General features: G+C 62.7%; 48 protein-coding genes (2 of these 48 only partly in view). 16 read left to right on the forward strand and 32 right to left on the reverse strand.

The window, feature by feature from the left end; all coding sequences use genetic code 11:
- On the reverse strand, positions 1 to 215 hold the 5' end (the start) of the coding sequence (guaB, locus tag BLS41_RS10350) for an IMP dehydrogenase (protein WP_074764223.1). The gene continues 1246 nt to the left of window position 1, outside the view; only the first 215 of its 1461 coding nucleotides appear in the window; it begins with the start codon at positions 213 to 215; its stop codon lies off the left edge, out of view.
- A gap of 315 nt (positions 216 to 530) precedes the next feature.
- On the opposite strand from guaB, the gene BLS41_RS10355 reads away from it, so the two are divergent.
- Positions 531 to 1508, forward strand: a complete 978-nt coding sequence (locus BLS41_RS10355) for a DMT family transporter (protein WP_074764224.1) — start codon at positions 531 to 533, stop codon at positions 1506 to 1508.
- A gap of 108 nt (positions 1509 to 1616) precedes the next feature.
- On the opposite strand, the gene BLS41_RS10360 is transcribed toward BLS41_RS10355, so the two are convergent.
- Complete coding sequence (locus BLS41_RS10360) at positions 1617 to 1943, reverse strand: RnfH family protein (RefSeq protein ID WP_074764225.1); 327 nt, start codon at positions 1941 to 1943, stop codon at positions 1617 to 1619.
- Positions 1940 to 2377 carry a type II toxin-antitoxin system RatA family toxin gene (locus BLS41_RS10365; RefSeq protein ID WP_074764226.1) on the reverse strand — a complete coding sequence of 146 codons (438 nt, stop codon included), beginning with the start codon at positions 2375 to 2377 and terminating at the stop codon, positions 1940 to 1942. The genes BLS41_RS10360 and BLS41_RS10365 overlap by 4 nt, the downstream gene beginning before the upstream one ends.
- A gap of 112 nt (positions 2378 to 2489) precedes the next feature.
- Here BLS41_RS10365 and smpB point away from each other — a divergent pair, with 112 nt between their 5' ends.
- Positions 2490 to 2936, forward strand: a complete 447-nt coding sequence (gene smpB / locus BLS41_RS10370) for an SsrA-binding protein SmpB (protein WP_074764227.1) — start codon at positions 2490 to 2492, stop codon at positions 2934 to 2936.
- A gap of 199 nt (positions 2937 to 3135) precedes the next feature.
- On the opposite strand, the gene BLS41_RS10375 is transcribed toward smpB, so the two are convergent.
- The 3 genes from BLS41_RS10375 to ppsA all read right to left on the reverse strand — a co-directional run bounded on the left by BLS41_RS10375 (position 3136) and on the right by ppsA (position 7148).
- Positions 3136 to 4068 carry an SPFH domain-containing protein gene (locus tag BLS41_RS10375; RefSeq protein ID WP_074764228.1) on the reverse strand — a complete coding sequence of 311 codons (933 nt, stop codon included), beginning with the start codon at positions 4066 to 4068 and terminating at the stop codon, positions 3136 to 3138.
- A 60-nt stretch (positions 4069 to 4128) separates the two neighbouring features.
- Entirely contained in the window at positions 4129 to 4584 is a 456-nt protein-coding gene (locus BLS41_RS10380) for an NfeD family protein (RefSeq protein WP_074764229.1), read from the reverse strand.
- 161 nt (positions 4585 to 4745) lie between these two features.
- Complete coding sequence (ppsA, locus tag BLS41_RS10385) at positions 4746 to 7148, reverse strand: phosphoenolpyruvate synthase (protein WP_074764230.1); 2403 nt, start codon at positions 7146 to 7148, stop codon at positions 4746 to 4748.
- Positions 7149 to 7677: 529 nt separating this feature from the next.
- Between ppsA and ppsR the strand changes: the two genes are divergently transcribed.
- Positions 7678 to 8493, forward strand: coding sequence for a posphoenolpyruvate synthetase regulatory kinase/phosphorylase PpsR (gene ppsR, locus BLS41_RS10390; RefSeq protein ID WP_074764231.1), 816 nt, complete (start codon positions 7678 to 7680; stop codon positions 8491 to 8493).
- 94 nt (positions 8494 to 8587) lie between these two features.
- Here the strand turns inward: ppsR and BLS41_RS10395 are convergent, their stop codons facing one another.
- From BLS41_RS10395 to rpsB, 16 genes are all read right to left on the reverse strand, one after another.
- Positions 8588 to 9373: a TrmH family RNA methyltransferase gene (locus tag BLS41_RS10395; RefSeq protein ID WP_074764232.1), complete on the reverse strand. Its 786-nt coding sequence runs from the start codon at positions 9371 to 9373 to the stop codon at positions 8588 to 8590.
- Positions 9374 to 9449: 76 nt separating this feature from the next.
- Positions 9450 to 10199, reverse strand: coding sequence for a ribonuclease HII (rnhB, locus tag BLS41_RS10400; protein WP_074764233.1), 750 nt, complete (start codon positions 10197 to 10199; stop codon positions 9450 to 9452).
- Positions 10196 to 11365 carry a lipid-A-disaccharide synthase gene (gene lpxB, locus BLS41_RS10405; RefSeq protein ID WP_074764234.1) on the reverse strand — a complete coding sequence of 390 codons (1170 nt, stop codon included), beginning with the start codon at positions 11363 to 11365 and terminating at the stop codon, positions 10196 to 10198. The genes rnhB and lpxB overlap by 4 nt, the downstream gene beginning before the upstream one ends.
- Before the next feature lie 3 nt (positions 11366 to 11368).
- Complete coding sequence (gene lpxA / locus BLS41_RS10410; RefSeq protein ID WP_074764235.1) at positions 11369 to 12157, reverse strand: acyl-ACP--UDP-N-acetylglucosamine O-acyltransferase; 789 nt, start codon at positions 12155 to 12157, stop codon at positions 11369 to 11371.
- Positions 12158 to 12272: 115 nt separating this feature from the next.
- On the reverse strand, positions 12273 to 12737 hold the full coding sequence (gene fabZ / locus BLS41_RS10415) for a 3-hydroxyacyl-ACP dehydratase FabZ (protein ID WP_006048683.1): 465 nt from the start codon (positions 12735 to 12737) through the stop codon (positions 12273 to 12275).
- A gap of 194 nt (positions 12738 to 12931) precedes the next feature.
- A complete protein-coding gene (gene lpxD / locus BLS41_RS10420; protein WP_074764236.1) occupies positions 12932 to 14068 on the reverse strand; it encodes a UDP-3-O-(3-hydroxymyristoyl)glucosamine N-acyltransferase in 1137 nt (378 codons plus the stop codon).
- An 84-nt stretch (positions 14069 to 14152) separates the two neighbouring features.
- Complete coding sequence (locus tag BLS41_RS10425) at positions 14153 to 14674, reverse strand: OmpH/Skp family outer membrane protein (RefSeq protein ID WP_171910247.1); 522 nt, start codon at positions 14672 to 14674, stop codon at positions 14153 to 14155.
- A gap of 58 nt (positions 14675 to 14732) precedes the next feature.
- Complete coding sequence (gene bamA, locus BLS41_RS10430) at positions 14733 to 17045, reverse strand: outer membrane protein assembly factor BamA (protein WP_074764238.1); 2313 nt, start codon at positions 17043 to 17045, stop codon at positions 14733 to 14735.
- Positions 17046 to 17112: 67 nt separating this feature from the next.
- Entirely contained in the window at positions 17113 to 18507 is a 1395-nt protein-coding gene (gene rseP, locus BLS41_RS10435) for an RIP metalloprotease RseP (RefSeq protein ID WP_074764239.1), read from the reverse strand.
- Between the two features lie 7 nt (positions 18508 to 18514).
- Positions 18515 to 19720: a 1-deoxy-D-xylulose-5-phosphate reductoisomerase gene (locus tag BLS41_RS10440; protein ID WP_074764240.1), complete on the reverse strand. Its 1206-nt coding sequence runs from the start codon at positions 19718 to 19720 to the stop codon at positions 18515 to 18517.
- 10 nt (positions 19721 to 19730) lie between these two features.
- Entirely contained in the window at positions 19731 to 20552 is an 822-nt protein-coding gene (locus BLS41_RS10445) for a phosphatidate cytidylyltransferase (RefSeq protein WP_074764241.1), read from the reverse strand.
- Positions 20546 to 21328: a polyprenyl diphosphate synthase gene (gene uppS, locus BLS41_RS10450; RefSeq protein ID WP_074764242.1), complete on the reverse strand. Its 783-nt coding sequence runs from the start codon at positions 21326 to 21328 to the stop codon at positions 20546 to 20548. The genes BLS41_RS10445 and uppS overlap by 7 nt, the downstream gene beginning before the upstream one ends.
- 64 nt (positions 21329 to 21392) lie before the next feature.
- Positions 21393 to 21953 carry a ribosome recycling factor gene (frr, locus tag BLS41_RS10455; protein ID WP_012433445.1) on the reverse strand — a complete coding sequence of 187 codons (561 nt, stop codon included), beginning with the start codon at positions 21951 to 21953 and terminating at the stop codon, positions 21393 to 21395.
- A gap of 100 nt (positions 21954 to 22053) precedes the next feature.
- Positions 22054 to 22767 (reverse strand): UMP kinase, encoded by a 714-nt coding sequence (gene pyrH, locus BLS41_RS10460; protein ID WP_074764243.1) that lies wholly within the window; start codon positions 22765 to 22767, stop codon positions 22054 to 22056.
- Positions 22768 to 22985: 218 nt separating this feature from the next.
- Complete coding sequence (tsf, locus tag BLS41_RS10465) at positions 22986 to 23867, reverse strand: translation elongation factor Ts (protein WP_074764244.1); 882 nt, start codon at positions 23865 to 23867, stop codon at positions 22986 to 22988.
- Positions 23868 to 24061: 194 nt separating this feature from the next.
- On the reverse strand, positions 24062 to 24814 hold the full coding sequence (gene rpsB, locus BLS41_RS10470; RefSeq protein WP_074764245.1) for a 30S ribosomal protein S2: 753 nt from the start codon (positions 24812 to 24814) through the stop codon (positions 24062 to 24064).
- Positions 24815 to 25333: 519 nt separating this feature from the next.
- Between rpsB and map the strand changes: the two genes are divergently transcribed.
- Genes map through BLS41_RS10485 form a run of 3 tightly spaced genes read left to right on the forward strand, consistent with a single transcriptional unit; the run spans position 25334 to position 30839 of the window.
- On the forward strand, positions 25334 to 26143 hold the full coding sequence (map, locus tag BLS41_RS10475) for a type I methionyl aminopeptidase (RefSeq protein ID WP_074764246.1): 810 nt from the start codon (positions 25334 to 25336) through the stop codon (positions 26141 to 26143).
- Between the two features lie 37 nt (positions 26144 to 26180).
- A complete protein-coding gene (locus BLS41_RS10480; protein WP_074764247.1) occupies positions 26181 to 28760 on the forward strand; it encodes a [protein-PII] uridylyltransferase in 2580 nt (859 codons plus the stop codon).
- Between the two features lie 6 nt (positions 28761 to 28766).
- Positions 28767 to 30839 carry a pseudouridine synthase gene (locus tag BLS41_RS10485; protein ID WP_074764248.1) on the forward strand — a complete coding sequence of 691 codons (2073 nt, stop codon included), beginning with the start codon at positions 28767 to 28769 and terminating at the stop codon, positions 30837 to 30839.
- 128 nt (positions 30840 to 30967) lie between these two features.
- Here the strand turns inward: BLS41_RS10485 and def are convergent, their stop codons facing one another.
- The 5 genes from def to BLS41_RS10515 form a co-directional block, all read right to left on the reverse strand.
- Positions 30968 to 31501 carry a peptide deformylase gene (def, locus tag BLS41_RS10490; RefSeq protein ID WP_074764249.1) on the reverse strand — a complete coding sequence of 178 codons (534 nt, stop codon included), beginning with the start codon at positions 31499 to 31501 and terminating at the stop codon, positions 30968 to 30970.
- On the reverse strand, positions 31498 to 33564 hold the full coding sequence (gene ligA / locus BLS41_RS10495) for an NAD-dependent DNA ligase LigA (RefSeq protein WP_074764250.1): 2067 nt from the start codon (positions 33562 to 33564) through the stop codon (positions 31498 to 31500). The genes def and ligA overlap by 4 nt, the downstream gene beginning before the upstream one ends.
- Positions 33565 to 33764: 200 nt before the next feature.
- Positions 33765 to 35057, reverse strand: a complete 1293-nt coding sequence (locus BLS41_RS10505; protein ID WP_074764252.1) for a cell division protein ZipA C-terminal FtsZ-binding domain-containing protein — start codon at positions 35055 to 35057, stop codon at positions 33765 to 33767.
- Between the two features lie 111 nt (positions 35058 to 35168).
- A complete protein-coding gene (gene smc, locus BLS41_RS10510; protein ID WP_074764253.1) occupies positions 35169 to 38687 on the reverse strand; it encodes a chromosome segregation protein SMC in 3519 nt (1172 codons plus the stop codon).
- Between the two features lie 206 nt (positions 38688 to 38893).
- A complete protein-coding gene (locus BLS41_RS10515; RefSeq protein ID WP_074764254.1) occupies positions 38894 to 39901 on the reverse strand; it encodes a DMT family transporter in 1008 nt (335 codons plus the stop codon).
- A 568-nt stretch (positions 39902 to 40469) separates the two neighbouring features.
- Here BLS41_RS10515 and dapC point away from each other — a divergent pair.
- The 6 genes from dapC (at position 40470) to cls (ending at position 47277) form a co-directional block, all read left to right on the forward strand.
- Positions 40470 to 41696 (forward strand): succinyldiaminopimelate transaminase, encoded by a 1227-nt coding sequence (gene dapC / locus BLS41_RS10520; protein WP_074764255.1) that lies wholly within the window; start codon positions 40470 to 40472, stop codon positions 41694 to 41696.
- A 105-nt stretch (positions 41697 to 41801) separates the two neighbouring features.
- Positions 41802 to 42629, forward strand: a complete 828-nt coding sequence (gene dapD, locus BLS41_RS10525) for a 2,3,4,5-tetrahydropyridine-2,6-dicarboxylate N-succinyltransferase (RefSeq protein WP_074764256.1) — start codon at positions 41802 to 41804, stop codon at positions 42627 to 42629.
- Positions 42629 to 42994 (forward strand): ArsC family reductase, encoded by a 366-nt coding sequence (locus tag BLS41_RS10530; RefSeq protein ID WP_074764257.1) that lies wholly within the window; start codon positions 42629 to 42631, stop codon positions 42992 to 42994. Before dapD ends, BLS41_RS10530 begins: the two co-directional genes overlap by 1 nt.
- Positions 42995 to 43348: 354 nt before the next feature.
- On the forward strand, positions 43349 to 44488 hold the full coding sequence (gene dapE / locus BLS41_RS10535; protein ID WP_074766453.1) for a succinyl-diaminopimelate desuccinylase: 1140 nt from the start codon (positions 43349 to 43351) through the stop codon (positions 44486 to 44488).
- Positions 44489 to 44504: 16 nt separating this feature from the next.
- Positions 44505 to 45389 carry a 50S ribosomal protein L3 N(5)-glutamine methyltransferase gene (prmB, locus tag BLS41_RS10540; protein WP_074764258.1) on the forward strand — a complete coding sequence of 295 codons (885 nt, stop codon included), beginning with the start codon at positions 44505 to 44507 and terminating at the stop codon, positions 45387 to 45389.
- Positions 45390 to 45825: 436 nt separating this feature from the next.
- A complete protein-coding gene (gene cls, locus BLS41_RS10545; RefSeq protein WP_074764259.1) occupies positions 45826 to 47277 on the forward strand; it encodes a cardiolipin synthase in 1452 nt (483 codons plus the stop codon).
- A gap of 275 nt (positions 47278 to 47552) precedes the next feature.
- Here cls and BLS41_RS10550 read toward each other — a convergent pair whose 3' ends face one another.
- Positions 47553 to 48032, reverse strand: a complete 480-nt coding sequence (locus tag BLS41_RS10550; protein ID WP_074764260.1) for a glutathione peroxidase — start codon at positions 48030 to 48032, stop codon at positions 47553 to 47555.
- A 135-nt stretch (positions 48033 to 48167) separates the two neighbouring features.
- Between BLS41_RS10550 and BLS41_RS10555 the strand changes: the two genes are divergently transcribed.
- Together BLS41_RS10555 and BLS41_RS10560 are read left to right on the forward strand one after the other, a co-directional pair.
- Positions 48168 to 50111 (forward strand): ATP-binding cassette domain-containing protein, encoded by a 1944-nt coding sequence (locus BLS41_RS10555; RefSeq protein ID WP_074764261.1) that lies wholly within the window; start codon positions 48168 to 48170, stop codon positions 50109 to 50111.
- A 151-nt stretch (positions 50112 to 50262) separates the two neighbouring features.
- Positions 50263 to 51318, forward strand: coding sequence for a CaiB/BaiF CoA transferase family protein (locus BLS41_RS10560; RefSeq protein ID WP_074766455.1), 1056 nt, complete (start codon positions 50263 to 50265; stop codon positions 51316 to 51318).
- A gap of 142 nt (positions 51319 to 51460) precedes the next feature.
- Here BLS41_RS10560 and BLS41_RS10565 read toward each other — a convergent pair whose 3' ends face one another.
- From BLS41_RS10565 to alr, 3 genes are all read right to left on the reverse strand, one after another.
- A complete protein-coding gene (locus tag BLS41_RS10565) occupies positions 51461 to 51739 on the reverse strand; it encodes a DUF2866 domain-containing protein (RefSeq protein WP_074764262.1) in 279 nt (92 codons plus the stop codon).
- A 142-nt stretch (positions 51740 to 51881) separates the two neighbouring features.
- Complete coding sequence (radA, locus tag BLS41_RS10570; protein WP_074764263.1) at positions 51882 to 53258, reverse strand: DNA repair protein RadA; 1377 nt, start codon at positions 53256 to 53258, stop codon at positions 51882 to 51884.
- A gap of 348 nt (positions 53259 to 53606) precedes the next feature.
- Complete coding sequence (gene alr / locus BLS41_RS10575) at positions 53607 to 54677, reverse strand: alanine racemase (RefSeq protein ID WP_074764264.1); 1071 nt, start codon at positions 54675 to 54677, stop codon at positions 53607 to 53609.
- 220 nt (positions 54678 to 54897) lie between these two features.
- Here alr and lplT point away from each other — a divergent pair, with 220 nt between their 5' ends.
- Both lplT and thiD read left to right on the forward strand, forming a co-directional pair.
- Positions 54898 to 56205 carry a lysophospholipid transporter LplT gene (gene lplT, locus BLS41_RS10580; protein WP_074764265.1) on the forward strand — a complete coding sequence of 436 codons (1308 nt, stop codon included), beginning with the start codon at positions 54898 to 54900 and terminating at the stop codon, positions 56203 to 56205.
- A 70-nt stretch (positions 56206 to 56275) separates the two neighbouring features.
- Complete coding sequence (gene thiD / locus BLS41_RS10585) at positions 56276 to 57082, forward strand: bifunctional hydroxymethylpyrimidine kinase/phosphomethylpyrimidine kinase (protein WP_074764266.1); 807 nt, start codon at positions 56276 to 56278, stop codon at positions 57080 to 57082.
- Positions 57083 to 57101: 19 nt separating this feature from the next.
- Here the strand turns inward: thiD and BLS41_RS10590 are convergent, their stop codons facing one another.
- Positions 57102 to 57671 carry the 3' portion of a DUF1853 family protein gene (locus BLS41_RS10590; protein WP_074764267.1) on the reverse strand. It continues 489 nt past the right edge of the window, so 570 of the gene's 1059 nt are visible here — the last part of the coding sequence; its start codon lies beyond the right edge, outside the window — the gene reads right to left on this strand; the stop codon is at positions 57102 to 57104.

The raw sequence follows: 57671 nt of genomic DNA on the forward strand, positions 1-57671 counted from the left end.
TTTTTGTGGATGATGCCCACGCCACCCATCTGCGCCATTGCGATAGCAAGGCGGGCTTCGGTGACGGTGTCCATGGCGGCGGACACGAGCGGCATATTCAGGGAGATGTTGCGGGTCAGCCGGGTCTTGAGGCTGGTGTCGCGCGGCAAAACATCGGAGAAAGCCGGGACGAGGAGCACGTCATCGAACGTGAGTGCTGTTTGGATCAGACGCATGGCAAATCCTATAGGCGCAAAAGCGAATTATACGCGATACCTCCCCGGTTTTCACTGCACTAACAGCAGCTTAGCGAATTTCGGGTGATTTTTTTCATGACTTTGGGCCCGTCGATTTCGCTTATCGGTTCGGCTCGGGTTCGATCGGGTTTCGTTTGCGCGTTCGGGCGCAAATAAGCGTCGGCGGGGAAAAACCGGATAAAACACGCATGACGGTCGCATGATTTCCGCTCAAATGCAGAATCGAACAAGACGCGGGACCGGCCAACCCGCTATTCTGCCGACCATTCTCAAGTTTTCCAGCAGGAGCAGTCGATGCAGCGCGGTGTGGCATATGGAGTAATGGCCGGAGCCTTATGGGGCATGGTTTTTCTGGTGCCGCGCGTGCTGCCCGACTTTTCGCCGCTGCTTCTGAGCGCGGGCCGCTACACGATGTACGGAATCGTGTCGCTGGCCGCCGCGCTGCCGATGGCGCGCTCGCTCGTCAAACGCCTGACCCGCGAGGATCTCGGCGCGCTGGTGAAGCTGGCGCTGGCCGGCAACCTCATCTATTACCTTTTGCTGACGGCGGCCGTCCATCTGATCGGCATTGCGCCGGCCTCGCTGATCGTCGGCGTACTGCCGGTCACGGTGACCCTGCTCGGACGGCGCGATCACGGCGCGGTGCCGCTGGCCCGGCTCGCGTGGCCGCTGACGGTGGTCATGGCGGGTATCGTCTGCATCAACGTCGACGTATTTACGGTGGCGGATAGCTCACCCGTCAGCGTCGCCACGAAGCTGCTGGGCATTGCGTGCGCAGTCGGCGCGCTGGGCTGCTGGACGTGGTTCGCGGTCGAAAACGCCCGATATCTGCAGCGTCAGACGCATTTCAGCGGCAACGAGTGGTCGGTGCTGTGGGGTGTGGTGACCGGCGCCCTCGGCGCGGCGCTGTGGCTGGTGGTCGCAGCGTTGCCGTCGGGTGGTCCGCAAGGCGAACTGGCGGATGCTCGCTGGCAAACTTTCTGGATGCTGAATCTCGGCCTCGCGATTGGCGCGTCGTGGCTCGGCAATGGACTGTGGAATGCCGCATCGAAACGGCTTCCGCTGACACTTTCCGGACAGATGATCGTGTTCGAGACGCTGTTTGCGCTGCTTTACGCGTTCATTTATGACCAGCGCTTGCCGCGCCCGCTGGAACTGGCGGCGATCCTGTTGCTGGTAGCAGGAGTGTGCTGGTCGGTGCGCCAGCATGCGGACGACGACTCGTCGGGGGCCACACGGATCAAGGAGAAAGCGCAGGTTTCAGCGCCTTGATTGAAAGTTCGGCGTTCGGACCGCTCGCGCGCAGCCTGCGACGATTTGCGGCGGTTCGCGCAAGCCGTGCTCCCTTTCAGCCCTGAAGTTGCGCAACTCCGCCTACCGCTACTCCCGATTCTGCCAGCGACGCCCTTCGATCGACCCTGCCTTGCGGGCCTTCTGCACACGACGCTGACGCGACAGCTTCGGATCCACCAGCAGAGGCCGGTAAATCTCGACGCGATCGTGATCGGCCAGCACTGTATCGAGCGGCTTCAGCTTGCCAAACACACCCACCTTCTGCGCCTCCAGATTGATAGCCGGATAACGCTGCAAGATGCCGCTTGCGTCGAGCGCCTGCTGCAATGTCGCGCCCTCGGGCAAATCCACGGCGATCAGCGTTTGCGCGTCGGCCGCCGCGTAACAGACTTCAATCGACAGACGCGTGCTCATGCCTTACCGTAGCGCTGATCAGCGCGCTTCACGAATGATTCGACAAAACTATTGGCGATGTGATTGAACACCGGCCCGATGATTTTCTCGAGAATGATGTTGGTGAATTCGTAATGCAGCGCGAACTCGATCTTGCAAGCATCCGCGCGCAGCGGCGTGAAGCGCCAGAAACCGGTGAACTTGCGAAACGGGCCATCGGCGAATTCCATGTCGATGCGCGTGGGCCGCTCCATGCTGTTACGCGTGGCGAAGTGCTGCTTGATGCCCTTGAAGTTGATATCGATCTTCGCCTCCATGCCGGTTTCGTCCTGGCGGCGAATTTCGACGCCTCCGCACCAGGGCAGGAAGTTGGGGTAATCGGCGACGTCGGTGACGAGGTCGAACATCTGTTCCGCCGAATGGCGGATCAACACGGTTTTCTGGACATCTGCCATAAATTGAACAGCGCGCGGCAAGGGTGGACAAGCGGGTTAAAAAGCGCTGCGGGCTTTCCTTGCCCCGCTTTGCTAAAATCGTGATTTTAAACGAGTTGGGCACTTTCCATTCATGAGCATCATCGACAACAGAAAAGCCTTCTACGACTACTCGGTCGAAGAACGCTATGAAGCAGGACTCGTGCTCGAAGGATGGGAGGTCAAGGCGCTGCGCGCCGGGCGCGGCCAGATCAAGGAAGGTTATGTTGTGATCAAAAACAACGAACTGTTTCTGATCGGCACGCACATCAGCCCGCTGCCCGAAGCCTCGACCCACATCAATCCCGACCCGGTCCGTACGCGCAAGCTGCTGCTGCACGCCGAACAGATCAGCAAACTGATCGGCAAGGTCGAGCAGCGCGGTTATACGCTCGTGCCGCTGAATTTTCATTACAAGGGCGGCCGCGTCAAATGCGAAATTGGCCTCGCCAAGGGTAAGAAACTGCACGACAAGCGCGAGAGCGAGAAGAAGCGCGATTGGGAGCGGGAGAAGGCGCAGTTGATGCGCTCGCGGGGCTGATCTGGGCGGGATGCGGGTGATCGTGGCCGCTGAACTGTGCAGCTTCGAACCAGGCGAAGATTGGTCATTACTCCCCGCCACTCCGCCGCGTTACGCATCGTCCCCACATCGCGCCAACGCCACAGCCTTACTAGCGCTCAGATGCAAAAATGGCCCGCACTCACTGCAGGCCATTTTTTTGGCTGACAAACTCGCGCACTCACTTCGTGTCGGGCACGCCCTTGCCTTTGCTCACGATGGTCAGAGCCGACGCGATCATCGAACTCATATCCGACATATCGCCAGGCACGATCAGCGTGGTGCCCTGCTTCGCCAGGTTGCCGAACGCGTTCACATATTGTTCGGCCACCTTGAGATTCACCGCCTCCATTCCGCCATTCGACTGGATGGCTGCCGCAATTTTCTGAATCGCCTGCGAATTGGCCTCAGCCACCGCCAGAATCGCCGACGCCTGCCCCTGCGCCTGATTGATCGCCGCCTGGCGCTCGCCTTCGGACTTCTGGATCGCCGCTTCCCGTCCACCGGACGCAATATTGATCTGCTCCTGCTTGCGCCCCTCCGACGCCGCGATCAGCGCGCGCTTTTCACGCTCGGCGGTAATCTGCGCCTGCATCGCGTGCAGGATTTCCTTGGGTGGCGTCAAGTCCTTGATTTCATAGCGCAGCACCTTCACGCCCCAGTTCGCGGCGGCTTCATCGAGCGATGAAACGATGCTGTGATTGATGAAATCGCGCTCTTCGAAAGTCTTGTCGAGTTCGAGCTTGCCGATGACGGAACGCAATGTGGTCTGCGATAACTGCGTGATCGCGAACACGAAGTTGCTCGATCCATACGACGCCTTCATCGGATCGGTGACCTGAAAATACAGCACACCGTCTACCTGCAACTGCGTGTTGTCACGCGTGATACAGACCTGACTCGGCACTTCGAGCGGAATTTCTTTAAGAATGTGCTTGTACGCGATCCGGTCGACAAACGGAAACGCGAAGCTCAGGCCAGGGGTCAGCGTGCTGTGATAGCGGCCCAGCCGTTCGAGCACCCACGCGTGTTGCTGCGGCACGATCTTGATGGTCTGTGATGCCAGCACGATCACGATGACGAGAAGCACCACCCCGACGATGGTCGAATCCATAACTGCCCTCCGCTCTTTGGTTCGAATAGTTACGCGTGTATTGCCCGGGCGTGCGAATGCTTAGACCGCGCCCGCTTTCGCCGGCGAATGCCGGCTCGCCACGACGATGAGGCAACTGCCGCGCAATTCGGTGATTTCGTAGACCTGCGCACTTTCGGGTTCACCCGCGGCGAGTTCGACATCCCATGCCGCGCCGCGATAGTTGACCCGCGCTCGCCGCTCGCTCCACGCGGGCACATTCAGCGTCTGACCGATATCGAGATTAACGTCCGGATTACGCGACGCCTCCTTGCGCTTGCGCCGTCCAAAGCTCGAGCGCCGCAACGCCACGACCGCCGCCAGCGCCACCACGGCAGCAATCGCGAACTGCAGGTCGGCGCCCGCGCCCGCTAGATGCGCAATCGCGGCCGCCACGCAACCCAAAGCGATCATTAGCAGATAAAAAGTGCCGCTCATCAACTCGAGCACGACCAGCACACCCGCCCCGATCCACCAGAACAATCCACCTGGCGCCACGTTGACCTCCACAAAGCAAAACACCCCGGATCTACCGGGGTGTTTATAGCACGAAGCAGGTGCATTTAACGCACGATGCCCTATGTCTCAACTACTTTTGACCGCATTTGACATATCGCACCGCACGTTATGCAAGCCGCTTAAAAACGGCATGCATTGCTTTACTTCGTCGACTTTGCCAACTGCTGCCACGTCTCGATGATCGAGTCCGGGTTCAGCGAAATCGACGCGATACCTTCGTCCGTCAGCCATTGCGCGAAGTCCGGATGATCCGACGGACCTTGCCCGCAGATGCCCACATACTTGTTCAGACGCAGGCAGGTTGAGATCGCGCGCTGCAGCAGGAACTTGACGGCCGGGTCGCGTTCGTCGAAATCGACAGCCAACAGCTCCATGCCCGAGTCGCGATCCAGACCCAGCGTGAGCTGCGTCAAATCGTTCGAACCGATCGAGAAGCCGTCGAAGAATTGCAGGAATTCCTCAGCAAGAATCGCGTTCGAAGGCACTTCGCACATCATGATCAGGCGCAGGCCCTTTTCGCCGCGCTTCAGGCCGAACTTCGCCAGCAGCCCGATCACGCGCTCCGCCTGCTTCAGCGTACGCACGAACGGCACCATGATCTCGACGTTGTCGAGGCCCATCTCTTCACGCACCTTCTTCAACGCGATGCACTCCATCTGGAACGCTTCGGCGAAGTCTTCGGCGATGTAACGCGACGCGCCACGGAAACCGAGCATCGGGTTTTCTTCGTCCGGCTCGTAACGCGAACCGCCGATGAGCTTCTTGTACTCGTTCGACTTGAAGTCCGACAGACGCACGATCACGGGCTTCGGGTAGAACGCGGCCGCGATCGTCGCAATACCTTCGGTCAGCTTGTCGACGTAAAACGCGCGCGGCGACGCATGACCGCGAGCAACGCTTTCCACGGCCTTCTTCAGGTCCTGGTCGATGTTCGGATACTCGAGAATCGCCTTCGGGTGAACGCCGATGTTGTTATTGATGATGAACTCGAGTCGCGCCAGACCCACGCCTGCGTTCGGCAGTTGCGAGAAGTCGAAAGCGAGCTGCGGGTTGCCCACGTTCATCATGATCTTCACCGGGATCGGCGGCAGTTCGCCGCGCTGCACTTCGGTGATTTCGGTTTCGAGCAGACCGTCGTAAATCTTGCCTTCGTCGCCTTCCGCGCACGACACGGTGACGAGTGCGCCTTCCTTCAGCACGTCGGTTGCGTCGCCGCAGCCGACCACTGCCGGGACGCCGAGTTCACGCGCGATAATTGCCGCGTGGCAAGTCCGGCCGCCGCGATTCGTGACGATTGCCGACGCGCGCTTCATGACCGGCTCCCAGTTCGGGTCGGTCATGTCGGCGACCAGTACGTCGCCCGGCTGCACACGGTCCATTTCCGACGGATCGTGGATCACGCGAACCGGACCCGCGCCGATCTTCTGGCCGATTGCGCGACCCGTAGCCAGCACGTTCGACTGGCCCTTCAACTTGAAGCGCTGCTCGGCCTTGCCTGCCGCCTGGCTCTTCACCGTTTCCGGACGCGCCTGGAGAATGAAGATCTTGCCGTCACGGCCGTCCTTGCCCCACTCGATGTCCATCGGACGCTCGTAGTGCTTTTCGATGATGACCGCGTACTTCGCCAGTTCGATCACGTCTTCATCGGTGATCGAGAAGCGGTTGCGCTGCTCATGCGACACGTCGACAGTCTTCACACGGCCTTCTTCGCCGGCTTTCGTGAATTCCATCTTGATCAGCTTCGAGCCAATCGAGCGACGGATGATCGGGTACTTGCCTTGCGCGAGCGTGGTCTTGAAAACGTAGAACTCGTCCGGATTCACCGCGCCTTGAACGACGGTTTCGCCCAGACCATAGCTCGACGTGATGAACACGGCGTCCTTGAAGCCCGACTCGGTGTCGAGCGTGAACATCACGCCCGCTGCGCCGACGTCCGAGCGCACCATACGCTGCACGCCCGCCGACAACGCGACTTCAGCGTGAGTGAAGCCCTTGTGGACACGATAGGAGATAGCGCGGTCGTTATACAGCGACGCGAACACGTGCTTCATGCGATCGAGCACGTCTTCGACCCCGACCACGTTGAGATAGCTTTCCTGCTGACCCGCGAACGATGCGTCCGGCAAGTCTTCCGCCGTTGCCGACGAACGGACGGCAAACGACAGCTCTTCAGGCGAGCTGTTTTGGAGCGTGTCGAAGCCCGCGCGAATGTCGGCCTCGAGTTGCGGCTGCATGGGAGCGTCGACGATCCATTGACGGATCTCCTTGCCCGCTTCGGCGAGCGCCTTCACGTCGTCGACGTCGAGCGTTTCGAGACGTTTGGCGATGCGTTCGGTCAGATTGTTGTGATGCAAGAAATCGCGGAAGGCCAGTGCCGTGGTGGCGAAACCGGTCGGCACACGCACGCCGGCTTCGGCGAGCTGACTGATCATTTCGCCCAACGACGCGTTCTTGCCGCCGACGATTTCCACGTCGGTCATCCGCAACTGCTCAAACGGAACTACATACGCCTTGTCCTTTGCGACGGTAACTACGTTAGTCATACAAGCCCCTAAGTGTGAAAGAAATTCACGGTTGTGCAAGTGGGCTTGAACACGAGACGCCCATTGGAAGCGTGAACTCGTGTCTTGCACAACCTGTTGGAGAAGCAATCGCTACGCGCAGCCGAAGTGCGCGGCAAACCGGATACGCGACGAAGAAGCCGGATGGACGAAATTACCGATCAATCCACCAATTTCACCGCTAGTTACCGGCCAATAGCAAGGCGTTGAACGATCGTTCGCGGCAAGTTAGCCGCCAATCGCCTGCAATTGCTTATCCAACAGGTTGCCGCTATTCTACCGTGCCGACTCCTAAAATGTGGCAGTCGGACGAGAATTGCGCCTCGAATCGCGCCCCGGACCGGCAAACGGGCTTTTACGAGGTCCTGCCGTCATCCGGACGCAATTACGGTGCCCACGGCGCGCTGTAACGACGCCGCTGCCGTCTTCCGGTTAGCCACCTGGCAGCGAGTCCGATACAGCGATGTTTTATTCGAGCGCTGTTTGCCGCTCACGTTCCCCAGCCCCACTGATGCCGCCCACCGTATTCATCGTCTCCGACGGTACCGGGATCACTGCCGAAACCTTCGCGCATTCGATCCTTTCCCAGTTCGACCAGAAATTCCGCCTGGTTCGTGTGCCTTTTGTCGACTCGACGGAAAAGGCCTACGCCACGCTCGAAAAAATCAACGAGGCAATCCAGCAGGACGGCCGACGACCGATCGTTTTCACCACGCTGGTGGATAGCGCGTCGAACCAGATCGTCAAAGGCTCGAATGCGCTCGTGCTGGATATGTTCCAGACGTTCGTCGAGCCGCTGGAACAGGAACTGGAACTGAAGTCGAGTCACGCGATGGGTCGCGGTCACCAGAACGCTGACACCGAGGAGTACAAGAACCGGATCGAGGCGATCAACTTTTCGCTCGCTCACGACGACGGTCAGTCGAACCGCAATCTTGCCGACGCCGACGTGATTCTGGTCGGCGTATCGCGCAGCGGCAAGACGCCGACCAGCCTGTATCTGGCGATGCAGTACGGCGTGAAAGCGGCCAACTATCCGCTGATCCCGGAAGACTTCGAGCGCGGCAAGCTGCCTACGCCGTTACTCGCGCATCGGCAGAAGATGTTTGGTTTGTCGATTGATCCGCAGCGCCTGTCGGAAATCCGGAACGAGCGCAGGCCCGGGAGCAAGTACGCCGCGCCGGAGAATTGTCGCTATGAGATCAACGAGGCCGAGGCGATGATGCGGCGCGAAGGGATCAAGTGGTTGTCGTCGACGCATAAGTCGATCGAGGAGATCGCGACGACGATTCTGCAGGAGATCAAGCTGGATCGACAGGCTTATTGAGCCTGGTCTGAAGATCGTTGGACGATGGGCTGCGCGTAGTGCACAGCCCATTTCTGGCGAGTCAAAGCGAAACGTCAGCCGTGCGGCGGAGCGCTCAACCCAGCGCGCGTTGCTGCCGGCACTGCTCGAACACACACACAGCGGCGGCCGCCGCCACATTCAGCGACTCCATTCCGCCGGGCTGCGGAATCGTCACTCGCAACGACACCGCGTCGCGCCAGGTCTGCGAAACGCCGGCCCCTTCGTTGCCGAACACCCACGCAAGCGGACCGCTCAGATCGCAGTCATAAATCGCTTCCGCGCCGTGCGAATCCGTAATGACGATCGGCACCGCTAGGCGCCCGATCAGCGGGTGCGCGTCGACATCCTCGTGAATCTGCAACAGGAAGTGCGCCCCCATGCCCGAGCGCAAGACTTTCGACGACCAGGCGTACGCGGTACCGGGTGCGCAAAATACCTGCTGAATCCCGGCGGCTGCCGCGCTGCGCAGAATCGACCCGACGTTGCCGGCGTCCTGCACGCCGTCCAGGACGAGACAAGTTTGCGCGACCTTTTCGGGCAGCGGCGTATCGAGCTTCTCCACCAGCAGCAAAATGCCGACGCCATGCACGACATTCGACAACTGCCCGAACAGCGCATCCGGCAGCGTCACGATTCGGTGGTCCTCGATGCGCGAAACGATGGCCTGCGCCTCGTCGTGCTGAAGCGCGCCCTCCGTGACGATGCACATTTCCGGCTGCCCGGCGACGTCGAGATACGCGCTCGCGAGATGGAAACCTTCGAGCAACGCGTGCCCGCTGCGACGCTGTTGATGCGTCGAACCGGCCAGAGCTTTCAGGCGTTTGTAGAGCGGATTGTCCCGCGAGGTGATGGCTTTCACAGGCAGCGAAGACAGTGAGATTGGGAAAAGAACCGGCGACGAACGACTCGTGGCTGCTCGTGGCGCTCAAATAGATTCAGGCGGTGCTGCGCTCGCCGAACGCGTCGTCGTCGAGCAGAGCATCGGTCAGCGTGCCTGGCACGACGATAACCTCGCTCGCAGTCAGCTGCACGCCCGTGCCGAACCGCGCATGCGCTTCGCGCACCGGCGCAAACGAACGCCGATGATGCTCACAAGGACCATGCTCGCGCAGTGCCGCGAGATGCTGCGGCGTGCCGTAGCCAGCATGCGCGTTGAAGCCGTACACAGGAAACGTCTGATGCAGTTCGAGCAGCATCCGGTCACGCGTAACCTTCGCCAGAATCGACGCCGCGGAAATGCTCTTCACGAGCGCATCGCCACCAATCACCGCTTCGCTGCGAATGCTGAGCGTCGGGCAGCGATTGCCGTCGATTTTCACCAGCGTAGGCAAGACCGACAGCCCTTCCACCGCGCGTTTCATCGCCAGCATCGTGGCGTGAAGGATATTGAGCGAATCGATTTCTTCGACCGAGGCCGACGCGATGCAATACGCCAGCGCCCGGTCGACGATCTTGTCGTATAGCTCGTCGCGCTTTTTGGCAGTAAGCGCCTTGGAATCGTCGAGCCCGCGAATCATCGGTTTCGACGGATCGAAAATCACGGCCGCGGCAACGACCGGACCCGCCAGCGGGCCACGCCCTGCTTCGTCGACGCCGCAGACGATGTCGTCGGGATTCTCGAAGTTCAGGCCGACTTGCGCCGCCGCACCCGCGACCTTACGGCGAGGAACACGCGCACCGGTCACGGCTGCGCCCTGCGTTTTTCGACGACGGCGGCCACGACTTCCGCTGCACGCTGCGCGGTATTCTGCTTCAGCACGTGATGCATCTCCGTGAAGATTTCCGTCAGCGTGCGCCGGTTGGCTTCGTCGCGCAACTGTTTCAGCGTGGCTTCGGCCAGCGCCTGAGGCGTAGCAAAGTGCTGCAGAATTTCCGGTACGACGAAGCGGCCGGCCAGAATATTCGGCAAACCCACGTACGGCAGATAGCCCTGGCGGCGCATGATCTGGCCGGTCAGCCAGGGCACCTTGTACGAAATAACCATCGGCTTCTTCAACAGCGCCGCTTCGAGCGTCACCGTGCCGCTTTTGACGAGAATCGCGTCGGCGGCGGTCATCGCGAGTTGCGATTGGCCGTCGGTGATGGTGAGCGCGAGACCCGGATGCGAATCGACCAGCGGACGCAGCATTTCGCGCAGCGTCGGCGTTGCCGCCGGCATCACGAAGCGCAAGCCCGGCTCCTGGTGCTGCATCATTTCCATGGCCGCAAAGAACGTCGGGCCGATCAGATCGATCTCCGAGCGCCGGCTACCCGGCAGCACCGCGATGATCGGGCCATCTTCAGCGAGGCCGAGCGCACGGCGGGCGCCGAGCGTGTCGGGCACCAGCGGAATCTCGTCAGCTAGCGGATGCCCCACGTACGACGCCGCGACGCCCGCCTTTTCCAGCAGCGCCGTCTCGAACGGGAACACGCACAGCATGTGGTCGACCGCCTTCGCGATCTTCTTGATGCGGCCGCCGCGCCACGCCCAGATGGACGGGCACACGAAGTGCACAGTCGGAATACCCGCGTCGCGCAGCGCGTGCTCGAGCCCGAAGTTGAAATCGGGTGCATCGACGCCGACGAACACCGACGGCGGTTCGGCCAGCAATTGCCGCTTCAGTTCGTTGCGGATGCCGAGAATCTCGGGGATATGCCGCAGCGCCTCGACATAACCGCGCACCGTCAGCTTTTCCATCGGCCAGTGCGGATCGAAGCCCGTAGCGATCATGCGCGGGCCGCCGATTCCGTAGTACTGGGTGCCGGCGGGAAGACGGCTCGCGAGGCCATCGAGCAGCGATGCGGCCAGCAGGTCGCCGGACGGCTCGCCGGCCACCATGGCGACGCGTAGCGGACTGGGGTTCAATGCCATCGCTTAGCGGATGATGCCGCGTTGCGACGCTTCGACGAACGCGAGCAGCGTCTGCACCGGTGCATCGCCGTCGCCGCCTGCGGAAGCGAGTTCGCGCAATTGCACCTTCGCTTCTTCCAGCGACAAACCGTTCTTGTACAGCACGCGATAAGCGGCGCGCAGCGCCGAAATCGCGTCCGGCGAGAAGCCCCGGCGACGCAAACCTTCGACGTTGATGCCGTGCGGCTCGGCCTTGTTACCGGCGGCGATCACGAACGGCGGAATGTCCTGCACGAGTGCCGACGCACCGCCCAGCATCGAATGCGCGCCGATGCGCACAAACTGATGCACGCCCGACATGCCGCCAACGATCGCGTGGTCGCCGATCGTCACGTGGCCGGCCATCTGCGCATTGCTCGACAGGATGATGTTGTTGCCGAGATGGCAGTCGTGCCCGATGTGCACGTACGCCATGATCCAGTTGTCGTCGCCGAGCGTGGTCACACCCGCGTCCTGCACCGTACCGGTGTGGATCGTGGTGAACTCGCGGATCGTATTGCGGTTGCCGATCACGAGCCGCGTCGGCTCTTCCTTGTACTTCATGTCCTGCGGACGACCGCCAACCGACGCGTAATGGCCGATCTTGTTGTCTTCGCCGATCGTCGTGTGGCCTTCGATCACGCTGTGCGAACCGACCGTGCTGCGCGCACCGATCGTCACGTTCGCGCCGATCACGGCATACGGCCCTACTTCGACGGATTCGTCGAGTTGTGCGCCTGCTTCGATGATCGCAGTGGGATGAATCCTGCTCATGCGTCCTCGCTTCTGATTCTGTTGCGTTGTCTGGATGGGTCTGCTCGACCCGTCAGCACCGATCTCCGCCGCCCATTGGAGACGTCTTGAAACCGCTGACCGCCGGGACGCCGACTCAGGCGTCCTTGTCCGTGTGCCGCACCGCGCACATCAGGTCGGCTTCCGCCGCTACGACGCCATCCACTTCGGCACGCGCCTTGAACTTCCAGATGCCGCGCATGTGACGCTCGAACGTGCAATTCAGGATCAGCTGATCGCCCGGTTCCACCACACGCTTGAAACGCGCATTGTCGATGCCGACGAACAGATACAGCGTGTTCGACGGATCGCTAGGTTCTTCCGAAAACGTCAGCAGGGCCGCGGTTTGTGCGAGCGCTTCGAGAATCAGCACGCCGGGCATGACCGGACGTGTCGGGAAGTGCCCTTGAAAATACGGCTCATTGATCGACACGTTCTTCAACGCTTTGATGCTCTTGTGCGGCTCGAGTTCGAGCACCCGGTCGACCAGCAGGATCGGGTAACGATGCGGCAGCAGCGTGAGAATCTTATGAATGTCGAGATTGATTTTTTCGGTGCTCATGGTGTTTCTGCTCACGCATTGACTGCGCGATGATGACTGCGGAAGCTGGTGCAGGTAGGTTGAAAACGTGTGCCGCCGGCGCCCGCCATGATCCGGTTGTGGTGCCACGCGACGCCACAACCGACTTTGTTTCGTGAAGCTCGCCCGCTATTTTACGCGTGCCGGCTGGCCGCCTTGATAACTTGGGCCAATTTTCAGGCTTTGCTGCCTGTGGAATTGCTTGCTTCGCCTGCCGATGCATCAGCCGATGCGTTGGCAGATTCACTGCCCGGCCTGTCGGCCGCGGCGTTTTCGAGCGCCCTGATGCGATCGCGAAGCTTGTCGATATTGCGCAGCAACGCCGCGCTCTTGTTCCAGTCCGCGTGATTCACGGCCGGGAAAGCGCTGGTGTACATGCCGGGCTTCAGCAACGACTTCGATACACCCGACTTCGCCGTGACGATCACGTAGTCGGCCAGCGTAACGTGCCCCGCGATCCCGACCGCGCCGCCGATCATGCAATGACGGCCAATCGTCGTACTGCCAGCAATGCCCGCGCAGCCGGCGATCACCGTGTATGCACCGACCTTGCAGTTGTGGCCGATCTGCACGAGGTTGTCGATCTTCACGCACTCTTCGATGATCGTATCGGCCATCGCGCCGCGATCGATCGTCGTGTTCGCGCCGATTTCGACGTCCGCCGCGATCGACACGCCGCCGACCTGAGGAATCTTCACCCAGCTGCCGGTACGCGCATCACCCTCGCCGACGAAATCCGGCGCGAAGCCGAAACCGTCCGAGCCGATCACCGCGCCCGCGTGCACGATCACACGCTCGCCGAGCTTGCAGCCGTAGTAGACCGCCACATTCGGGTACAGATGCGAACCCGCGCCGATCCGCGTACCGCGGCCGATCACCACGTTGGCGTCGAGCCGCACGTTCTCGCCGATCACCGCGCCCGCTTCCACCGTGACATGCGGACCGATGACCGCCGTCGCCGCAATTTGCGCCGATGGGTCGATCGTGGCGCTCGGATGCACACCCGGCGCCGCCTTCGGCATGGCGAGATCGATGAAAGTTTGCGCGACGCGCGCGAAGTAAGCGTAAGGGTTCGGCGTGACGATGAAGTTACGGCCCTCGCGAGAAGCGAGCTTGGTCAGGTCGTTGGCGCTGATCAGCACGGCACCCGCACGGGTCGTGTCGACCTGTGACAGGTACTTCGGATTGGCGAGGAACGCCAGCTGGTCCGGACCTGCCTGGTCGAGCGGTGCCAGACTGCCGACGCGCTGCGAACCGTCTCCGACTACTTCACCGCCGAACCGATGGACGATGTCCTCGAGCGTAAATGCCATGCCTATCCTGTCTCCTGCAATTCAGTCCAACTTGTCAGTGCAAACGCAAAGCGGTTGCGCCGGTCAACGACCCGGCGCTTTCAATTAGTTGCCCGACGCCGCGAGCGCCTTGAGCACCTGGTCGGTAATGTCGATACGCGGACTCACGTAGACCGCTTCCTGCACGATCAGATCGTAGTGCTGCTGCTCGGCGATCTGCTTGATGACCTTGTTCGCACGATCGAGCACCGCCGCCAGTTCTTCGTTACGGCGCTGGTTCAGATCTTCGCGAAACTCGCGCTGCTTGCGCTGGAAGTCCGTATCCAGTTGCGACAGATCGCGTTGCTTCTGTGCACGATCCGCCGGCGACATCGACGCGCCATTCTTGTCGAGCGAGTCGGACATCGATTTCAGCTTCTGCGCCATGTCGGCGAGATCTTTGTCGCGCTTCGCGAATTCGGCTTCGAGCTTGACCTGGGCGGCCTTCGCCGCCGCCGATTCGCGCAGGATGCGGTCGGAATTCACCGCGGCGATGCGCGCCTCCTGCCCATGCGCGACGCCAACGCCCAAGGTCATTGCCAGCGCCAATGCGCACGCTACACGTTTCGAAAACATACCGGTTAGCAAAGTCATCCTCTCGATACTGTAGTTTGGCCGGCCCGCAACTGCAGCCGGCCGCGCCCGATCAGAACGCCGTCCCGATCTGGAACTGGAATTTCTGATACTGGTCGCCAGTGTGCTTCACGAGCGGGAAGCCCAGGCTGAGCTTGAGCGGACCGATCGGCGAAATCCACGCCAGACCCACACCGTAGCCATAACGCAGACCGTTCGCGCCGGTCGACGTTGCGGCGCTGCTCGCGTCGGCCCAGACGTTACCGGCGTCAAGGAACGTGAACACCCGCAGCGTGCGGTCATAACCGGTGCCCGGCAGCGGGAACGTCAACTCGATATTGCCGACCAGCAGCTTCGAGCCGCCGATCGGGTCGCCGGTGGTTGCATCGCGCGGACCCAGCGAGCTCGGCTCGTAGCCCCGCACAGAACCGATACCGCCCGCGTAGTAGTTCTTGAAAATCGGGTAAGGCTTGCCGCCCATGCCGTTACCGTAACCGCCCTGGAAGTTGAAGCCCAGCACGAAGCCACGCGAGAACGAATAATAGTACTGGGCGTTGATGTCGGCCTTGTAGTACTGCGTGCTGCCGATCGGCGTGCCATATTCGGCGTTGGCCTGCGCGAAGTAACCACGGCTCGGCACCAGCGCGCTGTCACGCGCGTCGCGCGACCAGCCCACCGTGACCGGCACGTTGTTCGAAACGCGGCCAAAGTCGGCAACGTACTGCTTGTACGACGCCGGCGTGGTTGAATCGACGTCCAGCTGGTTCTGCTCGAGACCCGCGCCGAAGTAGACCGTGTCGACTTCCGAGAACGGAATCCCGAACTTCAGGTCGCCACCGATCGTAACGATCTTGAAGCTCGAATCCGTCGAGTAGTACAGCGGCTGGTACGTACGGTAATAGACGTCGGTAATACGCTTGATGCCGTCGACCGTGAAGTACGGATCGACCTGCGTCACCGTCAACGTGCGGTACGTTTTCGCGGTGTTCACGTTCACCGACAGACTCGTGCCCGAACCGAACACGTTGTCTTGCGACACGCCCGCGGACAGCACCACCTTGTCGGTCGACGAGAAACCCGCGCCCAGCGTAATCGCACCGGTCGGCTTTTCAGCGACCTTGACGTCCACATCCACCTGGTCAGGCGTGCCTTCGACCGGCACTGTGGTCACGTCGACGTCGGTAAAGTAGCCGAGACGGTTGATACGGTCTTTCGACAGCGCGAGGCGGTTCGAATCGAACCACGAGCTTTCGAGCTGGCGCATTTCGCGGCGCACGACTTCGTCACGGGTACGCGTGTTGCCGACCACGTTGATGCGGCGCACGTAGACGCGGCGGCTCGGGTCGACCTGCAGCGTCAGATCCACCGTGTGGTGTTGCTGATCGATCTGCGGCTGCGCGTTGACGGTCGCGAACGCGTAGCCGTATTCACCCAGCTTGTCGACGATGGCCTTCGTGGTGGCTTGCAGCTTTTCAGCCGAGAAGCGATCACCCGGTTTGATCTTGATAAGCTTGGTCAACTCGGCTTCGCGATCGAGCAGATTGCCGGCCAGCTTGATGTTCGAGATCGTGTACGGCTCGCCTTCATGCAGCGTGACCGTCAGGTACATGTCCTTCTTGTCCGGCGTGATCGACACCTGGGTCGACTCGATGTTGAACTCGAGGTAACCGCGATTCAGGTAATACGAGCGGACGTTTTCGAGGTCGCCGGTGAGCTTGTCTTTCGCGTACAGGTCGTTCTTCGTGTACCACGAGAACCAGTTCGGCGTGGACAGCTGCATTTCATCGCGCAGCGTACCCGTGCTGAACGCCTTGTTGCCGATGAAGTTGATCTGGCGGATCTTCGCGCTCGGACCTTCGGCCACCGAGAACAGCACCGACACGCGGTTGCGGTCGATCGGCGTGATCGTGGTCGTGACTTCGGCTGCGTAGTAACCGCGCGTCAGGTACTGACGCTTCAGTTCCTGCTCGGCCTTGTCGACCAGCGCCTTGTCGTAGTAACGACCTTGCGACAGCCCCACGGCGCGCAGCGCCTTGGTCAGGTTTTCCTTGTCGAATTCGTGAATGCCGGCGAAGTCGATCGCGCCAATGGCGGGACGCTCCAGCACCTGCACGATGACGACATTGCCTTCGGTCGCGATCTTGACGTCGTTGAAGAAGCCCGTCGCATACAGCGCGCGAATCGCTTCGGACGCCTTGTCGTCGCTAAACGTGTCGCCTTGTTTGATGGGCAGATACGCGAACACGGTACCGGGTTCGACGCGTTGCAATCCCTCAATGCGAATGTCTTGCACCACGAAGGGCGTCGTTGCGTGAGCAACCAGCCCATGCGCGGCGAATGCCGCGGCTATAACCGTCTTTGGAACAAAGCGATGAGGTTTAAACAACGTGCTTCCCCAGTGTGTATAGCTGCATCAGGTCAGACGGTCGCCATCGTGAACGCCGCCGGACACTTTAAAAATGGATTAAACGAGCCAGATCGTTGAACAGCGCGATCGCCGACAATGCGACGATGCAGGCGAGACCCGCCCTCTGAAAAACGAGTTGCCAGCGATCGGAGACAACTTTACCGGTCACAGCTTCAACCAAATAATATAACAGATGACCCCCGTCCAATACCGGAATTGGTAGCAGGTTCAGTACGCCGAGGCTAATACTGACAAGGGCCAGGAACGACAGAAACGCAGAAGGACCCAGACGTGCGCTCTTTCCTGCGTAATCGGCGATCGTCACGGGGCCAGAAAGATTTTTCAGCGATGCCTCGCCGACGATCATTCTTCCGAACATGCGCACGGAGTAAACCGCGAGGTCCGACGTGCGGCGCGCACCCAGTTGCAGACTCTCGATCGGCCCATAGCGTACGTCGATCGACGGCACCTGGGTCGCCAGCTCGGCACCGATGCGGCCGATCTGCTGGCCGGTCGTTTCATCGCGCTGTGACTGCGGCACGATGCTGATGTCTTCGAGACTGCCTTGCGCGTGCCCTGCCTGACCACCGCGCTCGATCTGCAAGGTCACGGGCACGCCGGCGTGCGATTTTACATAAGCGATGAACGCCGTGGCGTTATCCGTCGGAATTCCGTTGACGGCGCGCAAGCGGTCGCCCGCGACCAGACCCGCCTTCTGCGCCGCGCTGCTAGGCTGAACGCCGGCCACCGTCAGCTTGCCGCCGCCCGGCTCAAAGCCGAGATGGGACATGAAGTCGTCGTCGACATCTTTCTCGCCGATGCCGCGTAGATCCAGCTGGAACTGCGATGTGCCATGCGCGTCTTTCGCGCTCAGCACGATGTACTTGTGATCGAATGCCGCGCCCAGCAATTTCCAGCGCAAGTCCGACCACGAGCGCACTTGTTCGGAATCGTCGGCGTTGGAAGCACGCGCAGCAACGATCGTCTCGCCGCCCTCGAAACCTGCCAGAGCTGCCGGCGTGTTCGGCGCAGGTGGCGCGATCACAGCCGCCGGCTCGGTCACGCCGGTGGCGAACACGAGTGCGAACAGCACGATAGCTAGCAGGAAATTGGCGACCGGACCTGCCGCGACGATCGCGAACCGGCGCCATACCGACTTGCGGTTGAACGCCTGCGACAGCAAGTCGGCGGGAATCGGCGCAGCGCCGGTTTCGCGCTCGTCGAGCATCTTCACGTAGCCACCGAGCGGCAGCGCGGCAATGGTCCACTCGGTGCCTGTTTTCGGACTCACCCACTGAAACAGCGGCTTGCCGAAGCCAATCGAAAAGCGCAACACTTTCACGCCGCACAGACGCGCGACACTGTAGTGCCCGTACTCGTGGACGACCACGAGTACGCCAATCGCGACCGCGAAGGCAAGCAGTTCGATCAGCAGGTTCATAGGCGCCTCACTGGACGGCGCGTTCCGTTCGACGGGCGCCGTCCGGCAGACGCGCGATAAATTCGGTAGCGGCGCGACGCGCGGCGGCGTCGGCTTCGATCACGTCTTCCAGCGCGTGCGCGCTGCGGTTCGGCAACGCGTTTAGCACCGAGTCGACCACTTGAGCGATCGTCATGAAGCCGATCTGGCGAGCGAGGAACGCTTCGACGGCGATTTCGTTAGCGGCATTGAGCGCCGCGCTCGCGACGCCACCCTCGGCCAGCGCCTTCATCGCAAGCGCGAGGCACGGGAAGCGCGTGTAATCCGGCTTTTCGAACGACAGCGACGCGATCTCCGCGAGATCGAGTTGCGCGACGCCCGAATCGACACGATCGGGGAAAGCCAGCGCATGAGCGATCGGCGTACGCATGTCGGGGTTGCCGAGTTGCGCGAGCACGGAGCCGTCTGCGTAAGAGACCAGCGAGTGGATCACGCTTTGCGGGTGAATCAGCACGTCGATGCGCTCGCCCGGCAAATCGAACAGCCAGTGAGCCTCGATGACTTCGAGGCCCTTGTTCATCATGGTCGCGGAATCGACCGAAATCTTCCGGCCCATTACCCAGTTCGGATGCTTGCATGCATCTTCGGGCGTGACGTCGACGAGCGTAGCTGGTTCGCGAGTGCGGAACGGGCCGCCCGACGCGGTCAGAATGATCTTGGACACACCGCCGTGCAGCGCAGCTTCGCGCGGCAGGCATTGGAAAATCGCGTTGTGTTCGCTGTCGACGGGCAGCAGTACCGCGCCGTTGTCGCGCACCGCGTCCATGAAGATCGCGCCGGACATGACCAGCGCTTCCTTGTTGGCGAGCAGAATGCGCTTGCCGGCGCGAGCGGCGGCGAGACTCGGCGCAAGGCCGGCCGCGCCGACGATCGCCGCGACCACCGTATCGCAGCCGTCGCTGTTCGAGACGTCGACGAGCGCCTGCGGGCCGTACGTGACCTCGGTCTTGCAACCGGCTTCACGCAGCTTCGCGGCGACGCGCGCGGCGGTATCGGCGTCGCCGACTACCGCGACTTCCGGCTGAAAGCGCAGGCATTGCTCGACGAGCTTGTCGCCGTTGCGATGCGCCGTAAGCGCATAAACCGAAAAGCGTTCGGGATGACGCGCGACGACGTCGAGCGTGCTGTCTCCAATCGAGCCCGTGGAACCGAGCAATGTCAGACGTTTTTGCATATCTCTTTCTCTAGCCGAGCAGCAGCATGGCAAGCGGCAGCACCGGCAACAACGCGTCGATGCGGTCGAGCACGCCACCGTGCCCCGGCAACAGGCCGCTTGAATCTTTCACTCCGGCCTGGCGTTTCATCATTGATTCGAACAGGTCGCCCACCACGCTGAATGCCACCAGCAAGGTCAATGCGAGCAGCGTGCGCACGGCGCCCCATTGCGCCAGCAGCGCAGAATACAGGGTCGGCTCGAACGCATGCAAAAAGACCGCCGCCGCCGCGACGATCATCACCACCAACCAGCCGCCGATCGCACCCTCCCAGGTTTTACCCGGACTGATGGCTGGCGCCAGCTTATGCTTTCCGAATGCTTTTCCGGAGAAGTATGCGCCGATATCGGCCAGCCATACCAATACGAGCAGCGACAGCACGAACGGCACACCTTGCATGCGTGCGGCGACGAGAGCATGCCAGCAGGCGACGAATATCACAATGCCAGCCAGAAATAGGAAGATTCGCCACGCCCCCTGAGCGAGCGTCGGCTTGCGCAAAAGCACGAACGGCCCGGCGACGACCCAAAAAATGGCAGATGCCTTGAACAGCGAACGGGCTTCGACCACGCCCGTACCGAGCTGCGTACTCGCGACCAGCGCGGCCGCTGCGATCAGCGCGTAAATGACGGGACCGGCCCCGCCCAGCTTAAGCAGGCGTGCCCACTCCCACGCGGCGAATACGACGACAAAAGCGATCAGCGCGCCAAACGCGCCAACCGGCGCGAACAGCGTGACCGGCAGGAACACAGCCAGCAGGATGATCGCCGTGATGACACGGGTTTTTAGCATGGAAGCGAATCGACGTTTTGCGATTGCGGCTCGAGTTGAGCACTGGTGCGGCCGAAGCGGCGTTCGCGCTCCGCGTACGAAGCGATGGCATGACCGAGCGCGTCGGCGTCGAAATCAGGCCAGAACGTGTCGGTGAAATAGAACTCGGTGTAGGCAAGCTGCCACAGCAGGAAATTGCTGACGCGGCGCTCGCCGCCGGTGCGGATGAACAGATCCGGCTCCGGCGCATAAGCCATGGACAGGTGTTCGGCGAACGAATCTTCGTTGACCTCTACCGCCTTGCCCGCCAGAGCCGACTGTTCGGCGAGCTTGCGGGTGGCCTGCATGATGTCCCAGCGGCCGCCATAATTCGCGGCGATGGTCAGCGTGAGACGGGTGTTACGCGCGGTTTTGGTCTCCGCGCGTTTGATCAGGTCGCGAATACGCGTGTCGAAACGATCCAGATCACCGACCACGCGCAAACGGATGCCGTTGGCATGGAGTTTGCCGATTTCGCGCTCCAGCGCAGTGACGAACAGGCGCATCAGGAACGAAACTTCTTCGTTCGGACGACGCCAGTTTTCCGAGCTGAACGCAAACAGCGTCAGGTATTCGACGCCTTGACGGGCGCACGCCTCGACGGCCGCGCGCACCGCGTCGACGCCGCGCGTATGGCCCGCCACGCGCGGCAAACGCCGCTGGGTGGCCCAACGGCCGTTGCCATCCATGATGATCGCGATATGTCGCGGCACCGCGGCGACATCAGGCACGCGCACGGTTGAGCTGGTATAGGTCATGGCCGTCGGGACTGTGACTGCAAATAAGAAGTGGAAACCGTGAAAGTTCTGAGCCCGAACGGCCTCAAACCGTCATGATCTCGGCTTCTTTCGTCACGACGAGTTTGTCGATTTCGGCAACAAACTTGTCCGTCAGCTTCTGAACGTCGTCACCTGCACGACGCTCGTCGTCTTCCGAAATTTCTTTGTCTTTGACGAGCTTTTTCAGTTGCTCGTTGGCATCACGGCGCAGGTTACGGACCGCAACCTTGGCCGTTTCCGCTTCGCTCTTGACCACTTTGGTCAGTTCGCGGCGGCGCTCTTCAGTCAGCGCGGGCATCGGCACGCGGATCACGTCGCCTTGCGTAGCCGGGTTCAGGCCGAGGTCCGACTCACGAATCGCCTTTTCGACGACCTGAACCATCTTCTTTTCCCACGGCTGCACGCCGATCGTGCGTGCGTCGATCAGCGTCAGGTTTGCGACCTGCGAGATCGGCACCGGCGAACCGTAGTAATCGCACTGGATGTGATCGAGCAGGCCCGTGTGCGCACGACCCGTGCGGATCTTCGACAGGTCGTTCTTGAACGCGTCGATGGAGCGCTGCATCTTTTGTTCAGCGCCCTTCCTGATATCAGCCACAGACATTTTTAAACCTCCGAACCTTCAAAACGGTGCGAACCGGCCAGCGCGCGCAATATGCGGCGGCCCGGGCTCGCGTTAAAGCCCACGTTATGTGAACGAGAGTTTACACGTGGACGAGGGTGCCCTCGTCCTCGCCTTGAACGATGCGCTTGAGCGCGCCCGGCTTGACGATCGAAAACACCCGGATAGGCAGCTTCTGGTCGCGGCACAGCGCAAATGCTGTTGCGTCCATCACCTGCAGATTGCGGCCGATCGCTTCGTCGAAGCTGATCGTGGTGTAGCGCGTCGCGCTCGGGTCTTTCTTGGGGTCGGCCGAATAAACGCCGTCCACCTTGGTTGCTTTCAGCACGACTTCGGCGCCGATTTCCGAGCCGCGCAGTGCAGCAGCCGTGTCGGTCGTGAAGAACGGGTTGCCGGTACCGGCCGCGAAAATGACGACCCGGCCTTCTTCGAGCTGGCGGATCGCGCGGGGGCGGATGTACGGCTCGACCACCTGATCCATGCGCAGCGCGGATTGCACGCGCGCTTCGATGCCGGCGTGGCGCATTGCGTCCTGCAGCGCCAGCGCGTTCATCATCGTGGCCAGCATGCCCATGTAGTCAGCCGTGGCGCGGTCCATACCGGCTGCACCGCCCGCGACGCCGCGGAAAATATTGCCGCCGCCGATCACCACGGCCAGCTGCGTTCCGAGACGGACCACTTCGGCCACGTCCGCCACCATTCGTTCGATGGTCGCGCGGTTGATGCCGAAGGCATCGTCGCCCATCAGAGCTTCACCGGAGAGTTTAAGCAGGACGCGTTTGTAGGCAGTGGGCATAGGGGTATCCAGATCGCGCAGAACAGGGCAACAACAAGGGACTAATGTAGGGGTGAAATGCTGATTCGGGCAAGCGTCGCCAAATTGACGGACCCTGAAGTCCGCCGGCGACCACACTGCGAGGGTCAACCCGCGTGCGGTCTTGCGGCGCTGCCGACCGCGGCAAAGTCTTGCTCCGCCGCGGGTCCAACAGTACTACGGTGAAGCTTGGCTAAAGCTTATTGTTGCTTTGCAGCAGCGACTTGAGCGGCCACTTCAGCTGCGAAGTCGTCCTGCTTCTTTTCGATGCCTTCGCCAACCACGAACAGCGCGAACTTCTGGACGCTCGCGTTGCCGGCCTTCAGCATCTGTTCGATCGTCTGCTTGTCGTTCTTAACGAACGTCTGGTTCAGCAGCGACACTTCCTTCAGGTACTTCTGCACGCTGCCGTCGACCATCTTGGCGACGATTTCAGCCGGCTTGCCCGATTCAGCAGCCTTCTGTTCAGCAATGCTGCGTTCCTTCGCGATCAACTCTGCCGGAACGTCGTCCGACGACAGCGAAACCGGCTTCATTGCGGCGATGTGCATTGCCACGTCCTTGCCGACCTGCTCGTCCGCGCCGGTGTACTCGACCAGCACGCCGATGCGCGTGCCGTGCAGGTATGCCGCCAGCTTGTTAGCCGTGTCGAAACGCACGAAACGGCGGATCGACAGGTTTTCACCGATCTTGCCGACCAGCGCGAGGCGCACTGCGTCGACCGTCGAGCCGTCCAGCGGCAGTGCCGACAGCGCTGCGACGTCAGCCGGATTAGCCGTAGCGACCAGTTCGGCGATCGTCTTCGAGAAAGCCAGGAAGTCGTCGTTCTTCGAAACGAAGTCGGTTTCGCAGTTCAGTTCGACCAGCGAACCAGCGTTGCCGCCGATAAACGATGCGACCACGCCTTCAGCCGTCACGCGCGACGCTGCCTTGCTGGCCTTGTTACCCAGCTTCACGCGCAGCAGCTCTTCAGCGCGCGCCATGTCGCCGTCGGCTTCCGTCAGCGCTTTCTTGCATTCCATCATCGGCGCGTCGGTCTTTGCGCGCAGTTCTGCAACCATGCTTGCGGTAATTGCCGCCATCATTTGCTCCTTGAGTTCCGTCTGTCACACACCGCCCGCACTTCGATACCGGCGGCGAGAATTCGTTTCAGCATTGCGCGAATTTTTTCACGGGCAACGCTTTGGGCGCCAAATTCAGCACCCCACTACAATGTCGCGACTTAAAAAAAGGGGGCCTGTAGAAAGCCCCCTTTTTTGCCGGACACGGGGCAGCTTTACGCTTCCGAGTTGACCTCGACGAACTCGTCGCCGTTGTCGCCGCGTGCAGCCTGCACCACTTCGTTGACCGAGTTCGCACGGCCTTCGAGGATCGCGTCAGCCACGCCAGCCGTGTACAGAGCGACAGCCTTCGATGCGTCGTCGTTACCCGGGATCACGTAGTCGATGCCTTCCGGCGAGTGGTTCGTGTCGACCACTGCGATGACCGGAATACCGAGCTTGTTAGCTTCGGTGACAGCAATCTTGTGGTAACCAACGTCGACCACGAAAATTGCGTCAGGAATGCCGCCCATGTCCTTCACGCCGCCGATGGACTTTTGCAGCTTGGCCATTTCGCGTTCGAACAACAGAGCTTCCTTCTTGCTCATGCGCTCGGTTTCGCCTGCTTCCAGCGCTGCTTCCATGTCCTTCAGGCGCTTGATCGAAACCTTCAGCGTCTTGAAGTTGGTCAGCATACCGCCGAGCCAGCGTGCGTTGACGAACGGCATGCCTGCACGCTGCGCTTCTTCAGCGATCGTGTCACGCGATTGACGCTTCGTGCCGACAAACAGAATCGTGCCACGATTAGCTGCCAGTTGACGCGCGTACTTCAGCGCGTCGTTGTACATCGGCAGCGTCTTTTCGAGGTTGATAATGTGAATCTTGTTGCGATGACCGAAAATGAAGGGAGCCATCTTCGGGTTCCAGAAGCGCGTTTGGTGACCGAAGTGGACACCTGCTTCCAGCATTTGACGCATGGTAACTGCCATGAAAATCTCCGCGAGGGTTGGGTCTTAAGCCGGCTGCCGTATCGGCCGCGCCCGCCTTATCTTTGGCTGAACGCGACGGACACCCTGGGTGCGCCGGCTTGCGAGTCTGCTGCCTTGGTACTGCTTCTACCCCATGACGAAGGCAACGATCGTCACAAGAAGCCTTTCCTGCAGGCCAGAACTCTTAAAGAGCAATAAACCACGACATGGATCGACTTAGCCAAACATTATAGCACGTGACTATCGGCCGACTCAACCTGCCCCGGTTGTCCGTTTTGCCACCGCCGGGTTGCACCACAGACTCGCAGATCTAATAGTGTGTCGGGCAGATGTCGCGCGCATGAATCCGGCATAGCGCCGACGCGATATGGCGCAACCAGGACAAAGCGTGCCGCCGCGCCCGCGCAGCGATCTCACCGGAAAGCAGCCTGCAAAACGCGCCAACCCCGGCGCAAAAGCCTGCGGCAGCCGGAATATGGTGCGATAATCATGCAATAACTTGCATTTCAGGCCCGACTTATGGCTATTACGCTCAAAAACGAACACGATATCGCGCAGATGCGCGTCGCCTGCAAACTCGCGAGCGAAGTGCTCGACTACATCACGCCGTTCGTCAAGGCCGGCGTCACGACCGGCGAACTCGACCGCCTGTGTCACGAATACATGCTGAAGGAACAGGGCACCGTGCCCGCGCCGCTGAATTATCAGCCGCCCGGCTACCCGCCGTATCCGAAAGCCACCTGCATTTCCGTCAACGACGTGATCTGCCATGGCATTCCCGGCGAAAAAACGCTAAAAAACGGCGATGCGCTGAATATCGACATCACCGTCATTAAAGAAGGCTATTTCGGCGACACGAGCCGGATGTTTATCGTCGGCGAAGGGTCGATTCTGGCTAAACGGCTGGTTCAGACCACCTTCGAATGCATGTGGCTGGGTATCGATCAGGTGCGTCCCGGCGCGCATCTCGGCGACATCGGCTATGCGATCCAGAAGCATGCCGAAGCCCAAGGCTATAGCGTCGTGCGCGAATATTGCGGCCATGGCATCGGCACGGTCTTTCATGAAGACCCGCAAATTCTGCACTACGGCCGTCCCGGCACCGGTTTTGAGCTTCAGGCCGGCATGATCTTCACGATCGAACCGATGATCAACGCCGGCCGGCGCGACATCCGCACCATGCCCGACCAGTGGACCGTCAAGACGAAGGACCGCAGCCTGTCGGCGCAATGGGAACATACCGTGCTCGTCACGGAAACCGGTTATGACGTGCTAACCGTTTCCGCCGGCACGCCTGCGCGTCCGCCGCTCGTCGCGGCTACCGCCTGACCGTCCCCCGACCCACCGTCTGCCGACCCGCCTGCCAATGAGTAGTGTTCCAGCCGTCGCCCAATCCCATGCCACGTCGCTCAAGGCGGACTACAAAGTGGCCAAAGCCCAATTGCTGGAACGCTTCAAAACCGCCACCAACGTCGATGCGTTGATGGCGGCATTGGCCCGCGCCACTGACGATTCCCTGCGCGCCGCCTGGGATACCTGCGAGCTGCCGGGAGAGTTGGCGCTGCTGGCTGTCGGCGGCTACGGGCGAGGCGAACTCGCGCCGCATTCCGACATCGACATTCTGGTCTTGCTGCCCGACGCACCGCTTGAACATCTGGAAGCGCGCGTCGAGCGCTTTATCAGCCTCGCGTGGGATCTGGGGCTGGAACTAGGCAGCAGCGTGCGCAGCGTGTCGCAATGCCTCGAAGAATCGGCCAACGACGTCACAGTGCGCACCGCGATGCTCGAGGCAAGGCGCATAACCGGCAGTGCCACACTGTTCGCCGACTTCGCGCGGCGCTATCGCGAAGCGCTCGATCCGAAGGCGTTTTTCCAGGCGAAGGTGCTGGAAATGCGTCAGCGTCACGCGAAATTTCAGGACACGCCCTACTCGCTCGAACCCAACGTCAAGGAAAGCCCCGGCGGCCTGCGCGACCTTCAGCTGATTCTCTGGATCACCCAGGCGGCAGAATTTGGCAGCAGTTGGCGCGAACTCGAAGCGCGCGGGCTGATTACCGAGCGCGAAGCGGGCGAATTGCGCCGCAATGAGAGTTTTCTGAAGACGCTGCGAGCGCGACTGCATGTGACCGCCGGACGTCGGCAGGACATTCTGGTGTTCGATCTGCAAACGCCGGTGGCCGAAAGTTTCGGCTACAAGCCGACCGCCACCAAGCGCGCGAGCGAACAGCTGATGCGCCGCTATTACTGGGCTGCCAAAGCCGTCACGCAACTCGCGACGATTCTGATCCAGAACATCGAAGCGCAACTGTTTCCCAACACCAGCGGCATTACGCGCGTGCTATCGGATCGTTTCGTCGAGAAACAGGGCATGCTCGAAATCGCCGACGACGACGTGTTCCAGCGCGAGCCGAACGCGATCCTCGAAGCATTCCTGCTGTACGAGCAGACGCCCGGTGTGAAAGGGCTGTCGGCGCGCACGCTGCGCGCGATCTACAACGCGCGCGACGTGATGGACCAGCACTGGCGCCGCGATCCGGAAAACCGGCGTCTCTTCATGGATATCCTGAAGCAGCCGGCCGGCATCACGCATGCGCTGCGCCTGATGAACCAGACGAGCGTTCTCGGACGCTATCTGCTGAATTTCCGACGAATTGTCGGACAGATGCAGCACGATCTGTATCACGTGTACACGGTTGACCAGCATATTCTGATGGTGCTGCGCAACCTGCGGCGGTTTGCAGTTGCCGAGCACGCGCACGAATATCCGTTCTGCAGCCAGTTGATCGTCAATTTCGACCGCCCGTGGGTGCTTTACGTGGCGGCGCTGTTCCACGATATCGCCAAGGGGCGTGGCGGCGACCATTCCACACTCGGCATGGCCGACGCGCGGCGCTTCTGCCGTCAGCATGGCATCGAGGGCGAAGACGCCGACCTGGTCGTGTGGCTGGTACAGCAGCATCTGACCATGAGCCAGGTCGCACAGAAGCAGGACACCAGCGACCCGGAAGTCATCAAGCGCTTTGCCGAGCTGGTCGGCACCGAGCGGCGCCTCACCGCGCTTTACCTGCTGACGGTGGCCGACATTCGCGGCACCAGCCCGAAAGTCTGGAATACGTGGAAAGGCAAGCTGCTCGAAGACCTCTATCGCGCAACGCTCGCCGTTCTCGGCGGCGCACGGCCCGACGAGCATTCCGAGCTGAAATCCCGCAAGGAAGAGGCGCTCGCGCTGCTGCGTCTCGAAACCGTGCCGGACGGCGCGCAAAAGGCGCTGTGGGACAAGCTGGACGTCGGCTATTTTCTGCGCCACGACGCGGCGGATATCGCGTGGCAAACCCGCGTGCTGTCCCGCCATGTCGAAACGCCGACGCCGATCGTGCGCGCCCGTCCTTCGCCGATCGGCGAAGCGCTTCAGGTGCTGGTGTACGTGAAAGATCAGCCCGATCTGTTCGCGGGCATTTGCGCATACTTCGACCGCAGCGGCCTGTCGGTACTGGATGCGCGGGTCAGCACGACCCGTCACGGTTATGCGCTCGATAATTTCCTCGTCGCGCATACTGAAGAAGACGTGCATTATCGGGATATTGCCAATCTGGTCGAACAGGAACTGACCGCACGCCTCACCGGCGACGGCACCCTACTGCCGGGTCCGTCGAAAGGCCGGTTGTCGCGGCTGTCGCGGACCTTCCCTGTTACCCCGCGCGTCGATCTTCGAGCCGACGAGCGCGGCCAATACTACATCCTGTCCGTGTCGGCGAACGACCGGCCAGGCCTTCTTTATTCGATCGCGCGCGTGCTGGCCGAGCACCGGGTCGGCGTCGCTTCGGCGCGGATCAATACGCTCGGCGAACGCGTCGAAGACGTGTTCCTGCTGGAAGGACGCGGTCTGTCGGACAACCGCCTGCAAATTCAGGTCGAGACCGAACTGCTGCGCGCGATTGCAGTGTGAGATTTCATGCGAGTCAAATTAACAGCCAAGCACCCGCGGCCGGCTTCGTCCGAACGCGCCCCTGTCCGTACCGGTACCACGTCGGGGCGTAAGCCGACGCGTCCGGCGGGACCCAAGCCGTCCGCGGCGGGTTTTAGCGGGGCGCGGGACGAAGGCGCTGGCGCTACGGCTGGTGGTGGTAAGCGGCCAGCGGGTAAGCCGGCCGGTGCCGGTCCGCGCGCGCCGCGTGCCGAAGGATCGTTTTCGCGCGAGCGGGATTCGGGCGCGCCCCGACGTGCGCCGTCGGATAGGCCGCCGCGGCGGGAAGGGGCTGCGGGCGATCGCGGTCCGCGTCGCGATGATGGCGAGCGGGCGCCGCGTAGTTTTGGTGACCGCCCGCCGCGTCGTGATGACGGCGATCGTGGTCCGCGTCGTGACGCTGGGGATCGTTCCGAGCGAGCGCCACGCCGCTTCGAAGGTGGTGCAGATCGTAGCGAGCGCGCTCCGCGTAGCTTTGGTGACCGTCCGCCGCGTCGCGACGAGGGCGACCGTGGTCCGCGCCGTGACGCTGGGGATCGCACCGAACGCGCTCCGCGCAGCTTCGGCGACCGTCCGCCGCGTCGTGATGAAGGTGATCGTGGTCCGCGTCGTGACTCCGGTGATCGCACCGACCGGGCTCCGCGCAGCTTCGGTGACCGTCCGCCGCGTCGCGATGAAGGTGATCGTGGTCCGCGCCGTGACTTCGGTGATCGCACCGAGCGCGCTCCGCGCAGCTTCGGTGACCGTCCGCCGCGTCGTGATGACGACCGCGGTCCGCGCCGTGACTCCGGTGATCGCACCGAACGCGCTCCGCGTAGCTTCGGCGACCGCCCGCCCCGTCGTGATGACGGCGATCGTGGTCCGCGTCGTGACTCCGGTGATCGCACCGAACGCGCACCCCGCCGTTTCGAAGGCAGTAGCGAGCGCGCTCCGCGTCGTGACGACGGCGAACGTCGCCCGTTCAGCGGCCCGCGCACGGGCGATGGCCGTCCGTCCGAAGGCGGTCCGCGCGGCGGCGATCGCCCCCGTTTCGGCAACGACCGCGGTGCCTCGCAGGATCGCCGTGGCAGCGAAAGCGCGCCGCGCCGCTTCGAAGGCGAACGCGGTTCGTCCGAGCGTGGCGAACGCCCTGCCCGCAGCTTCGACAAATCGTTGCCGTCCGCGACGCGCCGTTTCGGCGACGACCGTCCGGCACGAGCCGACAAACCGCGCGGCCCGTCACCCGCTGCCCGTACCGAACGCAGTGTCGCTGACGACAACGACGCCGCACCGCGCACGCCGCGTCGCGATTATGAAGACGCGCCGGGCATGCTGCGTCTGTCGAAACTGATGTCGGAACTCGGCCTTTGCTCACGCCGCGAAGCCGACGAGTGGATCGAGAAAGGCTGGGTAATGGTGGACGGCGAAGTCGTCGACACGCTCGGCACCAAGGTTCGCCCGGACCAGCGCATCGAGATCGATCCCGCCGCCGAAGCCGCGCAGGCGAGCCAGGTGACGGTGCTGATTCACAAGCCGGTCGGACTCGTATCCGGCCAGGCGGAAGATGGCTATCAGCCGGCGATCACGCTGGTTACGCCGGAGAATCGCTGGGAAGGCGACCATTCCGAGATTCGTTTCTCCGTCGCCCATCTGCGTCAACTCGCGCCGGCCGGCCGTCTGGACATCGACTCGACTGGCCTGCTGGTTTTGACGCAGGACGGGCGTGTCGCCAAGCAGTTGATCGGCGGCCATTCGGAGATCGACAAGGAGTATCTGGTGCGCGTGGCTTATGGCGAGCACACGGTCGACGTTGAAAGTCATTTCCCGGCGGAAAGTCTCGAGTTGCTGTGCCACGGCCTGTCGCTCGATGACCAGCCGCTGAAGCCGGCGCAAGTCAACTGGCAGAACGGCGAGCAGCTTCGTTTCGTGCTGCGCGAAGGCAAGAAGCGCCAGATTCGCCGGATGTGCGAACTGGTCGGCCTCGAAGTGATCGGCCTGAAGCGCGTGCGGATGGGTCAGGTGATGCTGGGCGCATTGCCGCCAGGCCAATGGCGCTATCTGTCGGCTGACGAGTCGTTCTGATCGGGCGCGCCGCGTACGAACCAGGCAGCGGGAGGACGACTTAAGCCGCTCCGCCCCGCCTGACGATGAGACCAACAAAAAACCCACGCCTTGGCGTGGGTTTTTTTAATCGGCAGAAAAGCGCCGCCTCAATCGTCGCTATTCGGATCCATATCCGGGAACAGCACTTCGGTAAAACCGAACTTCGCAAAATCGTTGATCCGCATCGGATAGAGCTTGCCGATCAGGTGATCGCATTCATGCTGCACGACCCGCGCATGAAAGCCCTCGGCAACCCGGTCAATCGGTTTGCCGTATTGATCAAAGCCGTGATATTTGATCATCGAAAAACGGCTCACCGCCCCTCGCAGACCAGGCACCGACAGACAGCCCTCCCAGCCCTCTTCCATATCGAGCGAGACCGGCGTGATGGTCGGGTTGATCAGCACCGTTTCCGGTACGGGAGGTGCGTCCGGATAACGCTGGTTCTGCCCAAAACCGAAGATCACCACCTGCAGATTCACGCCGATCTGCGGTGCGGCGAGACCCGCGCCGTTCGCGTCGTGCATGGTCTCGAACATGTCCTTGATGAGTTCATGCAATTCAGGCGTGTCGAAGTGATCGACCGGATCGGCAATCTGCAGCAAACGCGGGTCGCCCATCTTAAGAATTTCGCGGATCATAACTGCCCCTCCAGGAGCTTGCGCATACCATCTTCGTCGAGTACGGGGATGCCGAGTTCCTCTGCCTTGGCCAACTTGCTGCCCGCTTCGGCCCCCGCGACCACGTAATCCGTTTTCTTCGACACCGAGCCGGCCACCTTCGCGCCAGCCGCTTCGAGCATTTCCTTCGCCTCCTCGCGTGCGAGGCTCGGCAAAGTGCCGGTCAATACCACCGTCTTGCCGGCCAGCACGCCTTGCGGCGCCTTCGGCGCGGGCGGCCCTTCCTGCCATGTGACCTTGCCCGGCGCGCGCAGTTGCTCGATCACCGTGCGGTTGTGTTCTTCGGCGAAAAACTGATGGAGCGATTCAGCGACCACCGGGCCCACGTCGTTGACTTCCAGCAAGGCTTCGACCGACGCGTCCATGATCGGAGTCAGCGAACCGAAGTGCTTCGCGAGATCTTTCGCGGTCGATTCGCCGACATGGCGAATACCGAGCGCGTAGATAAAGCGGGCCATCGTCGTGTGTTTGGCTTTTTCCAGCGAATCGAGCAGGTTTTGCGCAGATTTCTCAGCGAAACGGTCGAGTTCGGCAAGCGTCGCGAAGCCGAGATTGAACAGATCGGCAGGCGTGCGCACGAGGTTCTGCTCGACCAGTTGATCGATGATCTTCTCGCCCAGCCCGTCGATATCCAGCGCGCGACGCTGCGCGAAATGCCACAGCGCCTGCTTGCGCTGCGCCGGGCAGAACAGCCCGCCTGTGCACCGGGCAATCGCCTCGTCGGGCAGACGCTCGATGTTCGAACCGCACACCGGGCACTGGGTGGGCATCACGAATTCGCGGGCGTCTTCTGGGCGGCGGTCGAGCAGCGCGCTGACCACTTCGGGAATCACGTCGCCGGCGCGCCGCACGATCACCGTATCGCCGATGCGAATGTCTTTACGGCGCACTTCGTCTTCGTTATGCAGCGTGGCATTCGTCACTGTCGCGCCGCCGACGAACACCGGCTCCAGCCGAGCCACCGGCGTAATCGCGCCGGTGCGGCCCACCTGCACGTCGATCGCGACGAGTTTGGTCAGCGCTTCCTGCGCGGGGAATTTGTGCGCCAGCGCAAAGCGCGGCGCTCGCGACACGAAGCCGAGCGCGTCCTGTTCGTCGCGGCGGTTGACCTTATAAACCACGCCGTCGATGTCGTACGGCAACTTGTCGCGCTTCTCGCCAACCGTGTGGAAGAAGCCGAGCAGGCCGTCGGCCCCCTGCACCACCGCGCGTTCGCCGTTCACCGGCAAGCCGAGTTCCTTGTACCAGTCGAGCAGGTCGCTATGCGTGGCCGGCATCTCGATGCCGTCGAGCACGCCGATTCCGTAAGCGAAAAACGACAGCGGCCGTTGCGCGGTAATCTTCGAATCGAGTTGCCGCAAACTGCCCGCCGCAGCGTTACGCGGATTGGCAAATTCTTTCTGCTCCGCCGCGCGCTGGCGTTCGTTCAAACGCTCGAAATCGCGCTTGAACATCAGCACTTCGCCGCGCACGTCGAGTACGTGCGGCACGCGCTTGCCCTTGAGCTTCAGCGGAATGGAGCGGATCGTACGGACGTTTTCGGTGACGTTTTCGCCGGTCGTGCCGTCACCGCGCGTGGACGCCTGGACGAACACGCCGTCGACGTAGCGCAGCGAAATCGCGAGGCCGTCGAACTTCAACTCGGCCGCGTAATCGACCGGCACTGGCGGCTCGCTCGTGTTCTTGCCGAGCGCGTCTCCGACGCGTTTGTCGAACGCCGCGATGTCTTCGTCGGCGAAACCGTTGTTCAACGACAGCATGGGCTGATCGTGCACCACCTGCTCGAATCCACTAGCGGCCTCGCCGCCGACGCGCTGCGTGGGCGAATCCGGCACGATCAGATCCGGATGCTCCGTCTCGATGCTTTCCAGTTCCTTGAACAGCCTGTCGTATTCCGCGTCCGGCAGGTCGGGCTGGTCGAGCACGTAGTACGCGTAGTTCGCGCGTTCGAGTTCCGCGCGCAGCCACACGGCCCGCTCGGCGGGGGCATTGGCTGCAGGAGGAGAGACGGGAGTTCGGGCCATGCTGGAGGACGTTTCTTCAATGAAATTCAGACACTGGATTATCGCAGGAAGCGTGCCCCTTTACATCGGCCGAATGGCCAGGTTTCGGGCAGGATTCAACGCGTCTATGATTGCCTTTCTGCTGAAGGCGAATGCGGCGTCGAAAACGACAACGGCCGCACATCGTGCGGCCGTCGAAAGCGTCTGGTAAATACCGGAATTTACTGGCTGAACAGGCGCCGCGTGGCCGGCGAACCCGCCGGAATGCCCGCCTGCTCGAGCTTTGCATACAGCGTCATCAATTGCTTTTCGATGGCGAGCAACGCAGTTTCCGGCAACGGCCGGCGGCCATCGTCGACCACCCTTCCGCCGATCCGCTCCGCCAGCGACTTCGCGTAATCGCACATCAGCCGGAACGGCAGGATGTCTTCGTCGGCAACCGGCACGTCAAGCACCAGCGTGATCATCTGGCCGCCCTTGTATGTAAGGTCGTCGCGCAGGAAGTTGGTGTCGCCGAATTGCAGCATGAACACCGGGCTCTGACGCGAATCGAGCTTGACGAAACGCGTGCCGTCGCGCGAAAGCAGCAAGCCGTCTTGCGACGCCACCGCCTGCACGTAATTGGCCGACCAGGGCGCGCCATCGGAGAGTACGTTGATCGACAACTGCGCGTCGCATTGCGCAGCGAACGCGTCGAGTTCGCGCGCCATCGCCACCGTTTCAAGCATGTCGGGGAATTCCGGCGACGCATCGAGCGCGTCGGCGAACTGCTGCACGCCGGTCACGAACTCCGAGAATTCGAGTTCGTTGAGCGCGCCGCTGCGGTTGGCCAACTGAGCGGCCGCGCGCAATTCTTCATAGCGCGCGCCGTTTTGCAGCAATTCCCACGCGCCGCCTTCGAGCTTGCCTTCAATGTGCACCGGCTTGCTGCCCGCGCGCCGCAGACGCTGCGCGAGCGGAATTACCTTGTCGCCGGCAACCGGGCCGTTCAAACGGATCGGCACGATGCAATCGATCCGGCGATCGACGATAGCCGGAGGCGCCGACGAAATGGTAGTAGCGGCAGGCAGAATCGGCTCGACCGGTTCGTCTGCCTGAGGAGCCGCTTCGCCCGCGGCAGAAGCTGTCTCGCCCGGCGCTACGCCTTCAGTCTCAGTGAACCTTTCCTCTTCCGTATAACCATTCGGCGTGGTCGTCTCCGCCTGGATATCGGCCGGTGTGTCGAGCGGCTCAGCGCCAGCAGAAGCGCCGAACGTCGGTTCGACACGCGCCGCGCCCGTTTCCGCCGGCGCATCCGCGCCGACTACCGGCTCACGACGCGTAGTCGGACGCGCCGGTTCGATGAACGGGCTTTGCTCCTCCTGCTCGTCCCGCGCAAAGCTTTCGGCAGCTTCGGCCGGCATGGGTCGCGGCATCTTGCGACGCACCTTGGCGCCCTGCCACGCGTTGTACACAACCACGCCTCCGACCACCACGGCACCCGCGCCGATCAAACCGAGTGTCAACTCGTCCATGCATGCTCCATCAGCAATTCTTTTATCTGCGCGGTTGTACGCCCGCTTCACGTGTCGCGCGCCAACCACTCAAGCCGCAGCGCTGAACGCGGACGCCCGCGAAGGCTTAACTCAAACGATATTCTGGGCGAAACCGGCCGCCGATTCCATGTCCACCGCGACGATCCGCGACACGCCCTGCTCCTGCATGGTCACGCCGATCAACTGTTGCGCCATTTCCATCGCGATCTTGTTATGCGAAATGAACAGGAACTGGGTTTTGTCCGACATCGCCCGCACGAGGTTCGCGAAACGTTCGGTGTTGGCGTCGTCGAGCGGCGCGTCCACTTCGTCGAGCAGACAGAACGGCGCCGGATTCAGCTGGAACATCGCGAACACCAGCGCGGTGGCGGTCAGTGCTTTCTCGCCGCCCGACAGCAGGTGAATCGTCGAATTCTTCTTGCCCGGAGGTTGCGCCATCACCTGCACGCCGGCATCGAGAATTTCGTCGCCGGTCATGATCAGCTTCGCCTGGCCGCCGCCGAACAGACGCGGGAACAGTTCGCCGAAATGATGGTTCACCTGGTCGAACGTGCCTTGCAGCAGCGTGCGCGTTTCGGCGTCGATCTTGCGGATCGCGTCTTCGAGCGTTTCGATCGCGCTGTTCAGGTCGGTCGACTGCGCGTCGAGGAACGTCTTGCGCTCGGTCGCCGCCTTCAGTTCGTCGAGCGCGGCCATGTTGACCGGACCCAGCGCGGTAATCGCGTTGTTGATGCGCGTGACTTCGCCCTGCAGGTACGACGGCTTCATGTCCGGCGTGAGCTTGGCCTGCAATTCGGCCTCGTCGACACCCGCTGCCGCGAGTTGTTCGATGAACTGCTCGCCGTTCAGCCGCGCCGCCTGCTCCTTCAACTGCAATTCGTTGATGCGGTCGCGCAGCGGCTGCAACGCACGCTCGGCGGTGAGGCGGGTTTCGTCGGCGGCACGCAGTTTGGCGGTCAGATCGTCCAGTTCCAGACGCGCGGCGTGCAGTGCTTCTTCCTTGACCGAACGGATGTCGAGCGCGTCCTGCAAGCCCGTGTGAGCCGTTTGTTCGTTGATCGTTTCCAGTTCGGCGCGGGCGTCTTCGAGCGACGCCTCGACCCGCTCGCGCTGCTCTTGCGCGACCTGAATGCTGCGCTTCAATTCGTCGATGCGGTTCGCCATGTTGCGCGCGGCGAAGCGTGCATCGGTCGCGTTGCGATCGAGATCGCGCGCCTGGCCGCGAGCGGTGGTAAGGCTTTCGTCGAGTGCTTCGAAGGCCAGCTGGTGGTCTTCGAAACGCGCCTGCAATTCGGCGAGTTCGGAATCATGCCGCTCGAAATTGGCTTCCGACTCCGCGCGCATGGCCCGCTGTTCTTCGACCTGCGCGGTGATTTCTTCGAGTTCCTCGCGAATCTGCGTGCTGCGCTGCGTGTAACGCTCGTGCGCCTGCGTGAGCTTGAGCACGTCCATCTGCAACGCGTGCACGCGTTGCGTGGCGCGCTCGGACTGTTGACGCACATCGGTCAGCGCCTGCGCAGCCTGCGTGTGCGCGGCTTCGGCGCGGATCGCGGCGGCCTTCGCTTCATCGGCAAGCAACGCTTGGGCGCGCACCTGGCGACCGAGATTTTCGATTTCCTGCTGACGGGCCAGCATGCCGGCCTGTTCGGAGTCGGCTGCATACAACTGAACGCCGACGCGCGTCACCACGTGTCCCGCCTTCACGACGAACGAGCCGCCTTCCGGCAACTGCGTGCGCAGGCTGAGCGCCTGCTGCAGGTCGTCGGCGACGAACGCGAGGCCGAGCCAGTCGTTCAATACCGCGCGAATGCCGGCGTCGTCGATACGCACCAGAGACAGCAGCGGCCGTAGCGCGGCCGGTGCCGCGACCGGCTGACCGGCTGCGGGCGGGGCGTAGAACGCGAGCTTGGCGGGCGGCGCGTCGGTGGCGAAAGCCTTGACCCAGTCGAGATTCGACACTTCCAGCGCGGCGAGACGCTCGCGCAGCACGGCTTCAAGCGCGTTTTCCCACCCGGCTTCGACGTGCAGTTTCTTCCACAGACGTGGCAGGCTGCCAAGCTCGTGCTTTTCGAGCCACGGCTGAATCTTGCCTTCGGTCTGGACGTTTTCCTGCAACTGCTTGAGCGCGGCAAGACGTGCGTCGAGCTGATGAATCTGCGCGCTTTCGGCCTGCACGCGCTCCTGCGCGGCGCGGCGTTCGCCGTCCAGACGCGGCAGCGTTTCCTGCGCGTCGGCGAGACGGGCTTGCGCGTCGTGCAGAATCTCTTCGTGCTCGGCGAGTTGCATGCGCAAGTCTTCGAGTTGCGCTTCGTCGGGGGCGTCGAGTCCGCCCGCTTCCGACTTCAGCCGCTCGTGACGTTGCTGCAACTGCTGCAATTGCTGATCGGCATTACGTTGATGCGCGGCTTCGAGTTTCAGCGCCTGTTCGGTCTGCGCGATGCCGCCGCGCTCCGCGTTCAGTTCGGTCTGCGCGTCGCGCCAGCGCGCTTCGAGCGCAGGCATCGCATCGTGCTTCGCGGCGGCTTCGTCTTCGGCGAGCGCGGCTTTTTCCTCGGCGACGGCGAGTTGCTCCTCGGCGTCTTCGATATCGCCTTGCGCCTTTTCGGCCTGCGACTGCCACTGCTCGCGCTGCGCGGTTAGCGCCGCGATCTGGGCCTGCGCGCGGTTACGCGATTCGACGATGAACTTGATCTCGGCTTCGAGCCGGCTGACTTCCGCGTTCGCTTCGTACAGCGCGCCTTGCGCGCCCTGCATCGCGTCGCTGGCGGAATAGTGCGCGACGCGCAGCGTTTCGAGTTGCGCCTCGACTTCACGCAGCTTCGCGGTATGCGCTTCGAGATCGATCTGGGCCTGTTCGATTGCGCGTTGCTGGCGCTGCTGCTCGCCGCCGGCTTCGTTCTTGCGCAACAGCCACAACAGACGCTGCTTCTCTTCGCCGTCCGTCTGCAGTTCCTTGTAGCGCGTGGCGACGACCGCCTGCGCTTCCAGCTTCTCGAGATTCGCACTCAGCTCGCGGACGATATCTTCGACTCGCGTCAGATTTTCGCGCGTGTCATGCAGACGATTCTCAGTCTCGCGACGGCGTTCCTTGTACTTCGACACGCCCGCGGCTTCTTCGAGGAACACGCGCAGCTCTTCCGGCTTCGCCTCGATCAGGCGGGCGATCATGCCCTGCCCGATGATTGCGTAAGCACGCGGCCCGAGACCGGTGCCGAGGAAGATGTCCTGAATGTCCCGGCGACGCGCCGGCAGATTGTTGATGTAGTAGCTCGAGGTGCCGTCGCGCGTCAGCACGCGCTTGACGGCGATCTCGGCATACTGGCCCCACTGCCCGGCGGCACGGCCGTCGGCGTTGTCGAACACGAGTTCGACGCTGGCGCGGCTACCCGGCTTGCGCGCGGTCGAGCCATTGAAGATCACGTCCTGCATCGACTCGCCGCGCAACTCGGAGGCGCGCGATTCGCCGAGCACCCAGCGCACGGCGTCGATGATGTTGGACTTGCCGCACCCATTCGGCCCGACCACGCCGACTAGCTGCCCCGGGACCTGGAAATGCGTGGGATCGACGAATGACTTGAAGCCAGCGAGTTTGATCGAGGTCAGACGCACGGCGATTTCGCTGTTTGAAAAGGGAAAAAATAGGTGGCTTGTGAAGGCCGCGCCAGCCGTTCGCCAATGCAGCGAAGCGGCCCGCGAAGCTCGCAAACCCTCGGAACACGGATGCCGGCTTCATGCGTCCATTCAGGTGCGCGAAACGCGCTCACTACGCACGTTCACCGCGCACGTTGATGCATGTGCCAGCTAATGAGGGGCAATCATACCATCGCGCGTGAGCGATTCTTACCGCCCTTACGGTCTTGCTTCACGCCCTTGTCATCGGCATCGGGTTCGGCGGACGAACCCGGGTCCTGGGCAGCCTGATCGGGCGGCACGGCGCGGGTCCGGTGGACCCAGCTCGACAACGCCGACGCCAGCACGATGCATACGCCGCCGGCCCATTCGCGCGGACCCGGCATCTCTCCGGCGAACAGCCACGCGGACAACGCCGTGACGACGATCTCGAACAGCATGATGATCGACGCCCGGTTGGCCGGCACGCGCGACAGCCCGTACTGCACGAGCATATTGTTCGACGCCAGCAAAAAACCGAGGCCGAGCACGAGCCACGCGGCCGTGCCGAGATGGGCGCCGGTGGGCGGTGCGGGCATGGCTTCGAACAGCGACGCGCACGCGCTGAAAAGCGCTGCGCCGCCGAAGATCGTCGCCGTGCGCATTTCCGGTTTCATTTCCGGCAACACGCGGCTGGTCTTGAGGATCAGCACGTTGCTCATCGCGAAGCCCATGCCGCCCGCGAGGCCCGCCCATTCGGCGAGGTTGCCGGGCACCGGAATGCCGAGTTGCGGCGACCACAGCATGGTCATCGCACCGGCCAGCGACAGCGCGGCGAGGCCCGCGCCCGCCCAGGTCAGGCGTTCGTGCAGGATGAAGTGCGCGAACAGTGCGGTCCATGCAGGGGTGAGATAGAACAGCAGCAGCACGCGCATCACCTGGCCGTGGATCGAGCCCCAGACAAAGCCGAGATTGGTGATGCCCGCCGCCAGCGCGAGCGCGGGCAGGAGCCAATGCCAGCGCACCGTTCTGATCGCACGATGCCGCACCAGCAGCACGAACAGGCAACCGGCTGCGCTCGTCAGCGCGCTCGCCGCCGTGCCGGTGACGCCGAGCGCCGCCAGCATGCGTAGCGGATACCAGATCATTCCCCACACCGACGCGCCCAGCATGATCGCGAGCGTCGGCCAGCCGTTGCGAAGCCAGTTGGTCATGGTTTGGCACTCCGGGCGAAGGATTTCGCTGCTCCGGGCGAGCCTGGTCTGGGTGGTGTGCCGTTGACGCCAGACGCGGCCGCTCTGTTCGTCACGTTCTCGTTGTTTGCGCTCATGGCGTCGTTCTCGCGGACCGCGGCGCTCTTGCGCCTGCTGTGTCCGGCTGTCTCCGGGACTGCTGCAACCATTGCTGCTCCTGCTTCTTTTTGCGCGAACCGTCGGCGGTTCGCGTCGTTCCCGCTGCAACGCATTGAATGCGCCGCCTGGCGGGTTGCGCCGTCTCGGGGGCGGCGCTCTGCGTTCATTCGACACTGCATTTCATGGCGGCCATTACCTTCCGCCGATCTTCCGCCATCCTTCAAGCTGGTTCGCCAACCGGCCACCGAACCCTGCACGCCCGCGAACGCAAGCCGCCCACGCTATAATTCTCCGTTCGCCGCCGCTGCCAGCGTGTCTAGCGCATCTGTCTACCGTATTTCAGGCATGTCAGCGCTTCGCCGCCAGCGCGCGTGCCCAGCTTCTTCCTGCATCCGTTCTGCGCCCTCTTCGATCAGGCTCGATCCATCCAGTGAACCCGTTACTCGATTCCCTCCAGTCCTATCCGTTCGAAAAGCTGCGCCTGCTTTTCGCGGACGTCACGCCGCCAGCCGGTCTTTCGCATATCAGCTTCGGCATCGGCGAGCCGAAACATCCCACGCCTGCGCTGATCCGCGACGCCGTGGTGGATTCGCTCGGCGGCCTGGCCGCGTATCCGGCCACGCTCGGCTCGGCGCCGCTGCGTGAGTCGATTGCAAACTGGGTGACGCAGCGCTACAACCTGCCGCCGGTCGATCCGCTCACCCAGGTGCTGCCGGTGTCGGGCTCGCGCGAGGCGCTGTTCGCGCTCGCGCAGACGGTGGTGGACCCGAAGCGCAATGCCGACGGTGAGCCTGCGATCGTACTCTGTCCGAACCCGTTCTACCAAATCTACGAAGGCGCGGCGATTCTGTCCGGTGCGCAGCCGTATTTCGTCAATAGCGATCCGGCGCGCAATTTCGCCTGCGACTATTCGGCGGTGCCGGAAGCCATCTGGGCGCGCACGCAGCTGCTGTACGTGTGCTCGCCGGGCAACCCGACCGGCGCGGTGCTCACGCTCGACGACTGGCGCGAACTGTTCGCGCTGTCGGACCGTTATGGCTTCGTGATTGCGTCGGACGAGTGCTACTCCGAGATCTATTTCGACGAAGCGAATCCGCCGCTCGGCGGCCTGGAAGCGGCGCACAAACTGGGCCGCGGCTTCGAGCGGCTCGTGATGCTGTCGAGCCTGTCCAAGCGCTCGAACGTGCCTGGCATGCGCTCGGGCTTCGTCGCGGGCGACGCGGCGATCCTGAAAGATTTCCTGCTATACCGCACGTACCACGGCGCGGCATTGTCGACGGTATTCCAGACCGCCAGCATCGCCGCGTGGAACGACGAGACGCACGTGCGCGACAACCGCGCGAAGTACGTGCAGAAGTTCTCGACCGTCACGCCGATGGTCGCGGAAGTGCTCGACGTGCGTCTGCCGGACGCCGCGTTCTACCTGTGGGCCGACGTGTCGCGCACCGGCCTGTCGGACACCGAGTTCGCCCAGCGCCTCTACGCCGACTATAATGTGACGGTTCTGCCGGGCTCGTTCCTCGCGCGTACTGCGCACGGCGTGAACCCCGGCCGCAATTTCGTGCGCCTCGCGCTGGTCGCGGACGTCGACGAATGCACGCAAGGTGTTCAGCGGATCGTCGATTTTTGCCGCAAGCTTGCGGGCCAGGCCAGTTGAGTTAGCCGGGCCAACGGTTTGAGGGTTCACCTCGACCGTTGGCGCGACAGCTCCCGCCGCGCCGCATCTCCTTCTTCAGCCTTCAACTCTTCAGAAAACACGCATATGTCGCAACAACTTCAGCAGATCATTGACACCGCCTGGGAAAACCGCGCCGAACTGTCGCCGAAGGCCGCTCCGGCCGACGTGCGCGAAGCCGTCGCCCATGCAATCGAACAACTGGACAAGGGCGTGCTGCGCGTCGCCGAAAAGAAGGACGGCGACTGGGTCGTCAATCAGTGGCTGAAAAAGGCCGTGCTGCTGTCGTTCCGCCTCGAAGACAACGCACCGATGCCGGCTGGCGGTTACAGCCAGTTCTACGACAAGGTGCCGTCGAAGTTCGCGAACTACACCGCTGAAGACTTCGCTGCCGGCGGCTTCCGCGTGGTGCCGCCCGCTATCGCGCGCCGTGGCTCGTTCATCGCGAAGAACGTCGTGCTGATGCCGTCGTACACCAACATCGGCGCGTACGTCGACGAAGGCACGATGGTCGATACGTGGGCGACCGTCGGTTCGTGCGCGCAGATCGGCAAGAACGTCCACCTGTCGGGCGGTGTTGGCATCGGCGGCGTGCTGGAGCCGCTGCAGGCGAACCCGGTCATCATCGAAGACAACTGCTTTATCGGCGCGCGTTCGGAAGTGGTCGAAGGCGTGATCGTCGAAGAAAACTCGGTGATCTCGATGGGCGTGTACCTCGGCCAGAGCACCAAGATTTACGACCGCGAAACCGGTTCGGTCACGTATGGCCGCATTCCGGCGGGCTCGGTGGTGGTGGCGGGCAACCTGCCGTCGAAAGACGGTTCGCACAGCCTGTACTGCGCGGTGATCGTCAAGAAGGTGGACGCGAAAACCCGCGCGAAGGTCGGCCTGAACGAGCTGCTGCGAGGCGACTGATGGCGCGCGGCACCAAAACCGTCGTCTACGGCATCCCGAACTGCGACACCGTGAAGAAAGCCCGCGTGTGGCTGGAAGAGCACGGCGTCGAGTTCGAGTTTCACGACTTCAAGAAGCACGGCGTGACCGAACCGCTCGTGCAGGACTGGCTGAAAGACGTGAAGCTCGACGCGCTGCTGAACCGTCGCGGCACCACCTGGCGTGGCCTGTCCGACGACATGAAAGCGGCGGCGGAAACCCAGCCGGGCGCAATCGCGTTGATGATCCACAAGCCGTCGGTGATCAAGCGGCCAGTGCTGGTGGTGAACGGGCGGGTCAAATCGCTCGGTTTTTCCGCGGACGAGTACACGGCGCTGTTTGCCTGAGTCTGGGTGTTGGCACGCGCGGTGCTCTGGCGTGGTGAACGCCCGCCATGCAGCGACGCAAAGCAGCAGGAATGAGCGCGAACGGTATTGCGTTCATTCAGCTAGTTGCATGAGCGTAATCTCGTGGATGCCGCGAACGCGGCGTCCGCCAGCACGGTGTGCTGACACGCATTGAACGCAATACGCTGGACCCGGCGCGCGGACCTGAGCGCCAGCATCAGGCTCCGCGATCGGAACCGGTCAGCAACAAGAAGCAGAACGCGGCCTCGCCGCGTCGATTAAAAGCTGTTGCCGGCTGCGGTGCTGCACCGCCAGCCGGCATTTTTTCATTTCAAAGTGGCTTGTACTGAATCCATGTCCGGCACCCTCGCCCTTACCGAACAACTGATCGCACGCGCGTCCGTGACGCCCGACGACCAGCATTGCCAGCGCCTCCTGATCGAACGTCTGTCCGCGATCGGCTTCGAGCACGAGACGATCGAATCGAACGGCGTGACCAATTTGTGGGCCGTCAAACGCGGCGTCGACGGCACCGCGGGCAAGCTGCTCGCGTTCGCCGGACACACCGACGTCGTGCCCACCGGTCCGCTCGAACAATGGCACTCGGCGCCGTTCGAGCCGACCCAGCGCGACGGCAAGCTGTACGGCCGCGGCGCGGCGGACATGAAGGCGTCGATCGCGGGCTTCGTGGTCGCGAGCGAGGAATTCGTCGCCGCGCATCCCGCGCATCGCGGCTCGATCGCGTTCCTGATCACGAGTGACGAAGAAGGCCCGGCCACCGACGGCACCATCAAGGTCGTCGAAGCGTTGCAGGAACGCGGCGAGCGGATGGACTACTGCATCGTCGGCGAGCCGACGTCGAGCGCGCAACTCGGCGACATGGTGAAGAACGGCCGGCGCGGTTCGATGTCCGGCAAGCTGATCGTCAAGGGCGTGCAAGGCCATATCGCCTATCCGCATCTGGCGAAAAATCCGGTGCATCTGCTCGCGCCCGCACTGGCCGAGCTGGTCGCCGAAAGCTGGGACGACGGCAACGAATACTTCCCGCCTACCACGTGGCAGGTGTCGAACATTCACAGCGGCACGGGCGCGACCAACGTGATCCCCGGTCATGCGGACGTGATGTTCAATTTCCGCTTCTCGACGGCCAGCACGGTCGAAGGTTTGCAGGCCCGCGTGCATGCAATTCTCGACAAACACGGCCTCGAATACGATCTGCACTGGAACGTGAGCGGGCTGCCGTTCTTGACGCCGCGCGGCGATCTGTCGAACGCGCTGGCGAAAGCCATCAAGGACGAAACCGGCGTCACGACCGAACTGTCGACCACCGGCGGCACGTCGGACGGCCGCTTCATCGCGCGCATCTGCGAGCAGGTGATCGAATTCGGGCCGCTGAACGCCAGCATCCACAAGATCGACGAACATATCGAAGTCGCACACATCGAGCCGCTGAAGAACGTGTATCGCCGCGTGCTCGAACAACTGATCGCCTGAACAAGGACTATTTGCGATGACGCTCCCGTTTTCCACCGTCCGCGACCTGCTGCGTTTTGCGGTGTCGCGCTTTAACCAGGCTGAACTGTCGTTCGGTCATGGCTCGGCCAATGCCTACGACGAAGCGGCTTATCTGGTGCTGCACACGCTGCACCTGCCGCTCGATCTGCTGGAGCCGTTTCTCGACGCACGGTTGAGCGCGGCCGAAATCGACGCCGTGCTGAACGTGATCGAGCGCCGCGCCACGCAACGCGTGCCGGCCGCGTACATCACGCAGGAAGCGTGGATGCACGGTTTCCGCTTTCACGTCGATGAGCGCGTGATCGTGCCGCGCTCGTTCATCGGCGAATTGCTGCAGGACGGTTTGCAGCCTTACGTTGAAGATCCCGAACAGGTCAGCGCGGTGCTCGAACTGTGCACCGGCTCCGGTTGCCTCGCGATTCTCGCCGCGCACGCGTTCCCGAACGCCGATATCGACGCCGTCGATCTCTCCGCGCCCGCGCTGGAAGTCGCCACGCGCAACGTGATGGATTACAAGCTCGACGACCGTATTGCGCTGTTCGAAGGCGATCTGTATGCGCCGCTCGCCGAGCGCCGCTACGACGTGATCATCACCAATCCACCGTACGTGAACGCGACGTCGATGCAGGAATTGCCCGCCGAATACAAACACGAGCCGGATATGGCGCTGGCGGGCGGTGCGGACGGCATGGATATCGTGCGCCGGATCATCGCCGACGCGCGCAACTGGCTGACCGAAGACGGCGTGCTCGTAGTCGAAATCGGCAATGAACGCGAAAACGTCGAAGCGGCGTTCGGCGGTCTGGATCTGGTATGGCTCTCGACCAGCGCCGGCGACGACAACGTGTTCCTGATTCAAGCCGCCGATTTGCCGGTTTGAGGTTTTTGCTGTTCCTGTTTGCGGCATGGCGCGCGTGGTTTTTTTCTGCGTGCGGCATGTCGCGACGTGTTGTAGGTGGCGTGGCTGAGGTGTGGGTTCACGGGCGCTGCGTGGACCTACATAACCTGACTGCCGCGTGACGCAGTCGCTTCCGGCAGGTGGCCAAGCCGCGCTTGTGGCTTGCTCTGGCTTGCACGCGTGGCCGCCTTCAGCATGCGGTTATCGAACTCCCCCTCTCGTTTCAAGACCCCCGCCCCTCCGTCTCACCCAATCGCTGAACGGTCTTTGCGTCGCCCATCGGCATCCCCGCGCGCACCCAAAACCACGAAGCCCGCGCACAACGGCACCCCAACCCACCCGCGTTCGGTAAGATGAGCGCCTGCCCGCCGCGTCATCGGCGGGGACATGCAGCGCTTCGCCAACCCTTCGCCCGCCTATGCAATTCGACCTGCTTCACGTCGGCCCGCTGGTCGCCCTTGCCCATATCCTCGGCATGGTCGCGGCGTGTCACGCGATTCTGAATACGCGCACCTCGCAGGGCGCGATTGCGTGGGCCGTGTCGCTGGTCGCGATGCCTTATCTGACGCTGGTGCCTTACCTGTTCCTCGGTCGCAGCAAATTCGCCGGTTACGCGGATGCCCGTCGCGTCGAAAACGAACTGCTGCGCACCCGCGCGCATCCGCCGGAATGGGACACGCAGTCGTCTTCGGCGGGACTGCCCACACAACAACTCGGCGTCAGGCTCGTGCATTCGCTGACGCGTCTGGGCGGCATGCCGTTCCTGCCCGGCAATTCCGTGCGAACCCTCGTGAACGGCGCAGCGACCTTCGAGGCGATCTTCGAGGCAATCGAGAGCGCGCGTCACTACGTGATCGTGCAGTTCTTCATCGTCCGCGACGATGCGCTCGGCGAGATGCTCAGGGACGCGCTGATCGCCAAGGCACAGCAAGGCGTGCGCGTCTATTTTCTGTACGACAGCATCGGCAGTTTCGATCTGCCGCACCGCTACGTGGCGGCACTGCGTGCGGGTGGTGTCGAGACGCATCCGTTCGCGACCAATCGCCGCTTCGTCAACCGGCTGCAACTGAACTTTCGCAATCACCGCAAAATCGTTTCCGTGGATGGCGAACGCGCATTTGTCGGCGGACACAACGTAGGCGTCGAGTATCTCGGCGGCAAGCCGCCGCTTTCGCCGTGGCGCGATACGCATATCGAGGTGCGCGGACCGGCGGTCGCCAGTATCCAGTTCGTGTTCACCGAAGACTGGCACTGGGCGACGCAGCAGTTGCCCGAATTCGACATGCCGGCAGCGGCGCCGGTCGATCCGTTGGGCGCTCAAGGCATGCACTGCCTGGTCGTGCCGAGCGGTCCGGCTGACAAACAGGAGACCTGCTCGCTCTTTTTCGTCGAAGCGATCAACGCGGCGCGCGAGCGGATCTGGATCACCACGCCCTATCTCGTGCCCGACGAAGCGGTGTTCTCAGCGTTGCGGCTCGCCGTGCTGCGCGGCGTGGACGTGCGCATTCTGATTCCGAGCCGCCGGGACCATCTGGTGGTCTTTGCCGCGTCGAAGCTGTACGCATATGATTCGCTGCGCGCGGGCATCCGGATTTTCCGCTACCAGCCGGGTTTTCTGCACCAGAAGGTGATTCTCATCGATAGCGTCGCTGCAGCGATCGGCAGCGCGAATCTCGACAACCGGTCGTTCCGGTTGAACTTCGAGATCATGGTGCTGACTGTCGACCGAGGCTTCGCGCAGGAGGTCGAAACGATGCTATTGAACGACTTCGCCCAGTCGCTCGAAATCGACCGCAACGAGTACCGGCAGGCCAGCGCGTTCAAGCGCGTGCTGATGCATGTCGCGCGGCTTTTCGCGCCGATTCTTTGAGCTGTGCGGTAGCTGGTTCGGCGATTGCGCGTTAGTACCTAGCCACTGAATGTTGAACGGCGCCGCGCGGTGCTTGCCGTGACGCTCGCTCAACAACCGTTGGCAGATCGTCCAGATTCAACGGACCTACACGCAGCGTTGATACGCGGCATCGATACCTGATCGACGCCGCTCAGCCGCCTCGCACCACGCCGGATTCGACGCGATCTGCACGACTGCAGATAGATACAGAAGCGCTGCCTGCCGCCTCGGCTTGCAGCAATCTCAAAGTCCCTTCAAAGCAACTTCTCGATATCCTCGACAATCGCCTCGGGCTTCGTCAGCGGCGCATAGCGCTTCACCACGCTGCCGTCGCGTGCAATCAGGAACTTGGTGAAATTCCACTTGATTCCTTCGAGTCCCAGCAAGCCCGGCGCCTCTTCCGTCAGATAGCGGAACAACGGATGCGCGTTCGCGCCGTTCACGTCGATCTTGTCGAACATCGGAAACGTCACGCCGTAATTCTTTTCGCAGAAGCTGCCGATCTGCGCGGCATCGCCCGGCTCCTGCTTGCCGAACTGGTTGCACGGAAAGCCGAGCACCGTGAGACCGCGCGCCGCGTAGCCATCGAACAGCTTCTGCAAGCCCGCATACTGCGGCGTGAATCCGCATTCGCTGGCCGTGTTGACGATCAGCAAAACCTTGCCTTGATACTGCTCGAGGCTCACTTCCTCGCCGCCGAGCGTACGTGCCGAAAACGAATAAATCGATGTCATGTGCTCTCCCCGTGAAAGCCGTCAGTCTATGCCAAAAGCCGCACCGGAACAGTCGGCCGAATGGCCGATCCCGACTGAGCGCCCGGTGTCACGCCCGGCAGTCTAAAATAGCGGTTTTCTTCAGCCGGCCTCTTCGTGATCCGCTTTAACCAGTTCAGCCTCGCGCGCGGCACCAAGCCGCTCTTCGACAACACCACGTTCACCCTCAACCCCGGCGAGAAAGCCGGCCTCGTGGGGGCGAACGGCGCGGGCAAGTCGACGCTGTTTGCCGTGCTGCTCGGCGAACTGCACGCGGACGGCGGCGATTTTTCGATCCCGCCCAACTGGCAGATCGCCCACGTCGCGCAGGAAACGCCCGCCGCGGATAAAACCGCCCTCGCCTACACGCTCGACGGCGATGCCGCGTTGCGCGCCATCGAAGCGCGTATTGCCGCAGCATCCGCCGCGCACGACGGCGCGGCAGAAGGCGAAGCGCACGCTGCCTTTGCCGATGCCGACGGCTATACCGCGCCCGCGCGCGCCGAAGCGTTGCTGCTCGGCCTCGGCTTCACGCTCGAACAAACGCGCGAGCCGGTCAGCAGTTTCTCCGGCGGCTGGCGCATGCGGCTGAATCTGGCGCAGGCGCTGATGTGCCGTTCCGACCTGCTGCTGCTCGACGAACCGACCAATCACCTGGATCTCGACGCGATCGTCTGGCTCGAAGACTGGCTGCACCGCTATCCGGGCACGCTGGTCGTGATCTCGCACGACCGCGAATTCCTCGATTCGGTCTGCAACGTCACTCTGCATCTGGAGCACCAGCAGATCAAGCGTTACGGCGGCAACTACTCGCAATTCGAAGTACTGCGCGCGCAGCAGATCGCGCTGCAGCAGAGCGCGTATGAAAAGCAGCAGCGCACGGTGGAGCATCTGCAGAGCTACATCAACCGGTTCAAGGCGCAGGCTACCAAGGCGCGTCAGGCGCAGAGCCGCGTGAAGGCGCTCGAAAAGATGGAACTGATCGCGCCGGCTCATGCCGCGTCGCCGTTCACGTTCGAGTTCCGCACGCCCGATTCGGCGCCGAATCCGATGATGGTGATGGAAAACGTGCGCTGCGGTTATCACGGCGAAGACGGCGTCGAGATTCCGATCGTCGATCGCGTGATGCTGTCGATCCAGAACGGTCAGCGCATCGGCCTGCTCGGCGCGAACGGTCAGGGCAAATCGACGCTGATCAAGACGCTCGCCGGCACGCTCGAAGCGCTCGGCGGCCACGTCCGCGAAGGCAAGGGGCTGCGCATCGGCTACTTCGCGCAGCATCAGCTCGAAACGCTGCGCGCCGACGACACCCCGCTGCAGCACCTCGCGCGTCTCGCACCCGACACGCGCGAGCAGGAGTTGCGCGACTTCCTCGGCAGCTTCAACTTTTCCGGCGAAATGGCGACGGCGAAAATCGCGCCTTTTTCCGGCGGCGAAAAGGCGCGTCTCGCGCTCGCGTTGATCATCTGGCAAAAGCCGAACCTGTTGCTGCTCGACGAGCCGACCAACCACCTGGATCTCGAAACGCGTCACGCGCTGACCATGGCACTCGCGCAGTTCGAAGGCACCTTGATTCTGGTGTCGCACGACCGACACCTGCTGCGCGCCACGACCGATCAGTTCATGCTGGTCGCCAAACATCGTCTGCAGGAATTCGACGGCGATCTCGACGATTACCGCGACTGGCTGCTGCAACACGCAGCCGACCAGCGTGCGGCGCTCAAGGCGGGTACCGCGGCGGCCAACAGCGCCGACGGCAACGCCGACAATGGCGTGAACCGCAAGGAACAGCGTCGGCTCGAAGCGGAAACGCGTCAGAAACTCGCGCATCTGAAGAAGCCGCTGCAAAGCCGCATCACGAAGATCGAGAAGGAAATGGACTCGCTCAACATCGAGAAAACGACGCTCGATGCGTTCGTCGTCGATCCGGCGAGTTACGAGCCCGAGCAGAAAAGCAAACTGACGGAAGCAATCCGCCGTCAGGCAGATGTGAACGCGCGCCTCGAAGTGCTCGAAGCCGAATGGCTCGAGATTCACGAGGAACTCGAACAAATCGGCTAGCGGCACGCTGTTTATGGCCCGCGCCGGCACCGACGAGAGGTTGGCTTTGTCATCTGCAACATCATCATTCGGGGCATCGGATTCTTCGGCTTCACCGGACCCTTCGACGGAATCGCCGGCTTCTCCGGCAGTGACGGTGCCGCCGCCGGCACTGCAAGGGTTGCGGGTGCTCGACCTGACCCGTCTGCTACCCGGTCCGGTTGCCGCGCTGCGACTGGCCGAACTCGGCGCCGACGTGCTGAAAATCGAAGCGCCCGGCGCGGGAGACCCGACCCGCACGATGATGCAGTCGTCCAGCGACCGTGTCGCCGGTCGCCCCGGCGCGTTCTACCGGCTGGTGAATCGCGGCAAGCGCGAGACGCGCCTCGATCTCAAATCCGCGGCCGGACGTAATGTACTGCGCGCGCTCGCGGCCGAAGCGGACGTGCTGATCGAGAGCTTCCGGCCAGGCGTGATGGAGCGGCTGGGCATCGGCTACGAGACGCTGCGCGCGGTCAATCCGCGGCTCGTCTACTGCGCGATCAGCGGATATGGCGCGAGCGGCCCGTTCGCCGACCGCGCCGGACACGACCTGAACTACATCGGTTATGCGGGCGTGCTCGATCAACTGGCAAGCCGCGACGGCGCACCCATCCTGCCCAATTTCCAGATTGCCGACCTGCTCGGCGGGGCGCTGAGCGCGGTCACGCAGATTCTCGCCGCGCTATGGCACGTGTCGCGCGGCGGCGAAGGCCGTTTCGTCGATGTCTCGATGACACACGCCACGCATGCGCACAACCTCGTCGCGCAGGTCGCACTGGTCAACGAAGGCGCCGCGCCGCCGGTCGGCACGGGTCTGCTGAACGGTGGCGTGCCCTGCTACAACCTGTACCGCACGTTCGATAACCGCTGGCTCGCGGTCGGCGCGCTCGAACTGAAGTTCTGGGAAACGCTGTGCATGGCGCTCGACCGTCCCGAGTGGGCGACGCGTCACTGGAGCCTCGGTCAGGCCATTGGCGGCCCGGACGCCGTTGCGCTCACGCAGGAACTGGCCGACGTGATCGGCAAGCGTCCGCTGGAAGAATGGGTGCTGCTGCTGGAGCCGGTCGATTGCTGCGTTACGCCGGTACTGACGGCGGAGGAAGCCGCGCGGCATCCGCTGTTTAATCCGCAGGCTTATTTGGTGCCGGACGATAACGCGGACGAAGACGATGGCGTGATGGGCTAACGCGCCCGACCGGCTGAACGCGCGGTCGCGGCGATTGCGTGAGATGAATGCAGGAAGCGCTCGCCACGCGCGTCCAGAGAGAACGGGGAAAAAATTCCCGAAGGGCATCACGTAGAAAGCCTACGACACAGCCCCTTCAACCTCACCGCCTCGCCACCGTCTGTCTCGGCAGCGTCTGACGCGGCGTTTTTTCATCGTCGTACAGCACGTGCTTGCGGCCTTCCACGTGACGGTTGATCGTGGCGCGCACCTCGGCGGCGGTGGCGTCTTCGGCCACGACCCGGCGCGATATCTGCCCCGCCGTGTTGATCCACTCGACAATCCGGCAAGCGCCGCCCCAAGGCTGGCGAATCGGTTCGGAGACCCGGCAGCCACGTACCTGTATTGGCCGCTCGGCTACGGTTTGATATGACTGTTTCAAGGCGCGATCCTTTTTCAGGCATCAGAAGGGATGCTTACCCTCGCAGCTTAGGAAAAAGGATTGCCATTCAGGTTACAACCAATATGGAGATCTTTACCGGTCATTACAGCGCGCAAGGCGCCCGCAGGCGCCCTCACCCCGCCTATTCAAGCGTACGAACCCGGTCGATAGCCTGTTCGATCCGCTCGACCGCAACGACCTGTAAGCCTTCAATCGGCTGTTTGGGCGCGTTGGCCTTCGGAATCACGGCGACCGAGAAGCCCAGTTTGGCGGCTTCCTTCAGACGCTCCTGACCGCGCGGAGACGGTCGGATTTCGCCCGCGAGGCCGACTTCGCCGAACACCACCAGGCCTTTCGGCAGCGGCTTGTTGCGCAGCGACGAGTGGATCGCGAGCAGAACGGCCAGATCGGCGGCGGGTTCGGTGATCTTCACGCCGCCCACCGCGTTCAGAAACACATCCTGATCGAAACAGGCAATACCGGCATGCCGGTGCAGGACCGCCAGCAACATCGCCAGGCGGTTCTGTTCGAGGCCGACCGCGAGCCGACGCGGATTCGGCGCATTGGAGGCATCCACGAGCGCCTGGACTTCGACCAGCAACGGACGCGTGCCCTCCTGCGTAACCAGCACACAGGAACCCGGCACCGACTGCTCGTGCTGCGACAAAAACAGCGCCGAAGGATTCGCCACGCCGCGCAAACCGCGCTCCGTCATCGCGAACACGCCGAGTTCGTTGACCGCGCCGAAGCGGTTCTTGATCGCGCGCACGAGGCGGTACGACGAGTGCGTGTCGCCCTCGAAGTACAACACCGTATCGACGATGTGTTCGAGCACGCGCGGGCCGGCCAGCGCGCCCTCTTTCGTCACGTGGCCGACCATGATGATGGTCGTGCCCGACTGCTTGGCGATCCGCGTCAATTGCGCGGCGCACTCGCGCACCTGCGCGACCGAGCCGGGCGCGGAGGTCAGCGCATCGGAATAGACGGTCTGGATCGAGTCGATGACCGCGACGTCGGGTTTGTGATCGGCGATCGTCGCCTGAATTTTTTCGAGCTGGATTTCGGCGAGCAATTGCAGTTCGCTCGCTTTCGAACCGGGTTCGAGCAGCGAAAGCCGTTGTGCGCGCAACGCGATCTGCGCAGCCGATTCTTCGCCGCTGATGTAGAGCGCGCGTTTATCGGCGGCAATTTCGGCGAGCGATTGCAGCAGCAGCGTCGATTTGCCGATCCCCGGATCGCCGCCGATCAGCACCACGCCGCCCGGCACCAGGCCGCCGCCCAGCACACGGTCGAACTCGCTGACGCCGGTGGAGAAGCGCGGCACGTCGGATGCCTCGATATCGGCGAGCCGACGCACCGGCGCGCTTTTCGCGAGCGACTGGAAGCGATGCGTGGACGGTGCCTCAGCGACCGACTCGACCAGCGTGTTCCACGCCTGGCACGACGGGCACTGTCCGGCCCATTTCGGCGACTGGCCGCCGCATTCACTGCAGATGTACAAGGTCTTCGGTTTAGCCACGCGTGATTGCCTGTGTTGCCTGTTGGTGTTCGTGGGATCGATATGTTCGATGGACCGGTCGCATTGGGCCGATTCGTCGAGCTTCGGAAAAAAAGTGGGGAAAGCGGGTGGGAAAGCTGACGGTTGCCCAAGCGGCTACTCGCCGAGCCGATAGCGGGCTTCTAGTCCTAACCGGCTGCAGCCGCGCCGCCAGAAGCGGAAACGAAGCTGCGCAACCTGCTGTCACCGCCGCAGTTCGCGCAGCAACCGCAACACGCCGCGCCGCATTTGCGACTGCCACGCCGCTTTGTGCAAACCCGGCCCGACGCTTTCCTTACTCGTCGAGCACGGGCCCGGCACCCGCACGCGTCACTCCGCGCGCACCGGTACGCGCGGCGCGACCGCGCACATCAATTCATAGCCGATCGTGCCGCACGCCTGCGCGACATCGTCGATCGGCAGCGCGGCGCCCCAAAGCTCCACGCGCGAGCCAATATTGGCGGTCGGAACCGGCGTCAGATCGACGGTGAGCATGTCCATCGAAACGCGCCCGACGATCCGCGTGCGCACCCCGTCGACGATCACCGGCGTGCCTTCCGGCGCGACTCGCGGATAGCCGTCCGCGTAACCGCACGCGACCACGCCGATCCGCATCGACCCGCGCGCCTTGAACGCCGATCCGTAGCCGACCGTACTGCCTTCGCTGAGCGTCTGCACAGCGATCAGTTCGGACGTGAGCGTCATGGCCGGCTGCAAGCCGGTGCCGGCCACTGCCGCCGTCACGCCCGACGGCGATGCGCCATACAAAATGATCCCCGGCCGCACCCAGTCGAAATGCGCGCCCGGGTGCCACAACGTGGCCGCCGAGTTGGACAGGCTGCGCGCGCCCGCAATGCCCTGCGCGCCGCGCTCGAAGGCTTCCATCTGATACGCGATACCGCGCTCGCCGTCGGCGTCGGAAAAATGGGTCATCAGCGTAATCTGGCCGACGCCCTGGCAGGCGCGCGCCCGCTCCCACGCCGAGCGGAATTTCTCGACCGTGTAGCCGAGCCGGTTCATGCCGGTGTTCATCTTCAACTGGATGTTGACGGGTTTGGACAGCCGCGCCATTTCCAGCATGCGCAACTGTTCGTCCGAATGCAGCGCGGTGGTCAGGCTGTAGCGGTCGATCACGTCGATATCGGTCGGACGAAAGAAGCCTTCAAGCAAAAGAATCGGGCCCGCCCAGCCCAATTCACGCAACTTCACCGCTTCTTCGAGGTCGAGCAATCCAAAGCCGTCGGTTGCGCGCAAGCCGGGAAACGCGCGTGCGAGGCCATGCCCGTACGCGTTTGCCTTGACGACGGCCCAGATTTTGGATTTCGGCGCGTAGCGGCGGGCAACAGCAAGATTATTGGCGAGTGCGGCGGTGTGAATCGTGGCTGAAAGGGGGCGCGGCATGAGATATTTTTTCGTAAAGACGCTTGCGAATCAGCGGCTTACAGGGCGTTTTCAGCGCTCGGCAGCCCGCTGGGCGGTGCGATCAAGGATTCTGCTAGTCCGAATCCAGCTATTTTCGTGATATAAAGCCGTGCGCACAACCCATTTCGAACGGCATAGGCCCGCACGCATTGCAAACGGTCGGGGCAGACAGACCGCAGCGAGGACAGCATCGCATCAGATGAAAAAAGGTTTTTACACCATCATGGCCGCGCAGTTTTTTTCGTCGCTGGCCGACAATGCGCTTCTGATCGCTGCTATCGCACTGCTGAAAGATCTTCACGCCCCGAACTGGATGACGCCGCTGCTCAAGCTGTTCTTCGTCCTGTCGTACGTCGTTCTTGCCGCGTTCGTCGGCGCTTTCGCAGATTCCCGTCCGAAGGGCCACGTGATGTTCGTCACGAACACCATCAAGGTGCTCGGCTGCATCACGATGCTGGTCGGCGCTCATCCGCTGATTGCCTACGGTATCGTGGGTTTCGGCGCGGCCGCGTACTCGCCCGCCAAGTACGGCATTCTCACCGAGCTTTTACCGCCTGACCGGCTGGTCGCCGCGAACGGCTGGATCGAAGGCACCACGGTCGGCTCGATCATTCTCGGCACCGTGCTCGGCGGAGCGCTGATCAGTCCGCACATTGCCGCGCCGATCCTCCGGCAGCACATCCCCACGGTCAACACGCCCGCCGAGGCGGCGATGCTGGTGATCATGGCGATCTATATCATCGCCGCACTTTTCAATCTGCGAATTCCCGATACCGGCGCGCGTTATCCGAAGCAGGAACGCGGCCCGATCAAGCTCGTCACCGATTTCGCCGACTGCTTCCTCGTGCTGTGGCGCGACAAGCTGGGCCAGATTTCGCTCGCCGTCACCACGCTGTTCTGGGGCGCGGGCGCGACGCTGCAATTCATCGTGCTGAAGTGGGCCGAGGTGTCGCTGAACATGTCGCTTTCCGAGGCGGCGATCCTGCAGGCAGTCGTTGCGGTCGGCGTCGCGGCGGGCGCGATCTTCGCCGCCTCGCGCGTACCGCTGAAGAAGTCGCTGTCCGTGTTGCCGGTCGGCATCATGATGGGGATCGCCGTAATGCTGATGGCGTTCTACACGCGCGATCTGTTCCCCGCGCACTGGGGCTTCTATTTCGGCCGCATGCACGTGCCGGGCTATCTGATCTTTGCGTATATTTTCCTGATGGTCGTCGGCGGCCTGTCGGGCTTCTTTGTCGTGCCGATGAACGCGCTGCTCCAGCATCGCGGGCACGTGTTGCTGTCGGCGGGACACTCGATCGCCGTGCAGAATTTCAACGAAAATCTCTCGGTGCTGGTGATGCTGTGCCTGTACGCGGTGCTGGTGTGGCTCGACGTGCCGGTCACGGCGGTGATCGTGCTGTTCGGCACGTTCGTCTGCGTGATGATGTGGTTCGTGATGCGGCGCCACCAGGCCAACCAGCGCGCGTTCGACTCCGTCGCGCTGATCGGCGAAGCCAAGCACTGATACCGACACTGATCTGCGGCGGGCGAGCGCTCCACCGCGCGCCCGCGCCCTCTTTCCTCCTCGCTTGACCATGACCCAACCGATTCCCAATGTGCTGACGATCGCCGGTTCCGATTCGGGCGGCGGCGCTGGCATTCAGGCCGATCTGAAGGCCTTCTCGGCGCTCGGCGCGTACGGTGCGAGCGTAATTACTGCACTGACCGCGCAGAACACGCGCGGCGTGACCGCGATCCACGCGCCGGACCCGGACTTCATTACCGCGCAACTCGACGCCGTGTTCGACGATATCCGTATCGATGCCGTGAAGATCGGCATGCTGGCGAACGCGCCGATCGCGCGTGCGGTCGCGGATGCGCTGCGCCGGCATAAACCGAAGCACGTCGTGCTCGATACGGTGATGATTTCGAAGAGCAATCACGCGTTGCTGCTGCCGGACGCGGTCGCGGCGGTACGCGACGAATTGCTGCCGCTCGCCGACGTGCTGACGCCGAATCTGCCGGAAGCGGCGGCGCTGCTCGGCGTGCAGGCGGCCGTCGACGAAGCCGGCATGGTCAAGCAAGGCGAAGCACTGCGCGCGCTCGGCGCCCGCGCGGTGCTGATGAAGGGCGGCCATCTGAGCGCGACGGACAGCCCGGACTGGCTGGTGCAGGACAGCGGCACGCTGCGCCTCGGCGGTCCGCGAGTGCCGGTGAAGAATACGCACGGCACGGGCTGCACGTTGTCGTCGGCGATTGCTGCGCTGATTCCGCAACGCGGCGATCTCGCGAGTGCGGTGGCGGATGCGAAGGTTTATCTGACCGGCGCGCTACAGGCCAGCGATCTGCTCGACGTGGGGCACGGTGTTGGGCCGGTGCATCATTTTTACCGGTGGTGGTGAGCGGCGGGTCGGCCCCACGTCACTTTCCCGGCTTTGCCGCGTAGTTCCGCGCCATTTCCGGCCACTCGTCCGGCACGATAAAACCGCGCGAGCGCTCGATCAGATTGCCCGCATCGTCGTCGGTAAAGGCGACGACCATTGCCGGTCCATGATGATGCGGAATCTGCCCGGCGAGGGTTTGTGCATCGACGTAACGCGAAGCAGCAGGTCCGTCACTTTCTGATTGCGGCTCGTTCTGGTCATCGAGCTCGACACGCCTCGGCGCGAGCCACTCCAGACGCGGCAATTGCCGCCACTTGCGCGCATGCTCCGCGGCAAAATCCGGCCAGTCGCTGCGCGTGACCCACCAGCCACGACCATGCGCGGGATCGAGTTCAGCCGGACCTGCCGGCGTTTCGCCATGCCGGTAGAACAGCCAGCCTTTGATGAACATCTGCGGCGTCCACGGCCCTGGATGGCCGACCGACGCGAACTCCTCGCGCGCGCTCAACGGCAACTGATGATCCAGCAAATGCGCGAGCTTGAGATCGAACCGGTCTTTCAGATTCGGGCCGACGTAGTCCGCCAGACGGGCCGTCGATTGCGTATT

It is taken from the genome of Paraburkholderia fungorum (assembly GCF_900099835.1).
GTDB lineage: Bacteria > Pseudomonadota > Gammaproteobacteria > Burkholderiales > Burkholderiaceae > Paraburkholderia > Paraburkholderia fungorum_A.

What these genes read in the sequence shown, in the direction of transcription:
- BLS41_RS10550 (WP_074764260.1), bottom strand. Translation starts at nt 48,032, where the DNA reads ATGACATCGATTTATTCGTTTTCGGCACGTACGCTCGGCGGCGAGGAA.
- BLS41_RS10485 (WP_074764248.1), top strand. Translation starts at nt 28,767, where the DNA reads ATGCGAGTCAAATTAACAGCCAAGCACCCGCGGCCGGCTTCGTCCGAA.
- pyrH (WP_074764243.1), bottom strand. Translation starts at nt 22,767, where the DNA reads ATGCCCACTGCCTACAAACGCGTCCTGCTTAAACTCTCCGGTGAAGCT.
- lpxD (WP_074764236.1), bottom strand. Translation starts at nt 14,068, where the DNA reads ATGGCATTTACGCTCGAGGACATCGTCCATCGGTTCGGCGGTGAAGTA.
- BLS41_RS10505 (WP_074764252.1), bottom strand. Translation starts at nt 35,057, where the DNA reads ATGGACGAGTTGACACTCGGTTTGATCGGCGCGGGTGCCGTGGTGGTC.
- uppS (WP_074764242.1), bottom strand. Translation starts at nt 21,328, where the DNA reads ATGACCTATACCAGCTCAACCGTGCGCGTGCCTGATGTCGCCGCGGTG.
- BLS41_RS10375 (WP_074764228.1), bottom strand. Translation starts at nt 4,068, where the DNA reads ATGGATTCGACCATCGTCGGGGTGGTGCTTCTCGTCATCGTGATCGTG.
- map (WP_074764246.1), top strand. Translation starts at nt 25,334, where the DNA reads ATGGCTATTACGCTCAAAAACGAACACGATATCGCGCAGATGCGCGTC.
- cls (WP_074764259.1), top strand. Translation starts at nt 45,826, where the DNA reads ATGCAATTCGACCTGCTTCACGTCGGCCCGCTGGTCGCCCTTGCCCAT.
- BLS41_RS10365 (WP_074764226.1), bottom strand. Translation starts at nt 2,377, where the DNA reads ATGGCAGATGTCCAGAAAACCGTGTTGATCCGCCATTCGGCGGAACAG.
- dapD (WP_074764256.1), top strand. Translation starts at nt 41,802, where the DNA reads ATGTCGCAACAACTTCAGCAGATCATTGACACCGCCTGGGAAAACCGC.
- BLS41_RS10355 (WP_074764224.1), top strand. Translation starts at nt 531, where the DNA reads ATGCAGCGCGGTGTGGCATATGGAGTAATGGCCGGAGCCTTATGGGGC.
- ppsR (WP_074764231.1), top strand. Translation starts at nt 7,678, where the DNA reads ATGCCGCCCACCGTATTCATCGTCTCCGACGGTACCGGGATCACTGCC.
- tsf (WP_074764244.1), bottom strand. Translation starts at nt 23,867, where the DNA reads ATGGCGGCAATTACCGCAAGCATGGTTGCAGAACTGCGCGCAAAGACC.
- BLS41_RS10360 (WP_074764225.1), bottom strand. Translation starts at nt 1,943, where the DNA reads ATGAGCACGCGTCTGTCGATTGAAGTCTGTTACGCGGCGGCCGACGCG.
- def (WP_074764249.1), bottom strand. Translation starts at nt 31,501, where the DNA reads ATGATCCGCGAAATTCTTAAGATGGGCGACCCGCGTTTGCTGCAGATT.
- dapE (WP_074766453.1), top strand. Translation starts at nt 43,349, where the DNA reads ATGTCCGGCACCCTCGCCCTTACCGAACAACTGATCGCACGCGCGTCC.
- lplT (WP_074764265.1), top strand. Translation starts at nt 54,898, where the DNA reads ATGAAAAAAGGTTTTTACACCATCATGGCCGCGCAGTTTTTTTCGTCG.
- lpxB (WP_074764234.1), bottom strand. Translation starts at nt 11,365, where the DNA reads ATGGCATTGAACCCCAGTCCGCTACGCGTCGCCATGGTGGCCGGCGAG.
- smpB (WP_074764227.1), top strand. Translation starts at nt 2,490, where the DNA reads ATGAGCATCATCGACAACAGAAAAGCCTTCTACGACTACTCGGTCGAA.
- fabZ (WP_006048683.1), bottom strand. Translation starts at nt 12,737, where the DNA reads ATGAGCACCGAAAAAATCAATCTCGACATTCATAAGATTCTCACGCTG.
- rpsB (WP_074764245.1), bottom strand. Translation starts at nt 24,814, where the DNA reads ATGGCAGTTACCATGCGTCAAATGCTGGAAGCAGGTGTCCACTTCGGT.
- thiD (WP_074764266.1), top strand. Translation starts at nt 56,276, where the DNA reads ATGACCCAACCGATTCCCAATGTGCTGACGATCGCCGGTTCCGATTCG.
- prmB (WP_074764258.1), top strand. Translation starts at nt 44,505, where the DNA reads ATGACGCTCCCGTTTTCCACCGTCCGCGACCTGCTGCGTTTTGCGGTG.
- BLS41_RS10440 (WP_074764240.1), bottom strand. Translation starts at nt 19,720, where the DNA reads ATGCAAAAACGTCTGACATTGCTCGGTTCCACGGGCTCGATTGGAGAC.
- frr (WP_012433445.1), bottom strand. Translation starts at nt 21,953, where the DNA reads ATGTCTGTGGCTGATATCAGGAAGGGCGCTGAACAAAAGATGCAGCGC.
- BLS41_RS10515 (WP_074764254.1), bottom strand. Translation starts at nt 39,901, where the DNA reads ATGACCAACTGGCTTCGCAACGGCTGGCCGACGCTCGCGATCATGCTG.
- ppsA (WP_074764230.1), bottom strand. Translation starts at nt 7,148, where the DNA reads ATGACTAACGTAGTTACCGTCGCAAAGGACAAGGCGTATGTAGTTCCG.
- rseP (WP_074764239.1), bottom strand. Translation starts at nt 18,507, where the DNA reads ATGAACCTGCTGATCGAACTGCTTGCCTTCGCGGTCGCGATTGGCGTA.
- alr (WP_074764264.1), bottom strand. Translation starts at nt 54,677, where the DNA reads ATGCCGCGCCCCCTTTCAGCCACGATTCACACCGCCGCACTCGCCAAT.
- BLS41_RS10530 (WP_074764257.1), top strand. Translation starts at nt 42,629, where the DNA reads ATGGCGCGCGGCACCAAAACCGTCGTCTACGGCATCCCGAACTGCGAC.
- BLS41_RS10480 (WP_074764247.1), top strand. Translation starts at nt 26,181, where the DNA reads ATGAGTAGTGTTCCAGCCGTCGCCCAATCCCATGCCACGTCGCTCAAG.
- ligA (WP_074764250.1), bottom strand. Translation starts at nt 33,564, where the DNA reads ATGGCCCGAACTCCCGTCTCTCCTCCTGCAGCCAATGCCCCCGCCGAG.
- lpxA (WP_074764235.1), bottom strand. Translation starts at nt 12,157, where the DNA reads ATGAGCAGGATTCATCCCACTGCGATCATCGAAGCAGGCGCACAACTC.
- BLS41_RS10445 (WP_074764241.1), bottom strand. Translation starts at nt 20,552, where the DNA reads ATGCTAAAAACCCGTGTCATCACGGCGATCATCCTGCTGGCTGTGTTC.